46 protein-coding genes and 1 pseudogene (1 of these 47 running past the window's edge) are annotated in these 57,671 nt (G+C 70.5%); 18 read left to right on the plus strand and 29 right to left on the minus strand.

Going from position 1 to position 57,671, the window contains the following annotated elements; translation table 11 throughout:
• Together ABT147_RS04795 and ABT147_RS04800 are read right to left on the minus strand one after the other, a co-directional pair.
• The coding region (locus ABT147_RS04795) for a transposase (protein WP_351402724.1) at positions 1-209 on the minus strand (209 nt) is incomplete at its 3' end.
• A gap of 22 nt (positions 210-231) precedes the next feature.
• Positions 232-1,278 carry an IS110 family RNA-guided transposase gene (locus ABT147_RS04800; RefSeq protein ID WP_351402725.1) on the minus strand — a complete coding sequence of 349 codons (1,047 nt, stop codon included), beginning with the start codon at positions 1,276-1,278 and terminating at the stop codon, positions 232-234.
• A gap of 539 nt (positions 1,279-1,817) precedes the next feature.
• On the opposite strand from ABT147_RS04800, the gene ABT147_RS04805 reads away from it, so the two are divergent.
• Positions 1,818-2,273 carry a hypothetical protein gene (locus ABT147_RS04805; protein ID WP_351402726.1) on the plus strand — a complete coding sequence of 152 codons (456 nt, stop codon included), beginning with the start codon at positions 1,818-1,820 and terminating at the stop codon, positions 2,271-2,273.
• Positions 2,274-2,722: 449 nt separating this feature from the next.
• On the opposite strand, the gene ABT147_RS04810 is transcribed toward ABT147_RS04805, so the two are convergent.
• Together ABT147_RS04810 and ABT147_RS04815 are read right to left on the minus strand one after the other, a co-directional pair.
• Positions 2,723-3,049, minus strand: a complete 327-nt coding sequence (locus ABT147_RS04810) for a GYD domain-containing protein (protein WP_351403006.1) — start codon at positions 3,047-3,049, stop codon at positions 2,723-2,725.
• Between the two features lie 709 nt (positions 3,050-3,758).
• Positions 3,759-4,160, minus strand: a complete 402-nt coding sequence (locus tag ABT147_RS04815) for a hypothetical protein (protein ID WP_351402727.1) — start codon at positions 4,158-4,160, stop codon at positions 3,759-3,761.
• A 351-nt stretch (positions 4,161-4,511) separates the two neighbouring features.
• On the opposite strand from ABT147_RS04815, the pseudogene ABT147_RS04820 reads away from it, so the two are divergent.
• Positions 4,512-5,027, plus strand: a pseudogene (locus tag ABT147_RS04820) (response regulator); the annotation flags it as partial.
• A gap of 349 nt (positions 5,028-5,376) precedes the next feature.
• Here ABT147_RS04820 and ABT147_RS04825 read toward each other — a convergent pair.
• The 6 genes from ABT147_RS04825 to ABT147_RS04850 form a co-directional block, all read right to left on the minus strand.
• Entirely contained in the window at positions 5,377-6,723 is a 1,347-nt protein-coding gene (locus ABT147_RS04825; protein ID WP_351402728.1) for a hypothetical protein, read from the minus strand.
• Positions 6,724-6,951: 228 nt separating this feature from the next.
• Positions 6,952-9,471 (minus strand): galactose oxidase family protein, encoded by a 2,520-nt coding sequence (locus tag ABT147_RS04830; protein WP_351402729.1) that lies wholly within the window; start codon positions 9,469-9,471, stop codon positions 6,952-6,954.
• Entirely contained in the window at positions 9,468-10,721 is a 1,254-nt protein-coding gene (locus ABT147_RS04835) for a glycosyltransferase (RefSeq protein WP_351402730.1), read from the minus strand. The genes ABT147_RS04830 and ABT147_RS04835 overlap by 4 nt, the downstream gene beginning before the upstream one ends.
• Positions 10,718-12,490 (minus strand): ArnT family glycosyltransferase, encoded by a 1,773-nt coding sequence (locus tag ABT147_RS04840; RefSeq protein WP_351402731.1) that lies wholly within the window; start codon positions 12,488-12,490, stop codon positions 10,718-10,720. Before ABT147_RS04840 ends, ABT147_RS04835 begins: the two co-directional genes overlap by 4 nt.
• Positions 12,487-13,749, minus strand: coding sequence for a glycosyltransferase (locus ABT147_RS04845; protein ID WP_351402732.1), 1,263 nt, complete (start codon positions 13,747-13,749; stop codon positions 12,487-12,489). The genes ABT147_RS04840 and ABT147_RS04845 overlap by 4 nt, the downstream gene beginning before the upstream one ends.
• 213 nt (positions 13,750-13,962) lie before the next feature.
• The gene (locus ABT147_RS04850; protein WP_351402733.1) at positions 13,963-16,011 is read right to left on the minus strand and encodes a thioredoxin domain-containing protein; all 2,049 of its coding nucleotides are present in this window, start codon (positions 16,009-16,011) and stop codon (positions 13,963-13,965) included.
• A 236-nt stretch (positions 16,012-16,247) separates the two neighbouring features.
• Between ABT147_RS04850 and ABT147_RS04855 the strand changes: the two genes are divergently transcribed.
• Entirely contained in the window at positions 16,248-19,520 is a 3,273-nt protein-coding gene (locus ABT147_RS04855; RefSeq protein WP_351402734.1) for a tetratricopeptide repeat protein, read from the plus strand.
• A gap of 118 nt (positions 19,521-19,638) precedes the next feature.
• On the opposite strand, the gene ABT147_RS04860 is transcribed toward ABT147_RS04855, so the two are convergent.
• Complete coding sequence (locus ABT147_RS04860) at positions 19,639-19,884, minus strand: hypothetical protein (protein WP_351402735.1); 246 nt, start codon at positions 19,882-19,884, stop codon at positions 19,639-19,641.
• A 21-nt stretch (positions 19,885-19,905) separates the two neighbouring features.
• The gene (gene mca, locus ABT147_RS04865; RefSeq protein WP_351402736.1) at positions 19,906-20,778 is read right to left on the minus strand and encodes a mycothiol conjugate amidase Mca; all 873 of its coding nucleotides are present in this window, start codon (positions 20,776-20,778) and stop codon (positions 19,906-19,908) included.
• A 238-nt stretch (positions 20,779-21,016) separates the two neighbouring features.
• Between mca and ABT147_RS04870 the strand changes: the two genes are divergently transcribed.
• Positions 21,017-21,415, plus strand: a complete 399-nt coding sequence (locus tag ABT147_RS04870) for a DUF4307 domain-containing protein (RefSeq protein ID WP_351402737.1) — start codon at positions 21,017-21,019, stop codon at positions 21,413-21,415.
• 207 nt (positions 21,416-21,622) lie between these two features.
• Positions 21,623-22,123, plus strand: coding sequence for a transcription elongation factor GreA (gene greA / locus ABT147_RS04875; protein WP_351402738.1), 501 nt, complete (start codon positions 21,623-21,625; stop codon positions 22,121-22,123).
• 136 nt (positions 22,124-22,259) lie between these two features.
• Here the strand turns inward: greA and ABT147_RS04880 are convergent, their stop codons facing one another.
• The 3 genes from ABT147_RS04880 to ilvA form a co-directional block, all read right to left on the minus strand.
• On the minus strand, positions 22,260-23,105 hold the full coding sequence (locus ABT147_RS04880) for an ABC transporter permease (protein WP_351402739.1): 846 nt from the start codon (positions 23,103-23,105) through the stop codon (positions 22,260-22,262).
• Positions 23,102-24,118, minus strand: coding sequence for an ATP-binding cassette domain-containing protein (locus ABT147_RS04885; protein WP_351402740.1), 1,017 nt, complete (start codon positions 24,116-24,118; stop codon positions 23,102-23,104). The genes ABT147_RS04880 and ABT147_RS04885 overlap by 4 nt, the downstream gene beginning before the upstream one ends.
• Positions 24,119-24,242: 124 nt before the next feature.
• The gene (gene ilvA / locus ABT147_RS04890; protein ID WP_351402741.1) at positions 24,243-25,472 is read right to left on the minus strand and encodes a threonine ammonia-lyase; all 1,230 of its coding nucleotides are present in this window, start codon (positions 25,470-25,472) and stop codon (positions 24,243-24,245) included.
• A gap of 165 nt (positions 25,473-25,637) precedes the next feature.
• On the opposite strand from ilvA, the gene ABT147_RS04895 reads away from it, so the two are divergent.
• The 3 genes from ABT147_RS04895 (at position 25,638) to ABT147_RS04905 (ending at position 27,009) form a co-directional block, all read left to right on the plus strand.
• Entirely contained in the window at positions 25,638-26,132 is a 495-nt protein-coding gene (locus ABT147_RS04895) for a MarR family winged helix-turn-helix transcriptional regulator (RefSeq protein ID WP_351403007.1), read from the plus strand.
• A 140-nt stretch (positions 26,133-26,272) separates the two neighbouring features.
• Complete coding sequence (locus ABT147_RS04900) at positions 26,273-26,764, plus strand: sigma factor-like helix-turn-helix DNA-binding protein (RefSeq protein ID WP_351402742.1); 492 nt, start codon at positions 26,273-26,275, stop codon at positions 26,762-26,764.
• Positions 26,761-27,009: a hypothetical protein gene (locus ABT147_RS04905; protein ID WP_351402743.1), complete on the plus strand. Its 249-nt coding sequence runs from the start codon at positions 26,761-26,763 to the stop codon at positions 27,007-27,009. Before ABT147_RS04900 ends, ABT147_RS04905 begins: the two co-directional genes overlap by 4 nt.
• A 28-nt stretch (positions 27,010-27,037) precedes the next feature.
• Here ABT147_RS04905 and ABT147_RS04910 read toward each other — a convergent pair whose 3' ends face one another.
• On the minus strand, positions 27,038-28,192 hold the full coding sequence (locus tag ABT147_RS04910) for a cystathionine gamma-synthase (protein WP_351402744.1): 1,155 nt from the start codon (positions 28,190-28,192) through the stop codon (positions 27,038-27,040).
• 215 nt (positions 28,193-28,407) lie between these two features.
• Between ABT147_RS04910 and ABT147_RS04915 the strand changes: the two genes are divergently transcribed.
• The 4 genes from ABT147_RS04915 to msrA all read left to right on the plus strand — a co-directional run bounded on the left by ABT147_RS04915 (position 28,408) and on the right by msrA (position 33,407).
• The gene (locus tag ABT147_RS04915; RefSeq protein ID WP_351402745.1) at positions 28,408-29,526 is read left to right on the plus strand and encodes a hypothetical protein; all 1,119 of its coding nucleotides are present in this window, start codon (positions 28,408-28,410) and stop codon (positions 29,524-29,526) included.
• Positions 29,527-29,791: 265 nt separating this feature from the next.
• The gene (locus tag ABT147_RS04920) at positions 29,792-31,432 is read left to right on the plus strand and encodes a M48 family metalloprotease (protein ID WP_351402746.1); all 1,641 of its coding nucleotides are present in this window, start codon (positions 29,792-29,794) and stop codon (positions 31,430-31,432) included.
• Complete coding sequence (locus ABT147_RS04925; RefSeq protein WP_351402747.1) at positions 31,429-32,526, plus strand: hypothetical protein; 1,098 nt, start codon at positions 31,429-31,431, stop codon at positions 32,524-32,526. Before ABT147_RS04920 ends, ABT147_RS04925 begins: the two co-directional genes overlap by 4 nt.
• A gap of 215 nt (positions 32,527-32,741) precedes the next feature.
• The gene (gene msrA / locus ABT147_RS04930) at positions 32,742-33,407 is read left to right on the plus strand and encodes a peptide-methionine (S)-S-oxide reductase MsrA (RefSeq protein WP_351402748.1); all 666 of its coding nucleotides are present in this window, start codon (positions 32,742-32,744) and stop codon (positions 33,405-33,407) included.
• A gap of 78 nt (positions 33,408-33,485) precedes the next feature.
• On the opposite strand, the gene ABT147_RS04935 is transcribed toward msrA, so the two are convergent.
• Together ABT147_RS04935 and ABT147_RS04940 are read right to left on the minus strand one after the other, a co-directional pair.
• Entirely contained in the window at positions 33,486-34,343 is an 858-nt protein-coding gene (locus tag ABT147_RS04935; RefSeq protein ID WP_351402749.1) for an MBL fold metallo-hydrolase, read from the minus strand.
• Positions 34,344-34,542: 199 nt separating this feature from the next.
• Positions 34,543-34,926: a VOC family protein gene (locus ABT147_RS04940; RefSeq protein ID WP_351402750.1), complete on the minus strand. Its 384-nt coding sequence runs from the start codon at positions 34,924-34,926 to the stop codon at positions 34,543-34,545.
• Positions 34,927-35,056: 130 nt separating this feature from the next.
• Between ABT147_RS04940 and ABT147_RS04945 the strand changes: the two genes are divergently transcribed.
• The 3 genes from ABT147_RS04945 to ABT147_RS04955 all read left to right on the plus strand — a co-directional run bounded on the left by ABT147_RS04945 (position 35,057) and on the right by ABT147_RS04955 (position 38,459).
• On the plus strand, positions 35,057-36,112 hold the full coding sequence (locus ABT147_RS04945) for an ABC transporter substrate-binding protein (RefSeq protein WP_351402751.1): 1,056 nt from the start codon (positions 35,057-35,059) through the stop codon (positions 36,110-36,112).
• Positions 36,113-36,333: 221 nt separating this feature from the next.
• Positions 36,334-37,302: a FecCD family ABC transporter permease gene (locus ABT147_RS04950; RefSeq protein WP_351403008.1), complete on the plus strand. Its 969-nt coding sequence runs from the start codon at positions 36,334-36,336 to the stop codon at positions 37,300-37,302.
• A gap of 155 nt (positions 37,303-37,457) precedes the next feature.
• On the plus strand, positions 37,458-38,459 hold the full coding sequence (locus ABT147_RS04955) for a FecCD family ABC transporter permease (RefSeq protein WP_351403009.1): 1,002 nt from the start codon (positions 37,458-37,460) through the stop codon (positions 38,457-38,459).
• 233 nt (positions 38,460-38,692) lie between these two features.
• Here the strand turns inward: ABT147_RS04955 and ABT147_RS04960 are convergent, their stop codons facing one another.
• Entirely contained in the window at positions 38,693-39,736 is a 1,044-nt protein-coding gene (locus ABT147_RS04960) for an NAD(P)-dependent alcohol dehydrogenase (protein ID WP_351402752.1), read from the minus strand.
• 182 nt (positions 39,737-39,918) lie between these two features.
• On the opposite strand from ABT147_RS04960, the gene ABT147_RS04965 reads away from it, so the two are divergent.
• Positions 39,919-40,869, plus strand: coding sequence for a helix-turn-helix domain-containing protein (locus tag ABT147_RS04965; RefSeq protein ID WP_351402753.1), 951 nt, complete (start codon positions 39,919-39,921; stop codon positions 40,867-40,869).
• Positions 40,870-40,914: 45 nt separating this feature from the next.
• Here ABT147_RS04965 and ABT147_RS04970 read toward each other — a convergent pair whose 3' ends face one another.
• The 5 genes from ABT147_RS04970 to ABT147_RS04990 all read right to left on the minus strand — a co-directional run bounded on the left by ABT147_RS04970 (position 40,915) and on the right by ABT147_RS04990 (position 48,944).
• Positions 40,915-44,310, minus strand: a complete 3,396-nt coding sequence (locus ABT147_RS04970; RefSeq protein ID WP_502983034.1) for a S8 family peptidase — start codon at positions 44,308-44,310, stop codon at positions 40,915-40,917.
• Positions 44,311-44,552: 242 nt separating this feature from the next.
• The gene (locus ABT147_RS04975; protein ID WP_351402755.1) at positions 44,553-45,236 is read right to left on the minus strand and encodes an ABC transporter ATP-binding protein; all 684 of its coding nucleotides are present in this window, start codon (positions 45,234-45,236) and stop codon (positions 44,553-44,555) included.
• Between the two features lie 210 nt (positions 45,237-45,446).
• Positions 45,447-46,952 carry an ABC transporter permease gene (locus tag ABT147_RS04980; protein WP_351402756.1) on the minus strand — a complete coding sequence of 502 codons (1,506 nt, stop codon included), beginning with the start codon at positions 46,950-46,952 and terminating at the stop codon, positions 45,447-45,449.
• Between the two features lie 150 nt (positions 46,953-47,102).
• Positions 47,103-48,371, minus strand: a complete 1,269-nt coding sequence (locus ABT147_RS04985) for a L,D-transpeptidase (RefSeq protein ID WP_351402757.1) — start codon at positions 48,369-48,371, stop codon at positions 47,103-47,105.
• A 219-nt stretch (positions 48,372-48,590) separates the two neighbouring features.
• On the minus strand, positions 48,591-48,944 hold the full coding sequence (locus ABT147_RS04990; RefSeq protein WP_351402758.1) for a hypothetical protein: 354 nt from the start codon (positions 48,942-48,944) through the stop codon (positions 48,591-48,593).
• Positions 48,945-49,054: 110 nt separating this feature from the next.
• On the opposite strand from ABT147_RS04990, the gene ABT147_RS04995 reads away from it, so the two are divergent.
• Entirely contained in the window at positions 49,055-49,357 is a 303-nt protein-coding gene (locus ABT147_RS04995) for a hypothetical protein (protein ID WP_351402759.1), read from the plus strand.
• A 241-nt stretch (positions 49,358-49,598) separates the two neighbouring features.
• On the opposite strand, the gene hutH is transcribed toward ABT147_RS04995, so the two are convergent.
• From hutH to ABT147_RS05010, 3 genes are all read right to left on the minus strand, one after another.
• A complete protein-coding gene (hutH, locus tag ABT147_RS05000; RefSeq protein ID WP_351403010.1) occupies positions 49,599-51,137 on the minus strand; it encodes a histidine ammonia-lyase in 1,539 nt (512 codons plus the stop codon).
• A 364-nt stretch (positions 51,138-51,501) separates the two neighbouring features.
• Positions 51,502-52,671, minus strand: coding sequence for a GGDEF domain-containing protein (locus ABT147_RS05005; RefSeq protein ID WP_351402760.1), 1,170 nt, complete (start codon positions 52,669-52,671; stop codon positions 51,502-51,504).
• A 117-nt stretch (positions 52,672-52,788) separates the two neighbouring features.
• Positions 52,789-53,619, minus strand: coding sequence for an enoyl-CoA hydratase/isomerase family protein (locus ABT147_RS05010; RefSeq protein WP_351402761.1), 831 nt, complete (start codon positions 53,617-53,619; stop codon positions 52,789-52,791).
• A gap of 1,347 nt (positions 53,620-54,966) precedes the next feature.
• On the opposite strand from ABT147_RS05010, the gene ABT147_RS05015 reads away from it, so the two are divergent.
• Entirely contained in the window at positions 54,967-55,542 is a 576-nt protein-coding gene (locus tag ABT147_RS05015) for a hypothetical protein (protein WP_351402762.1), read from the plus strand.
• Between the two features lie 167 nt (positions 55,543-55,709).
• Here the strand turns inward: ABT147_RS05015 and ABT147_RS05020 are convergent, their stop codons facing one another.
• Both ABT147_RS05020 and ABT147_RS05025 read right to left on the minus strand, forming a co-directional pair.
• Positions 55,710-56,873 (minus strand): adenylate/guanylate cyclase domain-containing protein, encoded by a 1,164-nt coding sequence (locus tag ABT147_RS05020; protein WP_351402763.1) that lies wholly within the window; start codon positions 56,871-56,873, stop codon positions 55,710-55,712.
• 371 nt (positions 56,874-57,244) lie between these two features.
• A protein-coding gene (locus ABT147_RS05025; protein WP_351403012.1) for a biotin--[acetyl-CoA-carboxylase] ligase crosses the window boundary here: on the minus strand, positions 57,245-57,671 show its 3' end. Its footprint extends 458 nt past the window's final position; the window shows 427 of its 885 coding nt (coding positions 459-885); its start codon lies off the right edge, out of view; its stop codon occupies positions 57,245-57,247.

Below are 57,671 nucleotides of genomic sequence, written 5' to 3' on the forward strand. Positions count from 1 at the left end.
TCGGCCTCGGCCTGCCGGATCCAGTTGCGCAGGGCCTCGTGATGCACACCGAGTTCCTCGGCCATGCGGCGGATCACGGGCTTCGGCTCGGCGGTCCGGTACATCCGCACCGCACGCTCACGCAACTCCAGTGGGTACTTCCTCGGGGCAGGCATCGTCTGGGCTCCTCTCATGAGACCCATCTGACCTGCTGTCACCTTTCCCCGCATCTCGGGGTGCCTCTGTGTCTTGTCAAGTCGCTTGAGGCAGCGGCTGTTTGGACCTGCGTTCGTCGGCGGTCATGACGCGCCATACATGGTCGGCGAGACGGCGCTTCAGGCAGCGTTTGGCTTCCCTTGGTGTCTTTCCTTCGGAGAGTTTCCGCTGGTAGTAGGCATGTCCTGGGGAGTTCGGCATCCTGATCTGAGTGACGGCGATGGTGTGGAGGACGGAGTTGAGCTGGCGGTCGCCGGAGCGTGAGAGCCGGTGGCGGGTCTTGTCCGCGCTGGCGATCTCGACCGGGGCGACGCCTGTGTAGTTCGCGAACGCCGCCGCAGTGGCGAACCGGCTGGCGCGTCCGACGCGGCCCGCGAGCCGTGCCGCCAGCACCGGCCCGACGCCGGGCGTGTTCATCAGCGTGCTGCCCGAGGACTCGACCAGTTCCTCCATGCGTACGGCGTTCTCCGCCAGCCGCTTGTCCAGCGCCCGGATCTCCGTGACCAGGTCGCGGGCAAGGTCCTTGCGGACCTTTTCGACGTCGCCGGCGGAGCGGACCGTGCGCAGCAGGGCGGCGGCCTGGTCCGCCGACAGCTGAGGCGGAGCCCCGCCGGGCAGCAGATCACGCAGCACAGCGTGCAGCTGGTTGACGGTCCGGACCCGGGCCTGGGCGAGGTTGACGCGTCGTTCGTCGAGCAGGGCCAGGGCCGTGGCGTGGTCGTCCGCGTTCACCTCGCGCCCGTCTCCGTGGATGTGGGCCGTGGCCGCGGCGGCAGCATCGATCCGGTCGTTCTTGCGGCCACCGCCACGGGTGAGTTGACGGACGCGGCTGGTCGCCGAGGCGGGTACATCGACGACAGTCTCGCCCCGGGTGACGAGCCACTGGGCCAGATGGCGGCCGAGCCCGTTGGCGTTCTCCACCACCCACTTGCGCTGCGGCCAGCGGCGGCCCCAGGTCAAGAGCCGCCGGTAGTCCGCCAGGTTCGCGTCGATCCTCAGCGAGCCCGCCTGCTGATTCGAGACAGGGTCGACTGCGGTGGCGGTGTGAGTGGACTTGTGCGGGTCAACACCGAGCAGTATCACGGGAGTTCGTTCCTCACGGCCGGACGACAGGACGTCCACGGCCGACACGCCGACTTCGGGAACCGCTGCCGGGACACGCCTCTGTTGAGTCAGACCGTGGCCGGACACCGGGCCGGCGGCACACCCCGAGCGGGCCAGCCCCAGAGGGGCGGCAGGAACCTCACGAGCCATCCAACCCGGCGTCCTACGGAAACGCTACGAGCGGCCAACCCGACCGCGCTCCGCTACGGCCAATACAAGTCGGGAACCTCACCGAAGAACACGGCGGCTAAAGGGGGGTGGCCGGATAGGGGTCTTCGGACCAGCAGGTCTCGGGACGCCGAATGGCTCCGCACCCACCCCCCTCACAACCTTCTGATCCGTAGCTCTAGCGAGATCGGGCAGCGACGTCCATGCCAGTCGCTTCGAGGGCCCACAGGGACACTACCGGGCGCCCGGTTGCGGTACCCCGCTGCTGTACCGCTGGCCGGACTGCCAGTCACTCCTGGCCTACCCCTCGACCACCTTGAACGCGTTCAAAAAAGGTGTCACTATGCGCTATGCCCTTCGTGGTCACCTCTCCTTGGCACCGACTCGGCCGTGTCGGCTTGTGCATCGCTGATGCCGTCGGTCGCTACCTGCTGATCTGGGTGGCGGCATGGCTCGTCTATGCCCTGACAGCTCCCCGCCAGCACGAGCTTGTGTCCTACCTGCCTCGCACCCGCTCGTACTGGGAGGACACCGCCTACTACCTGTGGGACGACTCCATTGCCTCGGTGGGGCTCATGGTGGGCATCCCCTCGCTGCTCGTAATCCTGTTGTTCGGGCTGCTCAACAAGCGCAAGGGGGCGGCATTCCGTATCCGTCTGGCGGGGCTCCTCCTCCTGCCCACATGGTTCTTGCTCTTCCAGAACTTCGTGGCGCTCCTCTTCGTCCCAGTCCTGACGCAGATGGCCTTCGCGCTCTGCCTGATGCCGGTTCCCCTGGTTCGCTTCCCTGCGAAGGCCGAGGACTGATTGCCCAGGCGGGCGCGCGCCCCGTGGTGGCGGATGGACAACGCCTTTCGGATCGACAGGCATAACCCTGGCTTCCCCGCACAAGTGCGGATGCGATTCGCCCACAGCACCTGAGCGATCTTTAAAAACGTCGTGGCGCGAGTCACCGTGGGTTCAAATCCCACACCCACCGCCAGATGAAACGGCCCCTGACCAGGCAATTGGTCAGGGGTCGTCGTCGTGCGCGGTTCCCGCTCAGCACCGTGGTTCCCGTGGCTTCCCGCTGGATCGGGCACGGATGGGGCACGTGCACCTTCTGATCCGTAGCTCTACGGATGTCGGTCATGGTGGTCATGCATGATGCTGCGCGGCCTTCAACGACCACTGTTGGGCGCGGACGGTTGCTGTGCGTGCTGTACCTCGCTGCCGTCTCGATTCCTGAACCCGTCAGTTGCCGACTGCCTGGACCACTACGCGCCGGGAGCCCGGTACTGAACTTGCCCGGCTTTGCGCAGGGCATCCATGGTTTCGTCGACGGTCAGGAGAACGGTCGTCTCGAACGAGTCGAGTGCGCCGCCTCCGCTGATCGCCAAGGCGACCGCAGCCATGGAGACGTTGTCCGGAGCCTCCCACAGGTTGTAGCCGTCGCGGGTGCCGAACGCGTACCAGAAGCCGTGGAGCTTGCCGCCGACGGACTCGATGTACGACTGAGCGGCCTTTGTGCGGTCCTCGGGGTGGCCGATGAGTCTCGCCCAAGTCTCCGGCGTGTAGCTGAACCTCGATAGATAGAGCGGCATCATGTCTCCCTTTCGTCCCCGCTAGGGATGCCCCTGCGGGATGGGACACGCCTCCGAGGTCATCCGCGTATCCCCCGAACGGCCGGGGTGATGACTGGCATGGCCCCTGCCGGTGAGGGGCCCGACCGCTGCGGAACCACAGCATTGATGCCCTCAGCTTGGGCAGCTGCGATCATTTACGGCAGGTTGGACGCTGACCTTGGCGAACGGCTAGGGATGCGTCCTGTCGCACGCGGCTCCTTTCACCGTGACTCCCCGCTGTTCCCCGCTCGATCTGGTGCGCTTGTGGTGCGGCCTGTCTCAGGCGCGGTGTCCGGGGCGCCTTGAGACTTCGTCCTTCGTCGGCGTCGGCGCCAGCGCTCCGACAGTTCGCCGGTCGCGATGGAAGCAGCAGCCACGCCGCCACAAATTGTCCAGCTCTTGGGATCGTCGTCGATGACCATGCTTATGAGGCGGAAGACCACTGTTGTCAGGCCCCACCAGACGACAAACCAGGCTGCCGCACCGAGCCATCTACCTCTGTCGTTCACGGGCCAAAGGTAGCGGCCGGTTGCAGGTCTACCGGCGTGCGTCCGGACAGCCTTCTGATCCGTAGCTCTATAGAGATCGGTCACTGGAGGCCATACAGGCCGCGGCGAGGATCGTGAGGGCCGGTGACGGTCGCTGCTGGTTGCCGGGGTTGCTGTGCGTCGTTGCGGTACAGCAACGACTACCAGTCCCGCCAGTCATCCGTGATCTCCGTGCGGGTGATGCCTCGCCTCGCCGCCAGAGCAGGGACGTCGATGCCGTGCTCGGTCAAGGTCTGATCGATGTAGAGGCACAGCTGTTCACGCTCTTCCGTTTCGTAGCCGGCGCCGTCGTGGTCCTCGTTGATCTCGTTCAGCGCCACCACGACACGCTCGATCGCTTTGAAGGCCTGCTCGTCGTCCTGGTCCCGGAGCGCGTCCACATCCAGCTCGAACGCGCGCAGGGCTCCGTCCGTCGCTCCCAGGAGCGAACCGGGGAAAAGCTCCGCCAGGAAGGCATCGCTCGGGTCCCGTGTCCCCGCCGCAACCTCCGCTGCCTCTTCGTCCACACGCGCACGCCAACGTGCTGATGGTCTGATTGCCATGTCCTGGACCGTAAGCCCAGGCTCTGACAGTGCCGCTGCCGCGCACTCTTTCCAACTGTGGTGGCGGGTCCTTGGGCTGAGAACGGGGCCGTTCACCTGCGTTCATGGGCGGCTGGCTGACGGCGTGGTGATGGCTAGCGGTCTCGCCTGAACGGCCGTGAACGGCGCTCAATGAGACGGAAACTGAGACGGACGTGACCGGCCTGACCTGGGCATCGTGCACAACCTCGAAAGTCGGTCGAGCTGATCAGCTCGGCGCGAGCAAGGTCCCCGAGGGAGCACTTCAGTCGCGTGGTGACCCGTATGGTCGCCACTCAGATGCGGTAGGAGTCGCCTACAGAGGCTGCGGGCATGGAATGGCTCAGCGTGGATATCGCGAACTTGATCTTGGATTTCGTCGAATCACTGTTCTGGCCCGCCGTCGTCCTGTTCTCGCTGCTGCTGTACCGAGGCGATATCAGCGATGCGATTCGGCGCCTCAAGGGTCTTGCCACCCCGGTGGGGAACGCCGAGTTTGCCGAGGCGGCACGAGTGCTCCTGGATGAAGCTGCGGCCAAGACCAAGACGGTTGTCTCAGCGGGATCGAAGCGCGGTGTTCTGCGGCGATTGGAGTACGCAGCAGACATCCTCAAGGGGGGTCGGCTGCTTTGGGTCGATGATCACCCTGAGGGCAACACATCGCTGGTGGAGCTCCTCCGCACCGCAGGCATGGAGGTGGACACTGCCGTCTCGACGGCTGACGCTCTCTCGCGGCTCCGCCGCCGTTCGTACGACCTCATCTTGAGCGACACTGGGCGTCAGGACGATCAAAGCGCTGGCATCAGCATGCTTCGGGATCTCGACGAACTCGGCATTGATACGCCAGTGGTGCTCTACACCTTTGGGTTCGACTACCAACGGGGCTTCCCTCGCCGGGCCTTCGCCGCTACCGACCGGGAGTGGGGGCAGCGGCTTCGGGCCCTGTCGGCGACTGATGCGACACCGGACAAGGGCGCTGGTGTGCGCCCCCGTCCGGTGTCGTTGATGTCAGTTGTGGATGTCAGAAGTCTTCTGATCCATTGCCCTACCCAGAGTCCCCCGGCCCCGGCGTCCAGTAGGCCGTCTCCCGGTCCGCGAGCTGCCGGAGCGGGCCGTGGGCGAGCTTCCTCCCGTGCCAGAACACCTCCGCCGTCGTGCGGTACGAGGACGGGGGGAACGGCTCCCGACCAGCTGACACTCAAGGCATGGAGGACAGCGGGACAGAGAACAGGACACGCTCACGGATCACGCTCGACTGCCAGCCCGAATTCGCGTCGTCGACCCATTGCCCCGACGCGTTCGCGGCCCATTCCGTCTGGCTCCAGACGGTCTTGCCGTTCCACCAGAGGGACATGCCCTGCGAATGGGCCGCCCAGCAGGCTCCGGCCGAGTCCGTTCCCGAGCAAGTCGTCGTCGTTCTGCCCTGTGCGTCTCGGTTGTAGTAGACACCTTGCTGCCCCGGGCCGCCCCGATGCTTGGGCATGTACCAGGACCGCTTCCCCGTGGCCGGGTCCGTGTACCAGAGGGCCCCCTGCACACCTGACACATCGGCGGTGAACATCTCCGAGACGTTGGCATGTCCGGAGGCGTCCACCTCCAGTGGCATTCCGGCCTCGGACGGTGCGGCCAGACGATAGCTCCAGGTGCGGCCGATCTTCGGGGCGCTGGAGGACTGCCACTCGTTCAGGACGATGCTGTCCGGCGTGGCGCTCCGGTCCACGGACATGGAGGCCGCGCAGGAGATTCCCGTGGCCGTACCGCAGCCGCCGCTCTTCAGCCCATAGGAACCGATGGCCGGCATGACGTATTGATATCCGTGAGCCGAGTACCCTCCGCTCACTCTGCCGATGGGGTTGTCGTTGACCGTCGCCTGCAGAATGTGCTTCATGGAGAAGACGAAGAGGGCGTTGTCACTTGCGTCGTCCCCCTTCGCGGTGATCATCAGCTTGTCGCCGAACCAGGCCATGCCGCCGATGTTGGCGCCGAGGTTGTCGAAGTTCGCGCCCCCTTCTGTGGGTACCACGAGCAGAACCCAGCGGTACTTCATCGCGGTCGGGTCATTCGCGTCGATGAACGCCACGCGAGTCAGGTTGCGGCTGTTGGGATACTTCGTCTGCGATGCGTCGTATTTCTTGAAGAAACCGTCGTCGTTGGACTTCCACCCCGAAAGGATTACCTTGTTGGTTCCCCACAGCCCGTCATTGTCGGCGTCACCCGATGAGGTCAGCCCTTGGGGGAGCCACCGCTGGGTGGTCGCGTCTCCGGTGTCCCAGCAGTAGCCGGAGGAATAACCGGGCTTGACGGGGAGCGCTTTGGCCTCTCTTGCCGCACACTGGCCCGAACTGACCGACTTCATGGAGTGATTGGCGCTGGCAAGTACGTCTGCCACACCGACATTGGGAAGTCTGGAGTCCAGCTCGGCAATAGTGGCGGCCGAGACCCGCCGCTCCTGCAGCCTGTGATTCGCCAGATCGGTGGAGCTGGTCACCTTTCTGACTTCGTCGTACACGTCGGCGGCTTGGGTTGTGCCGCCACTCGTCGCCACCAGGAGCACTCCTGCGGCGGCGGACATTATCCGAGTCGTTTTGCTGATTGCAGGTCTCACGAATCCCCCGTCATCCAATAACTCGTGGACTGCCATAAGAACATCGCATGAATTACGTGTCAACGTGCCTAAATCGACACAGGGCAGGACCGGGTGAGCGGCACGGCCCCGTACCCGGCGGACATCCACCGGATACGGGGCCGAGCACGCCGACCTGTCCATCGATCGTCAGCGCCGCTTCACATCCCCCTTCCCACAAGCCAGACCATCCCTGTTCCGGTCCAGCTTCAGTGGGTCGTCCTTGCCGTTGACCTTCAGGCGGCCGTAGTCGTTCTCCTTCAGCCACTCGCAGCGGGAGGCCGTCGTCTTCTTGACCTCCGCCGGGAAGGCCGTCGGGACGCAGACGTTCGCCGTGCCGTAGTGGCGGTCGCAGCCGGAGACGGTCGGGCTGACCTTCTTGGACTTGGTCTTTTTCGCCGGGCCCGTGGTCTTGCCCTTCAGGGCGTCCGCGAAGTCGTGGATGTGGGCCGAGGGGGCGTCGCCGGAGGCCTGGGCCAGGGCGGAGGGGCCTTGGAGGTGGACCCATTCGGCCACCGAGGGGACGCCGTTGGCGTCGACCGCGAAGAGCATGTACCAGCCGGGCGGGGCCAGGTTGGGGTTGCTCGTCACGTTCAGGTCCACGTTGTTGCCGTCGACCGAGAGCGGCAGGTCCACGAAGCGTTGGTTCGGGTCCGAGGAGTGGGTCACGGCCGCGGGGCGGATCAGTTCCGCCTTCGCGATCGGGCGGTCCACCGTGATGCGCTGCGTGTCGCCGTACACCCACTCCTTGTCGATCACCGAGGTGATGGAAGGACGCGCGCCCTTCAGCAGGTACGGCGGGGTGTAGATCGACACGTCGTGATTCCAGGTGCCGTTGCCGGGGTTGTCGCCCGTGGTCATGACACGGCCGTCCGGCAGCAGGAACGCCGAGGAGTGGTAGCCGCGCTCCTCCGGGTCCGTCGCCACCGGGTCGAAGGTGTTGGTGGCCGGGTCGTAGATCGAGGTCTCGTAGACCGGGTTGGCGCGGTTGTGCAGGGCGCCGCCCGTCTCCAGGACCTTGCCGTCGGGGAGCAGGACCGCCGAGACGTACATCTTGCCCTGGTCACCCGTCTGGGCGACCTTCCCGTTGCCCAGGTCCACCGTGCCCTGTGGGATCGGCGGGCCCGCGACGTACGCCGGGTTCGCGGCCTTCAGGTCGATGATGTCGGTGAGGCGGTTCGCCTCGGGGTTGGACTCGTTGTTGCCGCCGCCGATCGTCAGGACCTTCTGGTCCTGGGCCGGGGGCAGCAGCACACTCGCGGACTGGTCGCGCTCGTCCTTGTCCTGGAGACCCGGGATCTGGGTGACGGTGTTGGCGTCGTAGTCGTAGATCGCGGAGCCCGTGCCGGGGATGTTGTTGCCGAAGACATGGCTGCCCGAGTAGAAGAGGCGGCCGTCCTGCATCAGGATCATCGACGGGTACAGGCCCCAGTACGACCAGGTCTGGTTGACCTTCCACAGCGGCTGCCACTGCTGCTCGGCGTCCGACCACAGCTCGGCCGTCACCGAACCCGTGGAGTCCTCACGGAGGCCGCCGAAGGAGATGACGTCACCGTTGCCGAGGATCGTCGCCGACGGGTACCAGTGGCCGTCGTTCATGTCGTTCGTCTTGCTGTAGGTCTCGGTGACCGGGTCGAAGATGTACGAGTCCTTGTAACCCTGGTAGCCGATCGTGCCGTCCGCCGACGGGTAGCCCTTGTTGCCGCTCATGACGAGGACACGTCCGTCTTCGAGCTGGACGTGGCCCGCGCAGAACATGTCCTTGGGTGTGGGGATCTGCTTGTACGTGCCGTTCTTCGGGTCGTACACCGCGCTGGTGAACGTACCCGCCTCGAACATCTGCTCGCTGTTGCCGGAGCCGGCGATCAGCAGCACCTTGCCGTTGTTGAGGACGACGGAGTGCATGGAGCGGACCGGGTTCTGGGTGGGCAGGACGTCCCAGCGGCCGTTCAGGCACTCGTCCGGCGTGCCCGTGCACACCGGCTCGGGGACGGGGTCGGCGACCTGGTCCATCGTGTAGTCGTCGGTGGTGAGGGAGCCGGTGCCGTAGACGGAGGCGCCCCAGGTGATGCGGTCGGTGCCCGCCGGGATCGCGGGGGTGCGGACCGTGGCCTCGGTCCAACTCGCGGCCATGTCCAGCGTCTTGAGGTCGGTCCAGTACTGCCAGCCGGCCGTGGTGTCGTGCCGGAACAGGGTGACGGACGTGTCCGGGGTCGTGGACTTGTACCAGAAGGACAGGTCGTACTGCTTGCCCACCACGACCGACGGGGCGCAGGCCGCCGACTCGGTGATCAGGGCCTTGCGGTCGCCGGAGACCCGGCGGGTCAGCTCGACCTTCATGGCCTTGCTGCCCGAGTGGGCGCCCCCCACCGTGGTGAAGGTGAAGTCGTTGTCGCCCCAGCCCGACTTCTCCCAGCAGTACGGCATGTCGTCACTGCCGGCGGTCTCGAAGCCGGGGTTCTTGATGAGGTTGGCGGCGGACGCGGGTTGCGGTGAGATCAGCAACAGACCGGAGGCGAGGGCTCCGACCGCCAGCAGGGCGGTTCTGCGTCTGACCCTGGGTCTCGGTCTGTCCCACAGTCCCGGTCCGGATCTCGGTCCGGATCTCGGTCCGTGACCGACCCAGGCCGCCAAGCGGCCCTTCAGGCGGTCCATCAGATGGTTCTTCACGCGGCTCTCCTTGCCGGTTCGGCTGCCTGCTCGGCTGCCTTCCTCTCCTCGCCCTTCTCCTCGCCGCGCTCCCCACGGCGAGACTTCTTGCGAGGCAGATAGACGAGCGCCTCGGTCCCCACGAAGCGCAGGACGAACGTCGTCACCAGGGCGAGCGCGGTCGCGGGCAGTGCGCCCATGCCGAACTTGCCCACGAACAGGGCGATCAGTGGGATACGCAGCACCAGGTCGGCGTTGGCGAGCAACACGAACCGGCCGATGCGGTCCCACCCCTTGCGGTACTGACGCCGCTCGCGGAAGCACAGGTGCTCGATGAGGAAGAAGTTCCAGAGCACCCCGAGCTGGTTGGCGAGGATCTCGGCGGGGACGTAGTGCATACCGGCCGAGGTCAGGGCCCACAGGCCGGCGAGGTTGGGGATGAATCCCGTGACGCCGATCAGGCCGAAGACGACCATGCGGGCCAGCGGCGACGCGGTGCGCAGTCCGACGAGGTGGCGCAGGAACCTCAGGCCCTCCTGCGCGGTCGACTTGGACTCGCCGGCGTACCGGTCCTGGAAGACGAAGGGCACCTCCGTGACCCGCCGGGGGCGGCTGCGCACGGCGAGTTCGAGGAGGATCTTGTAGCCGAGCGGCTGGAGAACGTCGGCGGTGACCGCGCTGCGGCGGATCGCGAAGAAGCCGCTCATCGGGTCGCTGATGCCGTGCAGCCGGCGTGGGAAGAGGGACTTGGTGAGCCAGGTCGCGCCGCGCGAGACGGCCACGCGGTAGCTGCCCGCGAGTCCGGCCCGGCTGCCGCCCTTGATGTAGCGGGAGGCGACCACCAGACCCGCGGCCGACCGCTCCCCGGTCGCCACCAGATCCGGTACCAGGGACGGCGGATGCTGCAGGTCGCCGTCCATGACGACGATCCAGTCGGAGGTGGCCGCCTTGATGCCCTCGACGACCGCGCCGCCGAGCCCGCCGACCGGTTCGTCGCGGTGCAGCACGGTCACCGGGAACGGGCAGTCCTGCGCGGCCTTGTCGATCACCTCGGGGGTGTCGTCGGTGGAGTCGTCCACGAAGACGACCTCGCAGGGCAGCCGCCCGGGCACCGTCTCGGTGATCCGGTGCAGCAACTCCCGTACGTTGGCGGACTCGTTGAAGGTCGGTACGACGATGGTGACGGCGCCCGGCTCGGGAACCTCGGCGCCCCGCACAGCCGGATCGCCCAGTTCCCCGGGTGCGGTGGACTCATGACTTCCGCTGCTCATCGGTCGCCTCCAGCGGCCTCGGTCTCGCGGATCCGGTCGTCGCCACCGGTGGCCTCGGTGCCACCCGTGCGGTTGTCGTCGGTGGCCTCGGTGCCGGCTGCCCGGTCGTCGCCACCGCCCTCGATCCTGCGGATCTCGATGCGGTCCTCGCCGGTGCCGAAGGTGGCGACCGGCGTCGAGTTCTCCATCGCGCCCTTGACGTTGGGCAGGTCGACCGCGTCACGCCGTACGGTCGGGGAGGCCACCACGTAGTCGAGGTCGCGCCAGCCTCGCGGCATCGTCTTCGTCACCGCCGGGTCGAGGTCGGCCTTGTAGAACCAGATGACGCCGAGCCCGGGCTTGTAGCCCTCGTGGACGAGGTCGAGCCAGAGCGCGTCGTCGACGAGGACCCGGGTGCCCTCGGGGTCGTCGATCTCACTGCCGAGCCACTTCGCGGCCTCCTGGTAGGGGGCGTTGGCGTTGAAGGTCATCGCGGTGTGGTTGCCCTCGTACCAGCGCGGGACGACGTACACCGCCGCGGCGGCGGCCAGGGCGACGGCGACCGCGTGCCGTGCCCAGGTCAGGGCCCGCTTCTCGGTCGCGCTCCGCCATCTGCGCAGGACGCCGTGGGTGACGCTCGCCGTGCCGCCCGCGAGGACGAGGGCGAGGAAGGGCAGGGCCTGGAGGACGTACATCGCGGGCAGATAGCCGGGGCGCAGGGCCATTCCGGCGAGGATCGCGACGGCGAGCGCGGGTCCGGCGAGCGCTCTGGCGGTCACCGACCAGCGCCAGGTGATCAGCAGGAGCAGTGCGCCGGCGAGTCCGCCGAGGGGCAGGACGCGGTCGTAGTAGAGCCAGGACTGGAGGACGCCGTACGAGCCCGTGCCCTCGGTGAGGATGAAGCCGGAGCCGGGGCGGCTCATCTGGTAGACGATGCCGTCCCACAGCGACACATGGCCGGCGCCGGGCAGCAACTCGCCCTTGAGCAGGGCGAACAGCGGGTACGAGACGCCGATCAGGGCGCAGGCGGTGACGGCGCCGGTGATGGCGAACTTCCGGGTGTCGCGGTGGCTGTGCCGCCACATGGTGAGCAGCACGGCGGGCAGGACGAGGAGCATCGTCTCCTTGGTGAGCACGGCCGCGGCGGCGGCGAGGCCCGCGCCGAAGTGGTGCCAGAGGTGACGGCTCGGTGAGGCGGCGAGGCAGAACGCGAGGAGCGTCCACATCACCGCGATGTTGTCGAGGAAGATCTCCCGCTGGAGCACCACCGAGAGCGGGGACAGCCCGAAGAGGGCCATGCCGAGGCCGGCGGCCCAGCGGGGCAGGGAGAGGCGGCGGCCGAGGACGTAGACGAGGACGGCGCTGATCGCGCTGATCAGCAGCATCACCGCGCGCATCGAGCCGACGGTCATCGACTCGGGGGCGAGCTGGGCGGGTATCCAGGTCAGTACGGCGAGCTGGATCCAGCCGAGGGGCGGGTGGTCGTACCAGTAGGTGTAGTGGGCGAGCCCTCTGCCCTCCTGCACGGCCCAGGCCTGTGCGAGGTAGGTGCCCTCGTCGTCGCTGAGGGTCGGGTAGTCGGCGATGTTCCAGCCCTGCACGATCATGATCGCGACGAGGAGGAGACCGCAGAGCAGCAGGTCGACGCGCGAGTCACGCAGGCGGTGCGGGGTCGGCGGAGGGGAAACGGAAGGGGTTGTTCGACTGGTCGAACCGGCTGTGGGCGCAGCTGTCCGCTGCGCGGGGACCTTGACTTCCGTCTTGGTCGCCGCGGGAAGTGTGGAGGTCACGCAGGAACGTCCTCTCGGTTCACGTTCGCGAGATGTGCGCCGACGTGACTGGTCAACTCCCAGTCGTTGCGGCCGCGTTGCTCACGCCACACGGCTCGTACCGCGGCGAAGGCGAGGAGCACCTGATAGAAGGGGCCGCCCACGACGAGCTTGGCGTAGTGCACGAACCGCACGCGCAGGCCGTACTGCTTGCCGAAGTCGTGCAGTCCGACCAGCTCGAACACGAAGGTGACGAGGGCGGTGACGGCCGGCAGGAAGGTGATGAAGGCGACGCCGACGGGGACGTCGAGGAAGAGCGCGATGGCCACGTTGAGCGGGATGATCACCCCGGAGATCGCCTGGAGATACGGCGTCATCAGGGTGTAGCGGGCCAGCAACCGCTGGCGGAAGCCGGGCAGTTGCTTCCAGTCCTTCTTCCGGTACACCTGGAGGAAGCCCTGGTTCCAGCGGGTGCGCTGCTTCATCAGGGACATCAGGCTGCCGGGAGTCTCCTCCCGGGTCACCATGTCGGAGTCGTAGGCGACGACGACCTTCTTGCCGACGCTCGACAGCCGTACGCCCAGGTCGCAGTCCTCGGCGAGGCAGTTGGGGTCCCAGCCCTCGGCTTCGCGCAGCACGGCGGTGCGGACGAAGACGGTGTTGCCGCCCAGCGGGATGAACCCTTTCTGCGCGTGCAGATGGAGCCGGGACCGGAACCAGAAGAAGTACTCCAGGCAGTTGCGCAGGCTGTACCAGCTGGAGTGGAAGTTGATGAGCTGCACTCCGCCCTGGACGACGTCCGCGCCGGTCGTGCGGAAGGCGTGGTCGACGTGGGTGAGCAGCTCGGGATGGACCTGGTCCTCGGCGTCGAAGACCCCGACGACGTCGCCGCGGCAGTGCGGCAGCGCCGTGTTCATGGCCTTCGGCTTGTTCTTCTTCTCGTGGTGGTCGACCACCACGCGGACCCGAGGGTCGCGCTCCTCGGCGGCCCGGGCCACCGCGGTGGTCTCCGGGTCGTCGTGCCCGACGATCACGATGATCTCGAAGTCGTCGTGGCTGGATTCGAGCAGTCGTTGAATGGTGTGGTCCAGCACGGCCTGTTCATGGCGTGCCGGCAGCAGCAGTGAGAACGACACATGCTCGTCGCCGTCCGGTCTGCTGAAACGGGTGGAAGCGAGCACTTCGGGCGTTCGCCACGCGTGCATCTGCCACCACAGGGTGAAGGCCGCCATCCAGAACAAGGCCAGCGAGACGACGGCTATGAAGACAGACGTCAGCAAGATAGATCCCCCCGGATCCCAATACCCCCTGTCGCGACGGGAGTTCCTCCCGCCGCGTCACTGTGGAGAGAGTAGGGGGAAACTGTGAACCCTGGGGACCCTTCCGATAAAAAGCGTGTTTCCGTTCGGTAGAACACCTAATCGGACGTGTCCGCACACCATGCCGTTTCCGGTCAGTTGTGCACCCTTGCCCCGGTCCCTGACCGGCGAGTTTCAGCCGGTCGGAGCCGTTCCGAGGGTCGAACGCAACCGGTCGACATCGGTCGTCGGAGCATCACATGTGAAATTACGGCAGACGTACGCGGTCGGTTCACCGCCGACGAGCGGACGGTCGGCGAGCAACGGCAGTTCGTCACTGTCCGCCGTCCCGACGGCCACCACGGCGCCCGGCGCGGTCCCCAGCAACGCCGCCCGGTGCAGCTCCTCCGTCCCCGGATGCCCCTGCGGCCCTACGACGGCCACCTCGCGCGGCCCGTCGAGCAGCGCCTCGGCCGTGGCCAGCCCCCACCCGATGAACCTCGGCGCGCGCGGCCCCAGCGCCTTCACCACGCCCAACGCCCGCTCGGCGGCGGTCCGATGGGGCTCGGAACCGGTGTGCGCGGCATAGCTCAGCAGCGCCCCCGCCGCCGCGCTCCACCCGGAGGGCGTGGCGTTGTCGGTCGGGTCCTGGGGCCGCCGGATCAGCTTCTCCGCGTCGACGGCGGTGTCGTACAGCGCCCCGGACTCCTCGTCCACGAACCGTACGAGCACATGGTCGAGCAGGAACCCCGCGAACTCCAGCCACACCCCCTCCCCCGTGACCGACGCCAGTGCCAGGAACCCCTCCGCGACATCCGCGTAGTCCTCGAGCACCCCCGCGTTGGCCCCCACCTGCCCGTCCTTGCTGGTCCGCGCGAGCCGCGCCTTCTCGTCCAGATGCAGCCGTACGAGGAGGTCGGCGGCGGCGATGGCGGCGTCCACCAGGTCGGGGCGGTCGAAGTAGGCGCCGGTCTCGGCGAGGGCGGCGACGGCCAGCCCGTTCCAGGCGGCGACCACCTTGTCGTCGCGGCCGGGGGCGGGGCGCCGCGAACGGGCCTCGTTCAGGCGGGCCTTGACCGACTCGATCCGCTTGGCGTCGAACACGCCCTCGTGCTGCGGGAGTTGCAACACGGACGCGCCCTCCTCGAAGGTGCCCTCCTCCGTGACGCCGAAGTACTGCGTGGCCAGCCGGGCGTCCTCCTCCCCGAGCACCTCGGTCAGCTGCTCGGGCGTCCAGACGTAGTAGGCCCCCTCGACATGCTTGCCGGATCCGGTCCCGTCGTCGCTGTCCGCGTCCAGCGCGGAGGCGAAACCGCCCTCGTTCGTGCGCAGTTCACGGACCATGAAGTCGGCCGTCTCCAGGGCCACGCGGCGGGCCAGCTCGGAGCCGGTGGCGCGCCAGAGGTGGGCGTAGACCCGGCAGAGCAGGGCGTTGTCGTACAGCATCTTCTCGAAGTGCGGCACGACCCACTCACGGTCGACGGAGTACCGGGCGAAGCCGCCGCCGAGCTGGTCGTAGATGCCGCCGCGGGCCATGCGCTCGCAGGTGTCCCGGGCCATCTGCAGCGCGCCCTCGGAGCCGGTGCGCGCCGCGTGTCGCAACAGGAACTCGATCACCATCGACGGCGGGAACTTGGGCGCCCGGCCGAAGCCGCCGCGCGCCGCGTCGTACTCCCGGGTGAGCCCGAGCAGCGCCTGCGCGAGCTCGTCCTCGCCGGGCACGGCGATCGACTCGAACTTCAGCTCCCGCCCGGCCAGATCGCGCACGATCTTCCCGGCGACCTCGGCGACCTCGTCCCGCCGGTCGGTCCAGGCGGCCCGCACGCCCTCCAGGACCTGCCGGAAGGACGGGCTGCCGTGGCGGGGGGCGGGCGGGAAGTACGTACCGAAGTAGAAGGGCTCCCCCTCCGGCGTCAGAAACACCGTCATGGGCCAGCCGCCCTGCCCGGTCGCCGCCTGCACGGCCTCCATGTACACCGCGTCGACGTCCGGCCGCTCCTCCCGGTCGACCTTGACGCTCACGAAGTGCGCGTTGAGATAGTCGGCGGTCTCCTGGTCCTCGAAGGACTCATGGGCCATCACATGACACCAGTGGCAGCTCGAATACCCCACACTCAGCAGCACCGGCACCCCGCGCCGCCGCGCCTCCTCGAACGCCTCGGCCGACCAGGGCCACCAGTCCACCGGGTTGTCGGCGTGCTGGAGGAGATAGGGGGAGGTCTCGTGGGCCAGTCGATTCGCCATGGACACCATCATTCCCCAGTACCCGGCAATCACAGTTCAGCACAGCCGCGCGCCCCTGAAAGGGGCGCGGGGAACTGCGCGAGCAACCACGACGGACCGGCGGTCGGCGCACAACCCCACCCCCACGGCGAAACCCCGGACCTCGTCCCCGGCAGAGGATCACGCCCTATCGCCTAGTCCGACTATTCGCCCCACACTGGCCGGAGGCAACCGTTTCGGCGAAGGGGGACGTTGTGATGCGGGACAGCCACCGGGGGGAGGCCGAAGGCCTGCTGGTCCGGGCGGTCGAGGACGAGGTCCGCAGGTCGGGCGGCCGTACGGACGGAGTCGTCCTGCTCGGCCGCGCCCGCGCCGCCCTGGACACGATGGCGCGGAACGCGGCGGAGGAGTACGAGGCGTACACCCGCGCACTGGACGAGTCGGAGGCCGGCCGCCTCACCTTCGCCCAGCGCTACGCGAAGGAGGGCTCCGGAACTCCCCTGCTGGTCGCGGCAGTCGCCGCCGGCACGGCGGTCGTGGCCGACCTCTCCTTCGGCGTCGACGCCGGTACCGCCGTGAGCACCGGCGTGATCGTCGGCGTCGCGAGCGCCGTGGCCACGGTCCTGAAGGTGACCGCCTCCCACGTCCCCGCGAACCACCATCGCGCGGGCGCACTGGGCCAGCCCGGCGGCCCCGAGCAGCTGCGGCTGCAGTGGCTGTCGGCGCTGGAGGTACGCGGGATACGGCCGTTCCTGGACCAGCAGCGTGTCCTCGCCGCGTCCACGGCGAAGAAGAAGGCGCCCCAGCTGCGCGGCGCCGACAAGAGCGCGGCGGCCCGGCGGCGCAACGTACTGGAGCAGTCGTTCGCCCAACTCCCGGAGACCGACGACCGGTTCGCGGGCCGGCGGGCGGAGCTGGGGAAGATCAGCCAGTGGGTGCAGGCGGCCCGCGCGGAGACCGAGACCCGGCCGACGGTCGTCGTGCTGCACGGCCCGTCCGGCTCCGGCCGTACCGCCCTCGCCGTCCGCGCGACCCATCAGCTGCGGGACCACTTCCGCGGCGCCTGCGTGGTCGATCTGCGCGCCGACAGCCCGGAGGAGACCCCGCTGTCCACCCGGGACGCCCTGATGCATCTGCTGAATCGTCTCGGCGCTCCTCGCGAACAGCTTCTCTTCCGTGAGCGCACCTCCCAGGACCAGCAGGTCAAACGGCTCAGCGAGCTGTACCACCAGCATCTGACCTCCCTGCCGGTGACGATCGTCCTGGACGACGCCTCCGACCCCGAGCAGGTCCGCGCCCTCGTCCCCGAACGCTCCGACAGCCTCGTCCTGGTCACCGCCCGCACCCCGCTCGCCCTCCCCGCCGACCTGCCCGCCTGGGTCCACCAGCTGCCGGTCGAGGCGCTCGACGCGAAGGGCGCGCTGGAACTCCTGGAAACGGCGGCCCAGGACGCCAGGGCACTGTCCGCGGGTGCGCCGGCACAGACGTACGGCACCGCGTCCTCGGGCTCCGTGAAGATGACCGACCCGGGCTCGTACAACGCCGAACACGTGGCCCGGATCCGGGAGCTGTGCGGCGGCCTGCCCCTCGCCCTGCGCATCGCCGGCTCCTCCCTCGGCCCGCGCGAGCCCCGCCGACTGGCCACCGACCTGGGCGCGTACGGCCCGGTCGAACCGGTCGAGCGCGCCCTGTGGCTGCGCTACACCGACTTCGGGGAGTCCTCGCGCCAGCTGTTCCGCCGACTGGCGCTGGCGGGCCGCGCCTCCCTGGGCGCCGCCGCCGCGGCCTCCCTCCTCGCCACCGACGAGGCGGAGGCGAACCGCCATCTCGGCGCGCTCGCGCACGCGGGCCTGATCGACCACGTCCACGGCAACCGCTACCGCCTGCACGACCAGGTCCGAGCCTTCGCCCACGCCCGCCTCCTCGACGAGGAGGAGGAGCGCGAGCGCACGGCCGCGCAGGAACGTCTGATCGTCACCTACGCCGACCTCGCCGACTCCGTGCTGCGCCTGGTCGACGGCAACATGTCGACCCGCTCGGACCGCTTCGGGCAGCACGGCTTCGTGTCGCTGGAGGAGGCGCTGCGCTGGCTGGACGACGAGACGAGCTTCATCACCTCCACGCTCCGGCACGCGGAGGGCGTGAACCAGGCCGCCGTCCTGAGCCTCCTCGGCGCCCTGTGCGACTACTGCCTGCTGCGCGGCGACCTCTACCGCCTCGGTGAACTCAGCGAGCTGGCCCAGTCGGTGGACCAGGGCCTGCTGACCCGCTCGGTCCAGTGGCGTACGGGTATCGCGGCCCGTCAGCTGGGTGAGCTGGACAAGGCCCGTACGACCCTCGCGTCGGTCGTCGACCTCTACATGGAGACGAACCACGACGCGGGCGCCGCCCGTGCCCTGTGCTCCCTGGGCATCACCCTGCACCACCAGGGCAATCTGTCCGAGGCGGCGGAGAAGCTCCTGGAGGCGCTGCAGATGCAGTCGGTCCCGGAGCTGGCGGCGGACCGCGCGTGGACGATGCACGCCCTGGCGGCGGTGGAGCGCGACCGTTCCCATCTGGCGGACTCCATGGACCTGTTGACGCGCGCGCTGGTCATCCACCGCCAGCAGGAGTCCCTGCACGGCGAGGGCTGGGCCTACTTCCAGCTGGGCCAACTGCTGCTGCGCATGGGCGAGGTGCCGCGCGCGGAGAGCGAACTGCGCACCGCCCTGGACCTCTTCGGCCGCACCCGCGACGCCCGCGGCCAGGCCTGGTCCATGACCCAGCTGGCCCGCGCCCGCCTGGTCGCCGGCGACCCCTCGGCCGCCGTGGACGGCCTGCGCCAGGCCGTCTCCCGGCACCGCGACAACGAGGACGCCCGCGGTGAGGCCTGGAGCGGCTACTACCTGGGCCAGGCCCTGGAGGAGACCGGCAACCTCGACCAGGCGGTCCGTGAACTGGAACGCTCCCGCACGATGTTCTCCCGGATGCGTGACGTCTACGGCCTGGCCTGCGCCCGCCACCACTCGGCCCGCGTCACCCGCGACCAGCGGGCCGTCCAGACCGGCTCCCTGCGCAACTCCGGCTTCGCCCGCCAGCTCCTCGTCGACGCCCGCGCCGACTTCCAGCGCATCGGCGTCGCCCACGGCGAGGCCTGGACCTGCCTGGAACTGGCCGTCGTGGACGCGGGCAACACCCGCACCCCCCAGGCCCTGGCCCTGTGCGAGGAGGCCATCCGCCTCTTCACCTCCTACGGCGACCGCCGCGGCGAGGACTGGGCCCGCTTCCTCAAGTGCACCCTGCTCCCCTACGCGGCCCCCGGCGGCGTGGAGATCGGCACCGCCGTCGCCCAGGAGGACCTGGCCCACCTCTCCCGCACCGCCCACCCCCTGCGCGACGAGAAGCTCACCGAGTACATCGAGGCGTACGAGCTGCTGCTCGAAAGAGGCGTGAACCTGGAGAGCGGCTGGCGGGCGTGGACCCTCGGCATGGTCCCGAACCGGCACGCACGGGAGGTGATGGGGGTGCCGGTGCAGGGCGGGCGGAGGTGACCGAAGGGTTCGGCGGCCGGTCCCCGCGGTGACGCGGTGTGCCGGCGCGACAGCGGTGCGCTTCCGTGACACCTGAGCGGTGTCACGGAAGCACTCCGTCAAGCCCTCGCGTCGGCCGTCAGCCCTTCGCCGGCGTCGTCTTCCCGGACGCTTCCGTCGTCGTCTCCTCGACGGAGGCGTCCGCCTCCGGTGACTCCTTGAAGTCGACCTTGCCCATGTGCTTGTTCATGGACTTCATCAGGCCCCAGACGGCCAGGGCCATCACCGCGAAGACGATGAAACCGAGGACGCCGGGGGTGACCTTGTCCTTGTCCAGCTCCTCGGCGAGGGGGACGAGGTGTGTGACTGCCAGGCTTACGCTCATGCCTGGCATTGTCCCCCAGGGCTAGCGGATGCCCGCAAAGAGGTCGTCCTCGGGGAGCGAGGTGTCCACGAGGGACTTCGCGAGCTCGTACTCCTCGGTGGGCCAGACCTCCTTCTGGAGGTCCAGCGGGACCCGGAACCAGCCGCCGTCGGGGTCGATCTGCGTGGCGTGGGCGATGAGAGCCTTGTCACGGATCTCGTAGAAGTCGGCGCAGGGGACGTGCGTGGTGAGGGTGCGGTCCTTGTGCTCGGACTCGTCCCACCGCTTCAGCCAGTCGCCGTACGGGGACTCCAGGCCGCGCGCGATCAGGGCGTTGTGCAGCGCCTCGGTGCGGGGGCGGTTGAAGCCCTGGTTGTAGTACAGCTTCTGCGGCTGGTACGCCGGGCCGTACTCGGCCTCGGGGTACTTCTCGGTGTCCGTCGCGCCCTCGAACGCCACCATCGAGATCTGGTGGGTCATGATGTGGTCGGGGTGCGGGTATCCGCCGTTCTCGTCGTAGGTGGTGATCACCTGGGGACGGAAGGCGCGGATCTTCCTGACCAGCTCGCCGGCCGCCTTGTCGACGTCCTCCAGGGCGAAGCAGCCGTCGGGAAGGGGCGGGAGGGGGTCGCCCTCCGGGAGGCCGGAGTCGACGAAGCCGAGCCACTCCTGCCCGACACCGAGGATCTCGCGGGCCTCGTCCATCTCCTTCTTGCGTACCTCGTGAATGTGCTCCTCGATGTACTTGTCGCCCTGCAGTTTCGGATTGAGGATGGAGCCGCGCTCTCCGCCCGTGCAGGTCACGACCAGCACGTCCACCCCCTCGGACACATACTTCGCCATGGTGGCCGCACCCTTGCTCGACTCGTCGTCGGGGTGTGCGTGCACGGCCATCAGTCGCAGCTGGTCAGTCAAGACTCATTCCCTCGTCACTCGGCGCCCGGCCTGAACTTCGGTGACTCGGCCCGGCGCGATCCGGTGAGTCCATACTGCCGTCCCGCTCGGACACCCATGTGGGGCGGCCGTCAGGCGCTGGGCGGGGGCTTCTATAGTGACGGCATCGGGGGGCTGGATATTCCCGTTCCGATGGGTGGACGCCCCCGCTGGGAGCGCGCTCCCCGCCCTGTCCCGACGAGGCCCCGAGAGGACGACCATGACCACGGCGAGCACGCGGCTTCCCGAGGGCCGCTACGGCCGCTCCGCGGACGAGCGCGCCGACCGGAAGCTCAAGGTCATCGGCTCCGTGCTCGGCGTCGCCCTCCTCGTCCTCATCGGCTGGTTCGCCTCCCACTACGTCGCCGGGAACAAGATCAGCGTCGAGATCTACACCTTCGATACCTCGGCGACCTCGGTGAAGGTGCACCTCAGGGGCGACAAGGACGCCGGTGTCGCGGGCTACTGCACCGTGCGCTCCCAGTCCGAGGACGGTGCCGAGGTCGGCCGCGCCGACTTCCGCTTCGCCGCCGGTGTCACGGACATCGACAAGGTCGTCACCCTGAAGACCACCGCGCGCGGCACCACGGCCGAGCTCCTCGGCTGTCACGCCGGCTGACCCTCGCCCCCGAGGCCCCGGCCGACCCCCGGCTCTCCGAATCGGCGCCCTGACCCGCTCCCTGACCTGCGTCGACGTAATGCTTGTGGTTTATGTCCTCCCCCTTCCGCCGCTGAATTGTTAGGCTCGTGGTTTCGCCCACTCGTGAAGGAACATTCTTCTGGGTAGGGCGATGCTTTGTATTCCCAGTACCTACGAGGAGCACCTGTGACCCAGACCAGCGAGAACGTCACCTGGCTGACCCAGGAGGCGTACAACCAGCTCAGGGCCGAGCTGGAGCACCTGTCTGGTCCCGCGCGCACGGAGATCGCCGCCAAGATCGCGGCCGCGCGCGAGGAGGGCGATCTGCGGGAGAACGGCGGGTACCACGCGGCCAAGGAGGAGCAGGGCAAGCAGGAGCTCCGTGTGCGCCAGCTGACCCAGCTCCTGGAGAACGCCAAGGTCGGCGAGGCGCCGGCGTCGGCGGACGGCGCGGTGGCGCCCGGCATGGTCGTGACGATCGCCTTCGACGGCGACGAGGACGACACCGTGACCTTCCTGCTCGCCTCCCGTGAGTACGCCAGCTCCGACATCGAGACCTACTCGCCGCAGTCCCCGCTCGGCTCGGGCGTGACCGGCAAGAAGGTCGGCCAGGACGCGCAGTACGAGCTGCCGAACGGCAAGCTCGCCTCGGTGAAGATCCTCAAGGCCGTGCCTTACCAGAGCTGAACACATCACCGGAGCTGAACGCGTAGACGGATCCGAACGCGTCACCACCGCTCGACCCGTGGCCCCCGGCGCCCCTTCGGCACCGGGGGCCACAGTCGTGTCCGGGGCCATGGTCACGCCCGGGCCCGGTCGGCGCTCATGCCGCCGCGGAGCGGTACTTCCGTACGGACAGGGTCCGGAATATCACGATGATCAGGACCGACCAGATCAGCGAGGCCCACACCGGGTGCTGCATGGGCCAGGCGTCCGACGGCGACACCCCCGGGTTGCCGAACAGCTCGCGGCAGGCCTGGACGGTGGCGCTGAACGGGTTCCAGTCGGCGACATGCTGCAACCAGGGCGTCATACGACTGGAGTCCACGAACGCGTTCGAGATGAACGTGACCGGGAAGAGCCAGATCAGCCCGCCGGAGGTGGCCGCCTCAGGGGTGCGCACCGAGAGGCCGATGAGCGCGCCGACCCAGGTGAACGCATACCCGAGCAGGAGCAGCAGACCGAAGGCGCCGAGCACCTCGCCGAAGCTGGTGTGGGTGCGCCAGCCGACGAGCAGGGCGACGACGGCCAGCACGGCGAGGGTGAGTGCCGTCTGGACCAGGTCCGCGAGGGTCCGTCCGGTGAGCACGGCGCCGCGTGCCATGGGCAGGGAGCGGAAGCGGTCGATGAGCCCCTTGTGCATGTCGTCGGCGATGCCCGCTCCGGCGCCGGCGGTGGCGAAGGTGACGGTCTGCGCGAAGATGCCGGCCATCAGGAACTCGCGGTAGACGGCGGGGTCCGTGGTGCCGCCGACGTTCATGGAGCCGCCGAAGACATAGCTGAACAGCACCACGAACATGACAGGTTGAATGAGCCCGAAAATTACCATTTCTGGAATTCGGGACATTCGAATCAAATTTCTCTTGGCGACGACCAGCGAGTCCCGGATGGACTGGGTGATCGGATTGCCGGGCGGCACGACCCGCACGGAGCCGGTGGCGATACTCACCTCGTGGTCTCCTTCCCGCGGCCGCGGCCCTGGGCGGCGGCTGTCCCGCCGCGCTCCTCGGTCTCGTCCTTCACTTCGGCGAGGTGTCCCGTCAGGGAGAGGAACACATCGTCCAGGGTCGGGCGGCGCAGCCCGATGTCGTCGATCTCGATGCCTCGGGTGTCCAGCTCGCGGATGACCTCGGCGAGGAGCTTGGCACCGCCGGTCACGGGCACGGTGAGCTGGCGGGTGTGCTCCTCGACGGTGGTCTCGCCCTTGCCGAAGCCGGTCAGGACCTCGACGGCGTCCGGGATGCGCTCGCGCTCGTGCACGACGACCTCGACGCGCTCGCCGCCGGTGCGGGCCTTGAGCTGGTCGGAGGTGCCCCGGGCGATGACCCGGCCGTGGTCGACCACGGCGATGTCGTGCGCGAGGTGGTCGGCCTCTTCGAGGTACTGGGTGGTGAGCAGCAGGGTCGTACCGCCGGAGACCAGCTGTTTGATCACTTCCCACAGCTGCTGGCGGTTGCGTGGATCGAGTCCGGTGGTCGGCTCGTCCATGAACATCACCGGCGGCGACACCACCAGCGCGGCCGCCAGGTCGAGCCGGCGGCGCATACCGCCGGAGTACGTCTTGGCGGGGCGGTCGGCGGCGTCGGCGAGGTGGAACTGGTCGAGCAGTTCGCCCGCGCGCACCTTCGCGTCCTTGGCCCGCATCTGGTAGAGCTGGCCGACCATCTGCAGGTTCTCCCGGCCCGTCAGATACTCGTCGACCGCGGCGAACTGGCCGGAGAGGCCGACCGAGCGCCGTACGGCGTCGGGGTCCTTCAGTACGTCGATGCCGGCCACGACGGCGCGGCCGCTGTCGGGCCGCAGCAGGGTCGTGAGACAGCGGACGGTGGTCGTCTTGCCCGCGCCGTTCGGCCCGAGCAGACCCAGGACGGTGCCCTCGGGGACGTCGAGGTCGACGCCGTCGAGGGCTCTTACGTCACCGAAGGTCTTGACCAGGCCTTCGGCATGGATGGCGCCTGGCATGTGGTTTCTCCACGTCTTTGGGGTTCTTCACAGCGAACACGAGACTCACCATAACGCGATGTATCGCGTCTCTCAATGGACTTTCCCGAACGAGTGACAAGCGACGGACGAAGGGGCGCCGACCTCAGTCGATGACGGTGTAACCCGCCTCGCGGAGCGCGTGGTTGACCTCGGCGCAGTGCTCCGGGCCCCTCGTCTCCAGGTGCAGCTCGACCTCCACCTCCGTGAGCCCGAGCCGGGGGTCGGTCCGTACGTGACTCACATCCAGGACGTTAGCGTCGACCACTGACAACACTCCCAGAAGCGTCGCGAGGGCGCCGGGGCGGTCGGTGAGACGGAGGCAGACCTGCAGGTAGCGGCCCCCGGCGGCCATGCCGTGCCGCAGGATGCGCTGCAGCAGCAGCGGGTCGACGTTGCCGCCGGAGAGCACCGCGACGACCGGGCCCTCGAAGGACTCCGGGTCGCGCAGCAGGGCCGCGACGGGGCTGGCGCCGGCCGGTTCCACGACCAGCTTGGCCCGCTCCAGGCAGAGCAGCAGGGCGCTGGAGAGGTTGTACTCCGAGACCGTACGGACCTCGTCCACCAGGTCGGCGACGATCCCGAACGGTACGTCGCCCGGCCGTCCGACCTTGATGCCGTCGGCCATCGTCGCCGGGTTCTCGACGGCCACGGGCAGCCCGGCGGCCAGCGAGGGCGGGTACGCCGCCGCGCCCTCCGCCTGGACGCCGATCACGCGCACGTCCGGCCGCAGCGCCTTCACCGCGACCGCGATACCCGCCGCGAGCCCGCCGCCGCCGATCCCGACGACGATCGTGCGCACCTCGGGGCACTGGTCCAGGATCTCCAGGCCGACCGTGCCCTGACCCGCGATGATGTCAGGGTGGTCGAACGGGTGGATGAACACCGCGCCGGTCTCGGCCGCGTACTCCTGGGCGGCGGTCAGCGTCTCGTCGACCACCGTGCCGTGCAGGCGCACCTCGGCGCCGTACTCCTCGGTCGCGCTGATCTTCGGCAGGGGGGCGCCCTTCGGCATGAAGACCGTGGAGCGCACCCCGAGGAGGGAGGAGGCGAGGGCGACGCCCTGGGCGTGGTTCCCGGCGCTCGCGGCGACGACGCCGGCGGCGCGCTCCTCGGGCAGCAGGCCCGCGATACGTACGTACGCGCCGCGCAGCTTGAACGAACCCGTCCGCTGGAGGTTCTCGCACTTGAAATGCACCGGCGCGCCGACGAGCTGCGACAAATGCCTGCTGCCCTCCATGGCGGTGACACGTGAAATGCCCGTAAGCATCTTCTGCGCGCCTCGCACGTCGTCGAGCGTCACTCGCGGAAAGGAGTCAGCCGTGCTGTAGCTCATGACCACCAGTCTCGCAGTTCACAGGGGCTGAACGCGGGTGTGACCAAGGGGCGGGACCGTGTTTCAGCGGGGCCCGTACACCCCGCGCCCGGTCCGCGTACTCTGTCCCCCAACCCAGCGCCCCACGCATGAATTGAGCCTTTGGCCATGCCCACAACACCTGAAATGTCGATGGACATGACGACCGTCGGTGACAACGGTCTTCTCGACACGCTGCAGCACGAGGTCGCGGTGTTCGCACGCCGTGCCGAACAGACCCGGCTCGGCGGCGTCGGGCAGGTGCGCAACTCCATGGACCGTGCCGCGTATCTGCTGCTCAACCGCCTCGACAACGAAGGCCCGATGGGCGTCAAGGCGCTCGCGGCGAGCATGGGGATCGACTCCTCGACGGTGACCCGTCAGGTCGCGCCGCTCGTGGACACCGGACTCGTCAAGCGCACCTCGCACCCGGAGGACGGCCGCGCGGTGGTGCTGCAACTGTCGCCGCGCGGGCTGTCCCGCCTTGAGGAGGTACGTTCCTCCAGGCGCCAGCTGATGGCCGAACTCACCGAGGACTGGGCCCCCGAGGAGCGCGAGGCGTTCTGCTCCCTCCTCACCCGCTTCAACACGGCGCTCTCGACCCGGATGGCGGCGGCGCCGGAGGCACAGTCGTCCTCCTGACCCTTGACCGCGCCCCCGCTCCTGGCCTCAGATGAGACCGGGCCCCCGTCGTACACGGCGGACGCGGCCGTACGCGGCGGAGCGATCCGTGGGCGGCCGGGCCCCGTTCCCCTCAGGGTCGGCCTCAGGCGGGAGGCGTGGTGCGAGATCGGCAGATGGCCCAAGGTGCCCGCCGGGCCAGGGAGTTCGAGGCGTTCGTCGCGGGTGCGGCGGGGCGGCTGTTGCACACCGCCACCCTGTTCACGGCGGAACCGCCGGACGACAACCCGCGCGCGCGGCGGCTGCTGACCCATGCGCTCGCCCATACGTACGCCACCTGGGACCGGCTGCGCGGCGAGGACCCCTACGACCGGACGCGCCAGCAGCTGGCCCTCCGTTTCGCGCGCGGGGCCTGGCACCACCACGCCCTCTTCCGCCACCCGCCCGGCGGCACCCTGGGCGTCCTCAACCCGCAGGAGCGGCTGATCCTCGTCCTGCGGCTCTACGAGGGGGTCGCCGAGGAGCAGACGGCGGCGCTGCTCGGACTGCCCGTCGAACGCGTACGGACGGTCTGTCTGCGCGCGATGGCGACCGTCCTGCATCCCCCGCGCGAGGCGGCCGTCCCTAAGGCGGTGGAGGTGGCGCCGTCATGAGTCTGCGGGACCGCGAGGCGGCCGTACGGCGGATCCTGGAGCGCGGGCCGACACAGGTGCCGCCCGACCTGTGCGCGGCGGCGGTGCGGCGCGGCGGGCGCATGCTGCGGCGCCGGACGGCGGCCCGGCGGCTGATGTGGCTGGTGCTGACGGCCGCCGCGGTCGCGTTCTTCGTGTGGGCGCTGACCGCCCGCCCCTGGGTGGAGCCGCCGTCGACGACGACCCCACCGATGACGGGCTGGTGAGCGCCCGGCACGAGGCGTACGAGGGTGCCTAGCCCAGGGCCTGCTGGAGGTCCTCCAGGAGGTCGTCGACGTTCTCGATGCCCACGGAGAGGCGGACGAGGTCGGCGGGTACCTCCAGGGCCGAACCGGCGGCCGAGGCGTGTGTCATCCGGCCCGGGTGCTCGATCAGGGACTCGACGCCGCCCAGGGACTCGCCGAGGGTGAACACCTTGGCGCGGTTGCAGACCTCGACGGCCGCCTCCTCGCCGCCGGTGACCCGGAACGACACCATGCCGCCGAACGCCTTCATCTGCTTGGCGGCGACCTCGTGCCCGGGGTGCTCGGGCAGGCCCGGGTAGAGCACGCTCGACACGCGCGCGTGCCGGGTGAGCATGTCGGCGACCTTGGTGGCGTTCTCGCTGTGCCGGTCCATGCGGACGGCGAGCGTCTTGGTGCCGCGCAGCACCAGCCAGGAGTCGAAGGGCCCGGCGACCGCGCCCATCGCGTTCTGGTGGTACGCCAGTTCCTCGCCCAGCTCCTGGTCGCCGACGATCAGGGCGCCGCCGACGACGTCCGAGTGACCGCCCATGTACTTGGTGAGCGAGTGCACGACGACGTCCGCGCCGAGCGCGAGCGGCTGCTGGAGGTAGGGGGTGGCGAAGGTGTTGTCGACGACCAGCTTCGCGCCGGCCTCACGGGCGACCTGGGCGACGACCGGGATGTCCGTGATGCCGAGCAGCGGGTTGGAGGGGGTCTCCACCCAGACGACCTTCGTCTTCGGGGTGATGGCGGCCCGGACGGCGGTGGGGTCGCTGGTGTCGGCGACCGACCAGTCCACGCCCCATCGGGAGACGACCTTCGCGAAGAGGCGGAACGTGCCGCCGTAGGCGTCGTTGGGGATGACCACGTGGTCGCCCGGGCTGAGCAGGGTGCGCAGCAGGCAGTCCTCGGCGGCCAGCCCCGACGCGAACGCCAGGCCGCGGCGGCCGCCCTCCAGGGCGGCGAGGTTCTCCTCCAGCGCGGTGCGGGTGGGGTTGGCGCTGCGGCTGTACTCGTAGCCGCCGCGCAGGCCTCCTACGCCGTCCTGCTTGTAGGTCGAGACCTGGTAGATCGGCGGGACGACCGCGCCGGTGAGGGGATCCGCGGTGTTGCCCGCGTGGATCGCGAGGGTCTCGAAGTGTTGGCTGTGGTGGGTGTCGCTCATAGACGTCGAGCCTAAGCGGTCGGCTGGGTTGGGGGCGCCTTCTGGGGTGGGGGTGAGGGCGCTTCGGCGACTGCGGGTGCGTTGTGGCTGGTCGCGCGGTTCCTCGCGCCCCCTTCGGGGCGGAGCCCCGTTCGGCCGTGCTGCGGTCCCCGGAGTTGTCCACAGGCCGGCGACCGGGTTGGGCAATTGTCGGCGGCTTCTGGAACCCTTGTCGTATGGAGATTCTCTGGGTCCTGATGGCGATGCTCATGATCGGTTTTGTGGCGTGGCCGATCCTGGCGCGTCGGCGGGCCGGTATTCAGCAGGTGGAGGCGGGGCACCCGGACGCGGCGGACCCGGCGAACTACGGGTTCGTGCGGCAGGAGCTGCTGGACGTGCGGATGCCGGGGCCGGACCAGGATCTGCTGGACGTGCTGGACGTGGTGCAGCGTTCCCAGGACTACCGGGCGGCGAAGCAGTTGCTGGCCGGTACGGAGGCGGACGGCGAGGTCCGGTGGCAGCGGGTGCAGGCGTTCGCGGGCGCGGCGGCGCTGGAGCTGGCGCAGCGGCCGGGCGGGGTGGGCGAGACTCCGGGCGGGCAGTGGCTGCGGGTGTGGCGCGCGGAGGCGCCCAAGGACGCGGGCGGCGCGGCGGTGCACGCGGAGTTCCTGGTGCAGCAGGCGTGGCGGACGTCGACGCCGGGCACGGACGACTTCCGGATCATCATGGAAGAGGCCAGATCGGCGTGCGGCGACGCGGCGCTGCTGGCCCCCGGTGACCCGATCCCGTACATCATCGAGCTGTCGGCGGCGCGGGGGCTCGCGTACTCCCGTGAGGAGTTCGAGCAGCTCTGGCTGAAGATCCTGGACCGGGCCCCGGCCCACATGGGCGCCCACATCGCGGCCCTGCACTACTGGTGCGAGAAGTGGCACGGCTCGCGGGAGCTGGCGTACTCCTTCGCCGAGGCGGCGGCGGCCCGCGCGCCGCAGGGCTCGCTCCTCGCGGCCATGCCGCTCTTCGCGGTCTTCGAGCACCTGCCCGAGGTGAACCTGGTGCAGGGCTTCTACGAGAGCGAGGTCGTCACCAAGGCGGTGCACGGCGCCCTGTTCGCGGTGCACGCGGCGCGGCCCGACGACCCGATGCTGGCCCATGTCCGCCATCTGCTGATCTTCTTCCTGGTCCGCTCCGAGCGCTGGCCCGAGGCCATGAACCAGCTCGTCCACGTCGACGGCCACGTGGGCGCCCTCCCCTGGACCCTCACCTCCGACCCGGCCGCGGACTACGCGATATACCGGGCACTGGCGGTGGCGGGCTACGAGGCGAACGGCGGCAGCCCGGCGACGCTGATGCACTGAAGGCGCCCCGAAGGGGCGCGGGGCCGTATCCGATATGCGGCTCCGCCGCGTGGGCGCGACAAGCCACGACGGACCCGCAGCCGCCACACCCACCGCACGCCCCACCCCTCGGGTGCCCGGCCCCCAGGTAAGCCCTTGCGACCCCGCACACCCGTGCGAAATACTCCGCCCCTCACACCTTCTGGTCATGGACACGTCCGAGACTGCCCGATTTCACCGCTTAAACGATCGTTCGCGATCTTTCCCGTGGGGGGAACTCTGCCCAATGGGCGCGACCCTGCGCGCACTGCGCGCCCTCGTGCTGCTCGCCGGCTTCCATCTGCTCGGCGCGATCCTGCTGGCGGCGCTCGCCGGCGTCGACTACCTGCTCTATCTGCACGCCCCGTCCGGTGTCGCCGTCAAGCTGTACGTGGTCTCCGTACTGCTGGCGATCCCGCTGGTCCGCGGGCTGTTCATGCTGCGGACGCCCAAGGGCGAGGAGCCGCCCGGCCTGCCGGTGACGGAGGCCGACGAACCCGCGCTGTGGCGGACCGTGAGGGAACTGGCCGACGCGGTCGGCACCCGGCCGCCAGCCCGGATCGTCCTGACGGCCGACGTCAACGCCGCCGTCGCCGAGGACGCCCGGCTGCTCGGCCTGCTGGCCGGCCCGCGCCGCCTCTACCTCGGCGTACCGCTGCTCCAGGGCCTGACCGAGGCGCAGCTGCGCGCGGTCCTCGCCCATGAGCTGGGCCACTACTCGAACGCCGACACCCGGCTCGCCGCGATCACCGTGCGCGGCCGGGCCCAGGTGCTGCGCACCATCCGGCACTTCGAGGAGCGGGCCGACAAGAGCGCCGGTCGCGAGCGGGCCCGGCAGGAGAAGAAGAACGCCAAGGCCCTGGCCAGGGGGAAGAAGGCCAAGGAGATCGACACCCGGCACGTGGGCCTCACGTACCGCGCGTTGGCGAAGATCTACATCGGCTACGCCAAGCTGTACATCCGCGCCACGCTGGCCGGTTCGCGCCGCCAGGAGTACGCCGCCGACGACGCATCCGCCCGTATCGCCGGCCGGGACGCCACCGCGTCGGCGTTGCGCGAGATTCCGGCGCTGGACGCGGCGTACGACTTCTACATGAACAGCTACGCCACGCTCGGCGCCGAGGCCCGTCTGATGCCGCCGCGCGGCGAGTTCTTCGGCGGCTACGGACGGATGCTCTCCGCCCGTCAGCTCGAACTGGTCGGCCTGCGCGCCGATCTGCCCACCGAGCCGTCCTCTCCGTACGACTCGCACCCGCCCATCGCGCACCGCGTCGAGCGGATCGAGGCGCTGCCCGCCGACGGCCGCGCGGACGAGGCCAGGGGCGCGGCGCTCGGTCTGCTCGCCGACCCCGACCGGACCCTGACGGCGTTGGAGGACGCGGTCCTCACGGAGGACGTCCTGCGGTTCCGGCGCACCGGCGACTGGCAGGAGCTGCTCGACGGTTCGATGGTCGCGAAGTTCGCCTCCCTCGACACCCCGCTGCACCGGGCGCTGGCGATGTACACGAAGGACCACCCGTCGCTGGCCGCGCTGCTGAAGGTGATCGACGACGGTCAGCTGTGGCAGCTGGCGCGGCGGCTGCCGCTGTCGGACCAGGCGGCCGAGGCGAAGGGCCGGGCCTTCCGTGAGTTCACGCGGCCCGCGCTGGCCGACGGACTACAGCGCATGGCGCTGGCCGAGCTGAGCGCCCATGCCCGGCTGAGCTGCGACTTCTCCTGGTCGGAGCCGGTCGTGGTGCGGCTGCCGCCCGCGCCGGACGGCACCGAGGCCGACCTCGACGCCGCGGTCGAGGCAGCCGTCGCCGACCACCCCGACACGGGCCCGCTGCGCACGCTGCTGCCCGCACCCCAAGGCCCCGCCACCCGAGAAACGGACGCACCGCGATGACCGTACTGCTGTGGATACTGGCCGTCCTGGCGGTACCGACCCTGCTCTTCGGGCTCTGGATGGCCTGGGTCTTCCTCAAGGAGTTCTTCTCCCCCAGCGCCGACGTCGACCCGGATGCCGCCGAGGCGATGGGGCTGCTGCCCGCGGAGCGGCAGAACACCAAGCACGCGGGCCCGCTCCCGGCCGGCCAGGAGTCGGCGCTCGCCGCCGTGCGCGGCGGCGACTGGAAGGCGGCCGCCAAGCTGTTGCAGGACATCGGCCGGGACTGGGAGCGCCGTTCCGCGGCCGCGTATCTGCTGGCCGAGATCGCGGCGCAGGAGGACGACTGGCTGCTCGCCTGGGAGGCCGACCGTCCCGACGACCCGGACGCGGCCGTCGTACGGGCCCGCAGCACCGTGATCCTGGCGTGGGAGCTGCGCGGCGCGAAGAAGGCCAAGTACACGACCGGTGAGCAGTTCGTGGGCTTCCACCGGATGCTGGAACGTTCCCGCGAGGAGATCGGGCGGGCGGCGGCGCTCAACCCGGACGACCCGACGCCGTACATCACCGAGATCTGGGTGGCGCTCGGGCTCGGCTACCCGAACTCCGAGATGGACAAGCTGTGGGCGGAGATCACCGCCCGGGCGCCGTACCACTACGAGGCCCACTTCTCGGCGCTGCAGTACTGGTGCGCGAAGTGGCGTGGCTCGGAGCAGCTGGCGACGGAGTTCGCCGAGCGCGCGGCGGCGCAGGCACCACTGGGCAGCCTGCTCACCGCGTTCCCGCTCATCGCGCACTTCGAGCACGACACGTCGGACGACAACGACATCGACCGTACGCCGAGGATGATCGGCCGGGTGGACGCCGGCCTCGCGGACGCCGCCGCTGCCGACCCGACGCACCCGCGCCTGCCCGAACTGCGGCACCTCCTCGCGTACTACCTCTCCCTCCAGGACCGCGACGACGCCGCGCTCGAACAGTTCAGGCTGGTCGACGGGTACGTCAACGCCCTGCCGTGGCGCTACCAGGGCGACGACGAGGCGATGGCCGCGCACTACTGCCGTATCCGGAACTCGTCGGCGCAGGCCGTGGCGGCGGCGTCCTCGACGGACTGAGCGCACGGCGGCCGGCAGGACCCGGGCGTTCGGCAGGACCCAGGGGTTCGGGTTCGGCAGGACCCAGGGGCTCGGGTTCGGCAGGACCCAGGGGCTCGGCAGGACCCGGGAACGCGGGCGGCACTAGGAATGCGGGCGGTACCTGGAACGTTCTCCAGGTACCGCCCGCTCGTTCCGAGCCACGGAACGCTCAGCCCCTAGGAGTAGGAGCCCCGATGCTCTTCGGCCGCACGCCCCAGCTGCCCACCCCCGAGCAGGCTCTGCGTGGCCGCGCCGAGCCGCCGTTCACCGTGCCCGACCGCCACACCGTCCTCGGCACCCCGCTCGTCGGCCCCTACCCCGAGCACCTGGAAACCGCCGACTTCGGCCTCGGCTGCTTCTGGGGCGCCGAGCGGAAGTTCTGGCAGCTCCCGGCGGGTGTGTGGACGACCCTCGTCGGCTACCAGGGCGGCTCCACGGAGAACCCCACCTACGAAGAGGTCTGCTCCGGCCTCACCGGCCACACCGAGGCGGTCCGCGTCGTCTACGACCCCGCCCTCATCTCCTACGAGCGCCTCCTCCAGGTCTTCTGGGAGTCCCACAACCCCACCCAGGGCTACCGCCAGGGCAACGACGTCGGCACCCAGTACCGCTCCGCCGTCTACACCCACACCCCGGCCCAGGCCGCCGCGGCCGAAGCCTCCCGCGAGGCCTACCAGAAGGTCCTCACCGCCGCCGGCCACGGCGACATCACCACGGAGATCCTCCCGGCGGAGGGCCGCACGTTCTACCCGGCCGAGGCCTACCACCAGCAGTACCTGGACAAGAACCCGGCGGGCTACTGCGGCATCGGCGGCACGGGGGTGTCCTGCCCGATCGGGGTGGCGAAGGCGGAGGGCTGAGCACTACGGCGGAGGGCTGACTTCCGCGCCCCTTCAGTGAGCCGCGCGGCCCACACCGTGCAGTGCCCCCGCGCCCCCTCAACGGCCGTGACCGCCGTCCCCGTGTCCGCCGCCCTCCGGCTCGAACCCCGCGAGCAGCTGTTCCAGCGCCGCCTGGTCCGGGCCCGTGAAGGGTGGGGCGTCGGGGGCGGTGGCGAGGGTGTCGAGGAGGGAGCCGGTGATGCCGGCGGCCGGGGGGAGGTGGGTGGAGAGGACGAGGTCGGGCTTGCGGTCCTTCAAGGGCTGGAAGGTCGCCAGGTATTTGTCCATGTCGACCGTGCTGACCCAGGGGCTGTCCACCGTGGCCCACAGGAGCTGGGCGGCGCGCAGGTCGTCGATGGCCACGTCGCGGACGTCGTCGGCCCGGGCCAGTTCGGCCGTGGGGAGCGGCGCGCCGAAGCAGTCGGAGCTGAAGCAGACGCCGGAGTGGTCGTCGAAGAAGCCGACGGTGGCGGGGTTGTCGAACAGGGGCGGGCGGAAGCCGGTCAGGGTGCGGTCGCCGATGTTCATCGTCTCGCCGGGGTTCAGGAGATGGCAGCGGTCGAGGGGCAGCGGGCGTTCGCAGGAGAGGATGCCCGCGCCGACGAAGGTCGTCACGACACGTGCCCCGGGCGCCGCCGCCAGCAGGTCGAAGATGCCGCCCGTGTGGTCGCGGTCGGGGTGGGTGAGCCAGATCCAGCGCACGTCCGCCGGGTCCAGCACCGTGGCGAGCGTCTCGACGAAGTTCCGGTCGGGCAGGCCGAGGCCGGTGTCGACGACCACCGGCTGGGCGGCCAGCAGGACGAAGGCGTTCACCGGGAGGTGCCCGAGCCCCGGGACCTCCAGACTGTCGGCGAGCACGCTGATGTCCGGGCGCAGTCTGTGGACGGTGCCCGGTCGGGTCTTTTGAAGAGGCATGTCGCTCCCACCTCCGAGGCCCCCGGATGGTGATCGCGCCGCGACCGCCCGCCTCTCCCCCGCTCCCGCCCCTGTTCCGTTCCCCGCCCCCTCCATGGTCCGGCCGGTCCGCCGCCCCCGCATCCGGGCGGCTCGGGGCACACGGCCCACGGGCACGGCCCATGGGTACGGCTCGCGGGCACGGCTCGCGGGCTCGCGATCAGCCCCCGCTTCCGTACGGCCGGGTGATGATCTCCAGGTTGTGGCCGTTCGGGTCGTCGAAGTAGGTGCCCCGGCCGCCGTCGTTGTGGTTGATCTCCATGGTCCGGCGGTGGAAGGGGTCGGCCCAGTAGGTGAGGCCGGCCGCCTCGACACGGGCGAAGATCTCGTCGAACTCGTCCTCCGTGACCAGGAAGGCGTAGTGCTGGGGCGTGATGGGGTCGGGGGAGTCGATGTAGTCGAGGGTCACGCCGTTGGGGATCTGGACGGGGATGAACGGGCCGTACGGCGGGCTCACCTCCAGCCCCAGGATGTCGGCCAGGAACCGGGCCGAGGCCTGCTTGTCATGGGCGGCGACGATCGTGTGGTTCAACGCGACGGGCATCGCGGACACCTCCGTACGACTTCGACGACCGGCCCTTTCCACGCTACTCGGGCCCGTGGTGTCACCCCACAGAAACGAAGGTTAAGGTAAGCCTTGCCTTAGCAAATGATCAGGATGTCGGGGTAGTTCGGTGCGTACGTGGGGTTCGAAGGCCGTGCTGGCCGTGGTCGTGGCCGGTGGACTCGTCGCCGGGTGTTCCTCCGGTGGTGGGGGTACGGCGGAGGGCGGTGCCGGGGCCGACGGGTCGCGCAGTCAGGTCCGGGGCGCCACTGCGGGGCCGTCCGCCGCGCCGAGCGACCTGGCGAAGGGGATGGGCTCGGACGAGGACACGGACGGGACGTTCCCGAGGAGCGTCACGCACTTCCAGGGCACGACCGCGATCAAGAGCGAGCCGAAACGGATCGCCGTGCTCAGCACGGGCCAGCTCGACGACCTGCTGTCGCTCGGCCTCGTCCCCGCGGCCGCCACGCGCGGTGACAACGCGGGACTCGTACCCGACTACCTCGCGGACGCCTTCCCGAAGCGGAAGGCGGAGCTGGCGGACATGACGGACGCCGGTACGCGCCAGGCGCCCAACCTGGAGACGCTCGCCACCGCGAAGCCCGACCTCATCCTCGCCAACGACTCGCTCGGCGACCTCTACCCCAAGCTGTCGAAGATCGCGCCGACCGTCATCACCGCCGGCAACGGGGTCAACTGGAAGCGCGACCTGCTGCTCGTCGGCGACGCCGTCGGCAAGGGGCGGCAGGCGCGGAAGCTGCTCACCGACATCGTCGGAGAGGCGAAGGAGAAGGGCGCGGAGCTGGGCGGCGACGGCACCGAGGTGTCGATGGTGCGGTTCACCCCGGACCGGACGCGGATGTTCGGCGTCTCCTCCTTCACCGGGTCCCTCGCCGTCGACATGGGGCTCGGGCGGCCGAAGTCGCAGCGGTTCGACGCCATCTCGGAGGACATCGGCGCGGAGAGCGTCGACACCGCCGACGGGGACTGGATCTTCTACTCCGTGCAGGGCGACCCCGCCGAGACCGACGCCGCGAGCGTGCTCGCCGGGCCCCTGTGGAAGTCGATGAAGGCCGTCGAGTCCGGCCACGCCGTCGAGGTCGACGACGACCCCTGGTACCTCAACGCCGGCCCCACCGCCGCCGGCCTCGTCATCGAGCAGCTCGCCGAGACCATCGGCAAGTGAGTGGTACGGGGGTGGGCGTGGAGGTGGGAGCAGGGGCAGCCGCCGGGGCTTCTCAGGGGGCTGGGGCGGCACAGGGGGCTGAGGCCTCGCAGGGGGCCGAGGCTCCACATGGGCCCCGGGCATCGCACGAGGCCGAGGCTCCGCACGGGCCCGGGGCTTCGCAAGGGCCCGAGGCGCAGGCTGCCGGGAGCCGTGGGCGGGCCCGTGTCCATGTCGGGCGGCTGCTCCTCGCCCTCCTCCTCACCCTGGCCGTCGTCGCCCTGAGCCTCGCCCTGGGCACCCGGCAGGTCTCCCTGGCGACCGTTCTCGACGCCCTGCTGCACGGCGGGGACTCACCGGACGCCCTGGTCGTACGGTCACTCCGGGTCCCCCGTACCGCCGTCGGGCTGGCGGCGGGGGCCGCGCTCGGGCTGGCGGGCGCGGCGCTGCAGGCGGTCACCCGCAATCCGCTCGCCGACCCGGGCATCCTCGGCCTGAGCCAGGGCGCGGCGGCGGGGGTCGTCCTCGCCATCGCGCTCGGGCTCGCCCACGGCTTCGCGGGCTACGTCTGGTACGCGTTCGGCGGCGCCGTCGTCGCCGCGTGCGTGGTGTACGCGATCGCGGCACGCGGCCGCGGCGGGGCCTCGCCGGTGAAGCTGGCGCTGGCGGGTACGGCGTTCGGGGCGATGACGGCCGGGGCCAACACCGTGGTGCTGACGTCGAGTTCGGCGACGTTGGACCAGTTCCGGTTCTGGCAGGTCGGCTCGCTCGGCGGACGGGACGCGGGGACGGTCGGACGGATGCTGCCCTTCCTGGCCGTGGGCGCGGTCCTGGTGTTCCTGTGCGCCCGGGGGCTGGACGCGCTCGCGCTCGGCGACGACACGGCCCGCGCGCTGGGACACCGGGTGCCGCTCGTACGGGCCGCCGCGGCGCTCGGCGCGACCCTGCTGACCGCCGCCGCGGTCGCCGCCGCCGGACCCATCGCCTTCGTCGGCCTCGCCGTCCCCCACCTCGCCCGCCGTCTCGTCCCCGGCGGCCACCGCTGGACCCTCCCCCTGTCGGCCCTCCTCGGCGCCGCGCTCCTCCTGGCGGCGGACGTCGCGGGCCGGGTCGTACGGGCCCCGGCGGAGATCCCGGCCGGGGTGATGACGGCGCTGGTGGGGGTGCCCGTGCTGGTGGTGCTCGTACGGCGGAGGAGTGTGAGCGGGTGACGAGGGCAGCGATACCGCCGGGGACGCGTGCGGACGCGGGGCGGGGTTCCGGGGGCGGCCCGGGGCCGGGCGGAGAGGTCCGCGCCGGTCTCCGTACCACTCCCCCGCCCCTCTACCCCCGCTCCGCCGGCCTCGCCGTTCTCCGGGGCCGACGGCTGTCGGTGCTGCTCCACCGCCGCTCGGCCGTGGTCGCCGGTCTGCTCGTCCCCCTCCTCGGCGCCGTGATGCTGCTGTCGGCGTGTGTCGGGCAGACGTTCGTGTCGCCGGGTGAGGTGTGGGAGGTGGTCGCCGGTGGCGGCCGGTCGGGGCCGTACGGGCTGATCGTGGGGGAGCTGCGGGTGCCGCGGATCGTGCTCGGGGCGCTGGTGGGGGCCGCGCTCGGGGTGTCGGGGGCGCTCGTACAGACCGTGACCCGGAATCCGCTGGCCAGCCCGGATGTGATCGGCGTCGGACATGGTGCCGCCGCCGCGACGGTGCTGGCGCTGTCCCTGGGGATGGCTGCCTCGCCCGCCGCGCTGCCTGCGGTCTCCGTGGGCGGCGGACTGGCGGCGGCCGCGCTCGTGTATGTGCTGGCCTGGCGGCACGGGATGCGGCCGAGCCGGTTCGTGCTGACCGGGGTGGGGATCGGTGTCGCGCTGTCGGCGGTCGTGCAGCTGTATCTGACCGAGAGCGAGTTGGCCGCCGCCGAGCAGGTCAAGCTGTGGTTGACCGGGAGTCTGAACGGGCGGGGATGGGAGCAGGCCGGGCCGCTCGGGTGTGTGCTGCTGCTCGTGTTGCCCGCGCTCGTCTGGGCGGGGTGGGTGCAGAAGCCGTTGGGGCTGGATGCCGATACTGCCGCGGCGCTCGGGGTGCGGGTGCGGTGGGCGCAGCTCGGGCTGACCGGGGTGGGGGTGGTGCTCGCGGCGGTGGCGACCGGGGCGGCGGGGCCGATCGGGTTCGTGGCGTTGACCAGTCCGCAGGTGGCTCGGCGGATGGCTCGTACGGCTCAGCTGCCGCTGGTCTCTTCGGGGTTGGTGGGGGCGGTGGTCATCGTTTCTGCGGATCTTGTCGCACGGACGCTTGTGCCCCCACTGGAGATACCGGTGGGGGCACTGACGTCGCTCGTCGGGGGGCCGTATCTGTTGTGGCTGCTGGGGCGGTCCCGGGCCGAGCGCTGACTCGCCCCCGCCGCCCCTACCCGTCCCATCCACCAGGGCTGCGCCCCTTCGCCCCCCCTGGGTGGGTGGGTCTGTGCGGGTCCGGTGGGGCTTCTCGCGCAGTTCCCCGCGCCCCTGAAGAGCACGGGCTGCGCCCTGTGCTCTTCAGGCCCGCAGGGGCCTGAATCTCTTTGGGGCGCGGGGAACTGCGCGATCAGCCCCCACCGGGCCCGCGGACGGACACGGCGGCCTCGTCAGATCGTCGCGGTGTCGATCACGAAGCGATAGCGCACGTCACTCGCCAGCACCCGCTCGTACGCCTCGTTGATCTGGTCCGCGCGGATCAGCTCGATCTCGGCGCCGAGGCCGTGCGCGGCGCAGAAGTCGAGCATTTCCTGGGTCTCCTGGATGCCGCCGATGCCGGACCCCGCGAGGGTCTTGCGGCCGGCGATGACGGAGAAGAGGTTGAGGGCGACGGGCTCCTCGGGCGCGCCCACATTCACGAAGGCGCCGTCGGTCTTCAGCAACGACAGGTACGCGTCGAGGTTCAGCGGGGCCGACACCGTCGACAGGATGAGGTCGAAGGTGCCCGCCAGCTCCTTGAAGGTCGCCTCGTCGCTGGTGGCGTAGTAGTGCGTCGCGCCCAGCTTCAGGCCGTCGTCCTTCTTGCGGAGGGACTGCGACAGGACGGTCACCTCGGCACCGAGCGCGTGCGCGAGCTTGACGCCCATGTGGCCGAGGCCGCCGAGACCGACGACGGCGACCTTCTTGCCGGGGCCGACGTTCCAGTGCCGGAGCGGGGAGTACGTGGTGATGCCGGCGCACAGCAGGGGCGCGGCCTCGTCGAGGGCGATGCCGTCGGGGATGCGTACGGTGAAGGCCTCGTCGACGACGATCTTCTCCGCGTAGCCGCCGTAGGTGGGCTCGCCGTCCTTGCCGATGGCGTTGTACGTGCCGACGTTGCCCTTGAGGCAGTACTGCTCCAGGCCGGCCTCGCAGTTCTCGCACTCGCGGCAGGAGTCGACCATGCAGCCGACGCCGACCTTGTCGCCGACGGCGAACTTGGTGACACCGGAGCCGACGGCCTCGACGACACCGGCGATCTCGTGGCCCGGGACCATCGGGAAGATCGCCTCGCCCCAGCCCTCACGGGCCTGGTGGATGTCCGAGTGACAGATTCCGGCGTACTTGATGTCGATCAGAACGTCGTGCTCACCGACTTCGCGGCGCTCGATCGTGGTGCGCTCCAGCGGAGCCTTGGGGGCGGGCGCCGCATAGGCGGCAACAGTGGTGGTCATGCCGGGGTTCTCCTGATCGTCGTCCCGCATCCGGCCTGCCTTCCGGCCGGCTGCGGATACCAGCCTGCCCCGGATCCCGGCGGTCACCCAGGTCACGGCTTTACGTACGTCCGCCGGTCCTACCACTGGCGGGGTCAGGATCACAGGCGTACGACCGGCGAACGACCATGAATACTTGATGTATGGACGAACAGCCCGAAGCAGTGCACGAGCGGCCCTACGGCGAGGCCGGTGCCGCAGGTGCCGGTGGCGCCGGTGGCGCCGGTGCGCTGGACCGGCGTGCCGAGCTGAGCGAGTTCCTGCGCACCCGGCGGGCCCGGCTGCAGCCGGAGGACGTGGGCCTGCCGGTCTTCGGGCGGCACCGGCGGGTCCCCGGGCTGCGCCGGGAGGAGCTGGCCCAGCTCGCCGGGGTGTCCGTGGCGTACTACACACGGCTGGAGCAGGGCAACGGGCGCAATGTGTCGGCGGAGGTGCTCGACGCCATTGCGCGCGCCCTCCAGCTGAGCGACGCGGAGCACGCCCATCTCACGCATCTCGCGAAGCCGAAGGCGCACAAGAAGAAGCGTTCGGCCCGTCCGCAGCAGGTGCGGGGCGCGCTGCGGCAGCTGATCGACACCCTGGACGGCATCCCCGCGTACGTCACCGGCCGGCGTTCGGACATCCTCGTCTGGAACCGGATGGCGGCGGCGGTGTTCGGGGACTGGTCGGAGCTGCCGCCGCACGAGCGGAACTGGGCGCGGATGGTGTTCCTGCGGCCCGACTACCGGGACCTGTACGTCGACTGGGACCAGAAGGCGGCCGACATGGTCAGCTATCTGCGGATGGACGCGGGCTGCCATCCGGACGATCCGCTGCTGTCGGCGCTGGTGGGCGAGTTGTCGGTGAAGAGCGAGGAGTTCCGGCGGCTGTGGGCGACGCACGACGTGAAGGAGAAGGGCCACGGGCTGAAGCGCATGCGCCACCCCCTGGTCGGTGATCTCACCCTCTCCTTCGAGACGTTCCGCCTCCCCGACGACCACGAGCAGAACCTGATCACCTACCACGCCGAACCGGGCTCCCCCTCCGCCGACGCCCTGCGCCTCCTGGCCAGCTGGGGCACGGACGCGACCCGGGCACCGAAGGTGACGCCGTAGCCGGAGAGGACCACGGCGTCACCCCCTGCGTCCGGGACGCGCGTCTCACCTGCCGAAGTACGCGTCGTGGATCGTCACCGTCGACCGGTTCCCCTTCTTGTCGGTCACCTCGGCGCGCAGGGACACGCTCTTCCCCGCCGCCGGGGTGCCGTACGTGAACTTCCCCTTCCGCACGGTGACTTCGGTCCACTTCTTGCCGTCGCCCGACACATACACGGCCAGCGACCTGAGGTTCTTCCCGGCCGCCGCGCCCTGCACGCCGACCCGGACGGTGCCCTTCGTGCCGGCCGGGGCCGTGCTGTCGAGGCCCAGGAACGGCGTGCCGAAGCGGACCGTGGAGACCGGGAGCTTCGTGTCGGTCGCGGTGCGCTTCGAGGTGAAGGTCCAGCTCGCGTCGATCCGGGAGGATGCCCTCGCCAGGTCGGCGGACCGGGAGATGGACGTCGTCAGCCGGTACGCGGCGAGGTCCGCCGGGACCTTGAACTGGCCCGCCCCGTCCAGCGCGTCCTCGCCCGAGGCGTACTTCTTCCCGTTCCGGTACAGCGTGGTCGTGACCTTCTCGTAGAAGGACGACCCGGCGTGCCCCCTGCCGTCGGCGAACATCGGCAGCAGGCCGTAGAGCTGGTCGCCGTCACGCCGGATGCCGTAGAACCCGGCGATCTTCGGGCCGAGGACGCCGACGTTGAAGGTCTGTGCGTATGTCCTGCCCGCCTTGAAGGTACGGCTGTCGCCGGTCGTGTAGTACGCGTCCAGGACCGGGAAGCCCTGGGCGTCCTCCGCGCCGTACTGCTCGAAGTCGAGGGTCCACTTCACCCCGTTCGCGGCGGACAGATACAGCGCCCGCCTGCCGGGCAGCGGCTGCGGGACGCCGACGGCGGGTGCGCCGGAGCCGTCGGGAAGTGTGGCCCAGGGGATGACGGCGCCCGTCCTGCCGGCGGCGGAGGCGCCGAGGCCGGTCTTCACGGTCGCCAGTTCGCCCTTCTTCCAGCGCTTGGTGAAGCCGGTCGCGAGCTTCGTGACCTTGCCCCCGCCGGCCACGGCGTACTGCGCGCTGTCGCCGACGGCCCACTGTCCCGCCCAGTTCTGGCTGAGCCTGCCGCCGGTGACCGACGGCCCGAGGTGCGCGGTGCGGAAGCCGTCGTACGTGTCGATCATCCAGCCGAAGGTGTACTGGCCACCGCCCACCCGCAGGGTGAAGTCGGGTGCCGCGAAGGACGGTTCGGCGGCCGTGTCGGGCACGGTGATGTCCACCGGTTTCGTCTGGCGGGCGTCCAGGGTGAGGGAGGTCTTCCGGTCGACGGTGAGCGTGGGCCGGGACAGCCAGGCCGCGCCCTTGCCGTAGTCCTTCGGGTCCACGACGATCCCGGCGTTGAGGATGTAGGTCCCCTCCGGCACCCGCAGCTCGACCGTGCCGTCCTTGTCGTACGGCGTGAACCACGCGCCCTCGGCGAGCCCCGCGACCCCGGTCAGGTCGAGCAGATGGTTCTCGGCCGGCCCGCCGTCCCGGTCGACCGTCCGGAGCGTGACGTCGTACGACTCGACCTCGCGCTGCACGGCCGCCGCCGTACGGACGCTCTGGCCGCCGCCGGTGGCGGTGACGTACGCGGTGTAGTGGCCGTCGAGTTTCCCGCCGAGCCTGGTGTTCGCGACCAGGTCGACGGTGGCCTTGCCGCCTCCCGGGACGGTGACCTTCTTGCCGCCGAGCTTGAAGAAGCCGGCCGGGGCGGGCTTGCGGTTCGGGCCGGTGCCGGTCACCGCGAGGTCGAGGGTGACGGCCTTGGTGCCGAGGTTCCGGTAGGTGAGCTTCCTGGTCACCGGCTTGTCGTCGGTGTGCGGCCACTCCTGTACGCCGAAGTCGACCGAGACGGGGTCGGCGACGACCGTCTGCTTGATCGCCCTGTCGACGCGGATACGGCCCGCCCCCTGCTCGAACGGCGTGTACGGGCCGCCCTTGGCGGACGCGACGAGGGCCGCCTTCAGTTCGGCGTACGTCCAGTCCGGGTGCTGTTGCTTGAGGAGGGCGGCGGCGCCCGCGACATGCGGGGTCGCCATCGACGTACCGGAGATCGTCAGATAGCCCTCGGGCTTCTGGCCGACCTCCCGCTCGATGACGCTGTCCGGGGCCGCGGCGGCGGTGATGGCGACCCCGGGCGCGGTCACGTCGGGCTTGATCTGGCCGTCCATGCCGGGGCCCCGGCTGGAGAACGAGGCGAGCTTGTCCTTGTCGTCGACCGCGCCGACGGTGAGCGCGGCGGCCGCGCTGCCCGGCGAGCCGACCGTCCGCTCGCCCCCCTCGCCCTCGTTGCCGGCGGCGACCGCGAAGAGGATGCCCTTCTCGGCGGAGAGCTTGTCGATCCCCGCCTCCATCGGGTCGACCTCCGGGGTGTCGCCCCCGCCGAGGCTGAGGTTGACCACGTCGGCGCCCTGCTCGGCGGCCCACTCCATGCCCGCGATGATGCCGGAGTCGTCGCCGTAGCCCTCGTCGCTCAGCACCTTGGCGTTGAGCAGCTTCGCCCCGGGCGCGACACCCTTGAACTTGCCCTTGGACCGGGCCCCGGTGCCCGCCGCGATGGACGCGACATGGGTGCCGTGGCCGTACTTGTCCGTGGTGTCGGGCGAGGTCGAGAAGTTCTTGTCGGCCGTCACCTGGCCCTTGAGGTCCGGGTGGGTGGCGTCGACGCCCGTGTCCAGTACGGCGATGGTGACGCCCTTGCCGTCGAAGCCGGCCTTCCATGCCTTCGGGGCGCCGATCCGCGCGACGGACTTGTCGAGGCTGACCTCGCGGACGCCGTCCAGCCAGAGGTGCGCGACCCCGGTGGCGGTGGTGCCGTCGGCGTCGGTGACCGCCTTCCACAGCGCGGCGGCGTCGTCCCCGGGCGTGAGCACCGCGTCGGCGTTCAGGGTCTTCAGGGTGCGGCGGACCCTGGTGTCGCCCGCGTCCCGTACGTCGGCCCGGGCGCCGGCGGCGGTTCCCGCGTAGCCGACGATCAGCTTCAGGCCCTGCCGCTGGGCGGTGCGGGTCGCCGATCGGTTCAGCGCGGTGACGTCGAAGAGCCGCCTGTCGACCCGTCCGGTGGAGATGAGCCGGGCCGCGTCGGCCGGCAGGACATAGGTGTGGCCGTCGGCCCGGCGGAGCTGCACCGGGACGCCCTCACGGCCCTTCGCCCGCTCCAGGCCCAGCACACGGCCGTCGCCGCCGACGAGGACGCGGTCACCGGTGACGAGGGTGATGCGATGGCTCGGCTCGATGCCGGCGGCGGCGCGGGCCTTGAGGTCCTCGAAGCCCCTGAGGTCCTCGAAGCCCCTGAGGTCCTCGAAGCCCTTGAGGTCCGCCGTGCTCGTACCGGCCGCGCGCCCGGATATCGCGGACGCCGGGATGGTCAGCCCCGCCGTCAGTGCCGCGGCGGCCGTCACAGCGACCGTGGCCGTGCACGCGCTCATCAGATGTCTGCGCAAGACTCCCCCTCGATCCGGTTCATCCGGCCAGGGGACCTTCCGCACACATACGCGTCAATTCCCCCGGTCTACGCAGTATGACCGGGGGTCAACTCGCGCCCCATACCTCGCGACTGGGCGTGAAGCGGCGAACTCCGGGCCACGCGCGACCGCACGCGCCCCGGACTCCACACCAACGCGCCCCGCACCGTGGGCGTTTGTGGCCGCGGGGGTCTCACGCCCCGGCGTCACGCCCCGGCGTTCTCCTTCACCGTGATGCGCCCCTTGCGGATGGTCGCGACCCGGGGGGCCTTCCTGGCCAGCGCCGAGTCATGGGTGACCATGATGAATGTGAGCCCGTGCTCCTTCCACAGCGTCTCCAGGACCTCCATGATCTCGTCGCGCGTGGACTCGTCGAGGTTTCCGGTGGGCTCGTCCGCGAGCAGCACCTTCGGCCGCTTCACCAACGCGCGGGCGATCGCGACGCGTTGCTGCTGACCGCCGGACAGCTCGGCCGGCAGATGCCCGAGCCGCTCCCCCAGCCCCACCGACTCCAGCGCCTCGGCGGCCCGCTGCCGCCGCTCCTTCGCCTTCACCCCGAGCGGTACGAGCGCCGTCTCGACGTTCTCCTGCGCGGTCAGCGTCGGGATCAGATTGAAGCTCTGGAACACGAACCCGATGTTCTCGCTCCGCACGGTCGTGAGCCTGCCCTCCGACAGCTTCGCCAGATCGGTCCCGTCCAGCTCGACGCTCCCGTCGGACGGCTTGTCGAGCCCCCCGAGCATCTGGAGCAACGTCGACTTCCCACCCCCGGTCGGCCCCTGAATGACCAGCCGATCCCCATCACCGATGGTGAGATCGACCCCGTCGAGCGCGATGACGGTGTCCTTGCCCCGCGCATACCGCTTGGTGACACCTGTGAGTACGTACATGTTCAACATCTCCTGAGATCAAGCCACTTTGGCTGCGGGCAACCGCGCCCGCCCGCCTTCCTAGCTGCGGGCAGTCGTGCCGCTGGGGCGATGGGGGCACCTACCGCTCGAGCGAAGCCGAGAGTGGGGGAGGGTGGGCGCAGGCGGCACCATGCAAGCGCCGGCAAGCGCACCCCACCCCCCGCCCGTCCCCAGCACCAGGTGCCCGCCCTACTCCACCCGCCGCAACGCATCCGCAGGCCGCAACCGAGACGCCCGCCACCCCCCGAACGCCCCCGCGATCAGCCCACCCGCGACGGCGAGCCCCACCGCGACCCCGATCGTCGTGACACTGACGGGCGCCGTGAGAGCGACTTCCAGCGCGTTCGAAGCGGCCTGCTGCCCACCGGGCCCGCCCCCACCGGGGAAGCCGCCCCCACCGGGCCCGCCACCCCCGGGGCCACCGAACCCACCCCCCGTCGCCGCGATCTCCGCCCGCAGCGTCGGACTGATCGCCGTGACGACGTAGGCCCCACCGAGCCCCAGCGCGATCCCGAGCGCCCCGCCCACCAGCCCGTTCACGACGGCCTCACCGACGACCTGCCGGGTCACCCGCCCCGACTTCCACCCCAGCGCCTTGAGCGTGCCGAACTCCCGTACCCGCCGCGACACGGCCGACGAGGTGAGCAGCCCGGCCACCAGGAACGCGGCCACGAGCACCGCGATCGACAGCCATTTGCCGACGTCGGAGGCGAGGTCGGAGGCGGTGGACAGCGACCCGGAGACCGTGTCGGCGAGGTCGGCGGAGGTGGTGACGGTGGTCCCGTCGATGTTCTTCTGGATGGCCGCCTTGACGCTGTCGATCCGCTGCGAGTCGCTCGCCTTGACGTAGATCGTGGTGACCTTGTCCTTGGAGTCGCTGAGCGTCTGCGCCTGCTTCAGCGGCATGTAGAGGTTGGCCGCCGCGTCCCCGCTGTCGGGCGTCGCGATGCCGATGACCTCGTACTCGACGCTGTTGATCGTGACGCTGTCCCCGGCCTTCAGCTCCTTCTCCTTGGCGTACGAGGCATCCGCGACGACGACCTTGGCGTCGGTCTCGGACGTCCTGAACGTACGGCCGCTGGTGATCTTCGAGGAGGTGAGGGGGCCCAGGGCGGGTTCGGTGACGTCCGTGCCGTAGACGGAGTAGTTGTCGACGTCGAACTCGGCGCCGCCGCCCTCGACCCGTCCCTCGGGCTGCCCGGTGCCGCCGCCGTTCTGGCCACCGCCGCCGGGCCCGCCCGGTTGCTGCCCGCCGGCGCCCTCGTCCTGCTGGAACTGTCCGCGCCGGAACTGCCCGTCCACCTTGATGACTTGGAGGCTGAGGCCGCCGACGGCCTCGGAGACACCCTCCTGCTCGCCGACCTCGGTGACGGTCGAGCTCGCGAGGGTCTGGAAGCCCCGGACCGCGACGATGTCGCTGCTCTGCTGCTCGTCGGAGTCGTCGTCCTGGGCGTCGAACTCGAACCGGGGGCGTTCGCCGCCGTTCTCGCCGGGCGCGGCGGCGGCCTTGGTGACGGTCATGTCCGTGCCCAGGCCGTACAGGGATTCGAGTACTTTGGCCTGCGCCTTCTCCATGCCCGACGACACGGAACTGACCACGATCACCAGGGCGATGCCCAGGGCGAGGCCGGAGGCGACGACGAGCGCCGCCTTTCTGCGGCGGCGCAGTTCGCGCCTCAGATAGGTGAAGAACATGGCGGCAAGCTAGGTACGCCGCGTGATGAAGGGATAAGCCCGCGCTGAGAGGCTGATGAGAACCCTGTGCGGGGCCCCGGAAACACCGATGCCGCCCCTGGGTGTCCCAGGGGCGGCATCGGCGCTCTCACAGCTGCGGCCGACGGTGGATCAGGCCTCCGAGCCGGCCTTCCAGTCGGCCCAGCTCAGGTTCCAGCCGTTGAGGCCGTTGTCGGGGGCGACCGTCTTGTCTCCGGTGTTCCGGATGTCCACGACGTCACCGACGATCGAGTTGTTGTAGAACCAGGCGGCTTCGGTGTCAGGGTCGTTGGCACCCTTGGTGTCGTTCAGACCGACACAGCCGTGGCTGGTGTTGGCGCTGCCGAAGATGGAGTCGGCCGCCCAGTAGTTGCCGTGGAGGAAGGTGCCGGAGGTCGTCAGACGCATGGCGTGGGGTACGTCCTTGATGTCGTACTCACCCTTGCCGTCGTCGTCGGTGAAGCCGACCGTCGCGCCGTTCATCCGGGTCTCCTTGAACTTCTCGGAGATCACCATCTGGCCCTGGTACGTCTTGTTCTCGGGCGAACCGGCGGAGATCGGGATGGTCTTGACGACCTTGCCGTCCTGCGTGACCTTCATCGTCTTGGTCTTGGCGTCGACGATGGAGACCTGGTTACGGCCGATCTTGAAGGTCACCGTCTTCTGCTGCACACCGTAGACACCCTCGGCGCCCTCGACCCCGTCGAGCGCGAGCTTCAGCGTGACGGTGGAGCCGCCCTGCCAGTAGTCCTCGGGGCGGAAGTCGATGCGGTTGGCGTTGAACCAGTGCCCGACGACCTCCTGGCCGGAGCTGCTGGAGACGGTGATCCCCTTCTGGACGGCGGCCTTGTTGGTGATCGCCTTGTCGAAGTTGATCGAGACCGGCATACCGACGCCGACGGTGGAACCGTCCTCGGGCGTGAAGTTGCCGATGAAGCTGTTGGCCGGTGAGACCGTCGTGAACGCGGAGTTCTCGTGGGCCTCGCGCCCCTCGGAGTCCTCGGCGGCGGCCGTGATCTTGTAGCCGGTGGACCGCTCCAGCTGTCCGCTGGGCGCCCAGCTCTTCTTGTCCGCGGATATCTCACCCTCGACGGCGGCGCCCTCGGAGGTGGTCATCTTCACGTCCGTGAGCGTGCCCTTGCTCACCGTGACCTTCGCCGAGTTGTTGATGGAGGCGTTGTCCGAGCCGTCCTTCGGCGTGATCTTGATGTCCGCCTCGGAGGTCTTCTCGGCCGCCGCCTTGTCGGCCTGGGCCTGCGAGGAGTCCCCTCCGTCGTTCCCGGACGCGTTGTCGCCGCCGCCTCCGCTGCACGCAGAGAGCACCAGCACCCCGCCGAGCAGTGCGGACGCGACCGTCAGGCCCCTGCGCCGCTTACTGTTCGTCATCACACGCTTCTCCATCGTTGCCGAATCCCCAAAGAACTCCGAAGATCCCCCGAGCACTTAAACACCACTACGGCACCGAGCCGTTCCGCTCCCGCGGATATGTGGGATACGCCACTCCGCCCGCATCGGATCGTCGGCGACCCTGCGGCGGTGCACCAGTGGCTCGTGCGCCCCATGAGACGTAAGAACCCCGGGCGGCGGTTGCCGCCCGGGGTCATCAATCTCCCAAGCCGCTCAGCCGCGTCCGTCTTCTTCTTCGTCCTCCCCGTCCTCTCCGTCATCATCCTCGTCGAGACCCCATTCCGGCGAATCGGGGTCGTAGTCGATGCCCTCGCTGCTCCAGGAGGCCTGGGCGAGTTCGACGCCCGGCACGTCCCCGACCAGGTCGAACGGGTCGATCAGATAGGCGAGGGCCTCCGCGGTGTCCTCGGTCACCGCAGACTCGGCGTGTACCCGCTCATCGGCAGGCATATCGGAGTCGTCCGCGATCCGCCGCAAAGCAGCGCCGGTGATTGCCTCGACGTCCTCGACCTCCACCACCAATTCAACTCGAAGCCGGACAAACTGCGATGTCTCAGTTGTACTCATGCTCCGGAGCGTACGGCTCACAGGTCACGCGACTTTCCCACGACCCGCGCCTTTCATTAGCATCGCTCCCTACGGCCAATTCGCCAGCGCCACAAGGGGATCGATATTCCGTGTCCGTCGCACGTCGCGCGTCGTCCACCGCCCGCCGATCGCTCCTGACCGCCACCGCCGCGGGCACCCTCCTGGGCGCCCTGTGGTTCGTGCCGTCGGCCAACGCGACGCAGGAGGCGGCGGTCATAAACGAGCGGACGCCCACGACGACGACCGCCGCCGACGAGGCCCCCACCCGCGAACTCGCCGACACCGGCAGCCCCAACACCACGCCCTACATCATCGGCGGCACCACCATGCTCGGCCTGGGCGCCGCGTTCGTCGCGTACTCGATCCGCCGCGAACAGGAGGACTACGCGTAGCCGTAGTCGTCCGCGGCCGAGTGGGGCTTCGCACAGTTCCCCGCGCCTGAACGCCCCTGAAAAGCGAAGCGGGGCGCAGCCCCAGCTTCGCTTTTCAGGGGCGCGGGGAACTGCGCGACCAGCCCCCACCGAACCCGCACAAACCCACCCACCCCCACCACCCCCCACCCCACCCCTCGGGGGTCGAAGGGGCACCGCTCCTGGGGATGGGACGGGTAGGGGCGGCGGGGGCGAGAAAAACTCAGGCGAGCGGCCCGGTGACAGACTCCGCCGCAGCCACCAACCGCCCATCCCGAACAAACGCGTCGGCCAACGCCAGATCAGGCGCAAGAAACCGATCCGGCCCAGCCCCCTCGACCCCGGCCGCACGCACGGCCCCCACCACCGCCCGAGTGGCCGGCGCGGCCACCAGCCCCTCCCGCAGCTCAACCCCCCGCGTCCCCGCATACAACTCCACGGCCAGCACCCGCGTCAGATTGTCCACAGCCACCCGCAGCTTCCGCGCCGCCGACCACCCCATCGACACATGGTCCTCCTGCATCGCGGAGGACGGAATCGAGTCCGCCGAAGCCGGCACGGCCAGCCGCTTCAACTCACTCACCAGCGCCGCCTGCGTGTACTGAGCGATCATCAGCCCGGAGTCGACCCCCGCGTCGTCCGCGAGGAACGGCGGCAACCCGTGCGACCGGTTCTTGTCGAGCAGCCGGTCCGTACGCCGCTCAGCGATCGACGCCAGATCCGCCACCGCGATGGCGAGGAAGTCGAGGACGTAAGCGACGGGCGCCCCATGGAAGTTCCCGTTGGACTCCACCCTCCCGTCCGGCAGGACCACGGGATTGTCGACCGCCGCCGCCAACTCCCGCTCGGCCACGAGCCGCGCGTGCGCGAGGGTGTCGCGCCCGGCCCCGGCCACCTGCGGAGCACACCGCACGGAGTACGCGTCCTGCACCCGCGGCGCGTCGTCCTGATGATGGCCCGTGAGCCCCGACCCCTTCAGCACGGCGAGCATGTTGGCCGCGGAGGCCGCCTGCCCGGGGTGCGGGCGGATGGCGTGCAGTTCGGGCGCGAGGACCCGGTCCGTGCCGAGCAGGGCCTCCAGGGAGATCGCGGCGGTGATGTCGGCCGACGTGTAGAGCCGCTCCAGGTCGGCCAGCGCCATGACCAGCATGCCGAGCATGCCGTCGGTGCCGTTGAGGAGAGCCAGCCCCTCCTTCTCCCGCAGTTCGACGGGCGCGATGCCGTGCGCGGCGAGCAGCTCACCGGCGGGCCGTACGACCCCGTCCGGCCCCTCCGCGTCCCCCTCGCCCATCAGTGTGAGCGCGCAGTGGGACAGCGGCGCCAGGTCGCCGGAGCAGCCGAGCGAGCCGTACTCGTGCACCACCGGTGTGATCCCGGCGTTGAGGACGTCGGCCATGGTCTGCGCGACCTCGGGCCGTACGCCGGTACGGCCGGAGCAGACGGTCTTCAGCCGCAGGAACATCAGCGCGCGGACGACCTCGCGCTCGACCCTCGGCCCCATGCCGGCCGCGTGCGAGCGGACGATGTTGCGCTGGAGCCGGGCCCGCAGTTCCGGGCTGATGTGTCGGGTCGCGAGGGCGCCGAAGCCGGTGGAGACCCCGTAGACGGGTTCCGGCTTGGCCGCCAGCGCGTCAACGATCTCGCGGGCCGCGGCGAGGGCGGCCACCGCCTCGTCGGAGAGCTCGATCCGGGCGCCGGCGCGCGCCACGGCGAGGACGTCGGCCGCGGTGACCCCGGACGTCCCGAGGACCACCGTGTCCACAGAGTGCATATCCATATTCAGGATCGTAGGGACTGAATCGCCGAATGTCACGACCGAACGAGGGAGGGGCTCCTTACCTTCACCACGCCAAGACGCCCCCCGCACCCACCGAGTCGCCCCACCCCCACGCCCACCCCCACCCGGCGCCGAGGCTATCCGCGTAGATCAGAAACGAATCAGAAAACGATCAGAAAACGATCGGAGATCGATCCGAAGTTGATCAGAATCCCCAGGTCAGAGCATGGGCGGCACCAGGACGCGAGTAGGGTCGAACCACACTTCGAACGAGCCCACGGTCTACTCCCCCCTTGGCCGTGGGCAGCCCAGGGCCCGCGCTCCGACTCGACCCGTCGCGCGGCCCGCCCTAGGACCGGCGCCCTCGAATGCGGCGCCGGTCCCCCGGGTGTTCGGGGTCCACGGGCGGGGGCGGCCGGTCGGCGAGACTGACCACCGGGTCCTCGGCACCCTCGCCCTCACGCCCCGCGACGACCGGCTCCACGGAACCGGCGGCCTTGGCCCGGTACTGCGCCGCGTCGGCCAGCCGGAAGAGCCGCCGGGCGGAGCGCAACGGCCCAATGGGATCCCCCGTGGACGCGACCCCGCAGGCGACCCCGTCGCCCGGCTCCAACTCCCGCGCCCGCACACACAGTTCCCCGGCGACCCGCACCACCTCGTCCGCCGAGGGCCCCACCGCGAGCAGACAGAACTCGTCCCCGCCGAGCCGCGCGACCAGCACCCGGGGCAGTTCGGCCGCACACCGCGACAGCACGGAACCGAACCGCTCCAGCAGCTGATCACCCATCGCATGCCCGTACGAGTCGTTGACCTTCTTCAGGCCGTTGAGGTCGCAGACGACGAGGCTGATCACGGTGCCGTCGCGCCGGTGCGCCTCCATCGCCTCGTCGAGCCGGAGGTCGACCGCCCGCCGGTTGCCGAGCCCGGTGAGGGGGTCGGTGAAGGCGAGCCGCCGGGCCTCCTCCAGCCGCTCGGACTGCGCGAGGCCGGCCGCGACGACCGAGGCGAGGACGGTCGCGAACGCGGCGTGGTCGCCGTGGAAGACGGGCTCCCCGGCGGGCCGGGCCACATACAGCTCGCCCCAGGCCCGACCGTTCATCACGATGGGCGCCACCACGCAGCAGCCGCGTCCGCGCCGGCGCAGGGCGGCGACCCGCTGATGGCAGTAACCCCCGGGCCGCCGCCCGGCGACCGGCCCGGCCGCCGTCTCCACCCAGGCGTTGGGCTCACCGCCCTCCAGCCACCGCTCGTGCAGGAACTCCGCGATCTCCGGGAACTGGTGCACCGGATACGTCTCGTCCTCCGGAAACTCCTCCTCGTCAGCCGCCCGGTTCCCCACATTCACGAGCACCCGCAGCAGCCCACGCTCCCGCTCCCACACGGACAGCGCGGCGAAGCTCCCCGACAGGGCCCGGCACGACCCGTCCGCGGCGGCCCACCACGTCTCCCGCGACGTACGCGCCCCCGCCATCCCGCGCGCCAACGCCACCACGGCCCGAAGCCGCCTGTCCTCTCCCATCACCCCAGGCTAGGGAGCTTTACGACGATTTGAGACATTAGTGGGCCGAACAGGGGTGCGGACCACCCAACGACGACAGCTCCCCGGGGAGAGGTCCAGGGGGAGAGGTCCGCGGGATCACTCCCCCGGCCAGTCCGGCTTCCGCTTCTCGTTGAAGGCGGCCACACCCTCCGCCCGGTCCCCGGAGAACGCCACCGAACGCCATGCCGCGTCCTCGACCTCCAGCCCGGCCCGCAGATCGAGCCCATGCCCGTACCGCAGCGCACGCTTGGCCGCGCGCAGCCCGACGGGCGAGTTCGCGGCGATCCGCGCGGCCAGCGACAGGGCCTCCGCCCGGTCCCGCCCCTCCTCCACCAACTGGTCCACGAGCCCCAACTCCCGCGCCTCCACGGCCTCCAGCCGCCGCGCCGTGAAGATCAGCTCGGCGGCCCGCGCCGCCCCCACCCGACGCGGCAGCAACTGCGTGCCCCCACCGCCCGGGATCACCCCCACCGACACCTCGGGCAGCCCCACCACCGCCGTACGGTCGGCCACGATCAGGTCGCAGGACAGGGCGAGTTCGAAACCACCGCCGAGCGCGAAGCCGTGCACGGCGGCGATCGTGGGCATCGGCAGCTCCAGTACGCCGGTGTACGCCGCCCGCGCGACGGGCCGCTGCCGCACCAGATCGGCGTCACTGAACGAGTTCCGCTCCTTCAGATCCGCCCCCACACAGAACGCCCGCTCATGCGTCGACGTCACCACGACCACGCGTACGTCCCGGTCGGCGCCCAGCGCCCCGCAGGCCGCCGCGACGGAACGGGCCATGTCGGTCGACACCGCGTTCATGGCCTTGGGCCGGTCGAGCGCGAGCTCGGCGACATACCCGTGCCGCCGCACGACGACGAACTCCCCGAACCGCCGCTCCCCGTCCCCGACCGCCGGCCCCACTGCCGCCCCGTCACCCATGAAACCCTCCCGGTTAACGCCGGTTAACTCCTGTCCCCCCGATCATCGCAGCCGCCCCCTGCCGACGAAACCCCGAGCAATCCCGACAGTCCCGATAGTCCCGACAGTCCCGAACGATGCCGAGTCGCGGGCGGGTTCACGGGGGGCACGAGAGGAGGGGACCGGCCCTTCTCTGCGGAGCCCAGGCGATCCCGTCATCCTGACGCCCCGCGCCCACCCCAACGAGAACTCCACAGGCCGATCCCTTGCCAAACCCCGGCAACCTTTTCCACGTACGGGTGACATCCGGGCCTTCTCCGGCCACACCGCCCACCCCGGCGCATAATCTGCGCTCCGCCATAGGCGCACCGGGGGACACGGGCGCGCAGGGGAGGGGAAACCATGACGACGAACACGGCCACCAGGCCCACGCCGACCACCACAAGGGCGCCACAAGAGCCACCGACGACACCCACCACACCACCGACTTCCGCACGAGCCGGGTCGACGGGGCCGAGGGAATCAACAGGACCCACGGCCTCGACCGCACCATGGGCCCCATCGGGAACACCCACGACATCCACGACATCAGGACCATCAAGTCCTACGGGGCATACAGGGCATACAGGGCCAGGAGGTCTGGCTGGTGCACCTGGTGCGACTGGTACGGCCGGTCCAGCGGGCCCGTGGCAACCGCCACCTGGGACATCGGCGAGGCCTACGCCGTCTGCGGCTGCCGCGAACCCCGGGTCACAAAGGCCGCCGGGACCAGCAGGCCCCTGGACGCCACCACCGGGAACAACGACGAAACCCACACCACCCACTGCCTCCGCGAACCCCGGAGCGCCAAGGCCGACAGGACCAGCAGGCCCCTGGAGGCCCCCGGGTCCGCCCGCGGGGCCCGGACCAGCGCCCGGCCCTTCCATGGCACCGGCGTCGTCAAGGTCTCCAAGGCCTCCGAGCCCGTCGTCGCCGTCGAAGCCCTCAGCGTCCTCGACTCCCCCGGTGTCGTCAGCGCCCTCGATGCCGTCGAAGCCCTCAGCCTCGTCGGCGCCCTCGACACCGTTGAAGCCCCCGGTGTCGTCAGCGCCCTGGACTCCGTCGGAGCCCCCAGCGTCATCGGCACCGTGGACGCCGTCGAAGCCCCCAGCGTCAACGGCGCCCACGACGCCCACGCCGTCCTCGACGCCCCCGGTGTCATCGCCGCCCTGGACACCGTCCGCGACCCCGGTGCAGTCGACGTCCCCCTACTCCTTCTCTCCCCTCGTATCCGGCCCCTCGGCGGAGGGGGTGGTGGGCCCGGATGGGCCCGCCGCCCGGCCGCGAGGGCGGCACCGGCGGCCCAGGCAGCGGAAGGTGCTGTTCGCGGTGGGTGGGATGGCGCTGGCGGCGGGGGCGCTGAGTCTGCTGCGGCTGGCGTCGGACCCGGCCGGTGGCGGCGCCACCACGGCGGGCCCGGCCCCGAGCGCGGCGGACGAGGTCCCGGACGAGGCGACCGACGCCGGTACGACCGTGGGAGACGAGCCCTCGGCCGACGCGGGGGCCCCGACCGCCGACACCCCCATGGGCGGCGGAGACCCCGAGCCGACGCGGCCACCGTCACCGGGAGCGACCGCACCCACGCCGCCCCCTTCCGCGTTCCCTCCCGCGCCCTCCATCGGTGTCGGGGTCCCCGCCGGCTCCGCCGACTCCGGCGCCCGCGACGTCCCGAGGACCCCGCCCGCCACCGACTCGCCCCCGACGGCCCGTGCCCCGGAAGCACCCCGCCCGACCCCGCCCACACCCACCCAGCCACCGGCGGCAGCCCCCCAGCAGCCGTCCGCCCCCGGCTCCCCGGACTCCCCGACGCCCTCCGGCGACACGACGACCCCCGCGAAGCCCTCGAAGCCGGGCCTGTGCGTCCCGATCGTCGGCCTGTGCGTCGACGACACCCTCGGCAGGTGACAGAGCCCCGGCCGCTGCCATGGGCACACCCCTGCCCTGACGAACCAGACAGCGGGTGGGCCACCGAGGCAGGCGCACGAACCCGAGGGCACCCGGCCCGGAGCCGCTCAGACACACACGCGGGGGCCCACACCCCCGACGCGGCCCGGGCCGCGTCGGGTCCGGCCTCAGACCTTCCCGGGCCTCCGCGTGAGCAGCCACGGCTGGACCACGCCCAGGCCACGCACCGGGCGCTGCCACATCGGCTGGAGGGCGAAGCGGTACGTCGGGGGCTCCTCGCCCTCCTTCTCCGCGGCGGCCGCCGCTTCGGCGGCCTCGGCCTCGGAGGCGGGGGCCTCGCCGGTGCGGATCAGCTCCTCGGCGAAGGCACCGTCGACGAGGACCGCGTCCTTCGGCGCTATCGAGGTGAGCCGGCTGGCGAGGTTCACGGTCGAGCCGAAGACGTCGCCCATCCGGGTCGTGACCGTGCCGAAGGCCATGCCGACGCGCAGCTCGGGCATGGTCTCGTCGTTGGCCATGGTCTCGATGAGGCGCAGCGCGATCTCGGCGGCCACACCGGCGTCGTCCGTGGCGTACAGGACCTCGTCGCCCAGGGTCTTGATGAGCCGCCCGCCGTTCGCGGCCACCAGATCCGCCGCCGTGGTCTCGAAGGCCTCGACGAGCTCACCGAGCTCCTCTTCCTCCATACGACGGGTGAGGCGTGTGAACCCGACGAGGTCGGCGAAGCAGACGGCCAGCCGCCGGTCGACCATCTCCTCGTCGTCGGCGGCCTGCACGACCCGCCCGGTGGCGGCGGCGAGCTGACGCCGCCAGACGTAGACGAGGAACTCCTCCAGTTCCGGCAGCAACAGCTCGACCAGCGGATACGTCACCTCGGTCCGGGTCATCCCCGGCTCCGGCGGCTCGGTCAGCCCCTCCAGGAACGAGTCGATCTGCCACTCGGCGAGCCGCGCCGTGGTCTGCCCGGTGGAACGTGCCACCTGCACCGCCATGGCCTCGCTCAGCAGCCCCGCCTCGACGAGACCGGCGAGCCGCCGCAGCGCGAGGACGTCCGCCTCGGTCAGCGCCTTGGCCTGACCGATGTCCGCGAAGCCCATGGCCCGCCAGAAACGGGACGCCAGTTCCATGGAGACGCCCGCGCTGCGCGCCGCCTGAAAGGGGGTGTACCGGCGCTCGGCCCCGAGGATCAGCCCTTCGAGCCGCAGCGCCAGCGGGTCCTCCTCGCCGGCGTCCACACCGTGGGGCTCGCCCCGCTCGAGCGAAGCCGAGAGCGGGGGCGGCTCCACGCGGTCATCCGCGTCCGTGCCGGAGCCCGTGTCCTCGACGCTCACTCCTGCTGCCCTTCCGATCTCCCGCGGTCACGTACTCGACCGGCCTCAACTCTACGGCAGGTGTGCGCCAGCTCACTCCGTCAGGTGGGCCGAAGGGTGCGTCCCCCTTTCCGGTGAACGGCACCGAAGCCCGTGCCCGCCCTACCCAGCGCCCATACGCGCCCTCCCCACCCAGCTGCGGGCAGGCGTGCCGCCAGGGGCGGCACGGGTGGGCGCAGGCGGCACCCCGCAAGCGCCGGTGAGCGAAACCCGCCCGAGCCCAGCACGCCCCCCGGGTGCCCAGCCCCCACAGCCCCACACAGCCCCCCCATCACCTCACAGCACTCCCGACTCCCGACTCCCCACCCTCACCCCCCACCCCTCACTCCGCGTCACACGGCCCGCAGGTGCACGATGTCCCCGGCCCCCACCGGCTCCTGCACCCCTTCCCCCGTCGCGAGAACCAGCCGCCCGTCCCCGTCCACCGCCACGGCCTCTCCCACGATCGACCGGTCCCCCGGCAGCTCGGCCCGCACCTTCCGCCCCAAGGTCGCGCACCCGGCGGCGTAGGTCTCCTGCAGACCGCTCACCGACGCATCGCCTCCGGCGGCACGCCACCGCCCGTACCAGTCCTCCAGCGACCGCAGCACGGCTCGCAGCAGCGGATCACGGTCCGTGGTCACGGCCCCGGCGAGCACCAGGGACCCGGCCGTGGGCACCGGCAGCTCGTCCTCCCGCAGGCTGACGTTGACGCCGATACCGATGACCACCCCCTCCGCCCCCGCCCGCTCTGCGAGGATGCCTCCGGCCTTGCGTTCC

The organism is Streptomyces sp. NPDC001868 (assembly GCF_040297125.1).
Taxonomy (GTDB): Bacteria; Actinomycetota; Actinomycetes; order Streptomycetales; family Streptomycetaceae; genus Streptomyces.

Bases quoted from the DNA above. Each gene is read 5' to 3' on its own strand.
- ABT147_RS04805 (WP_351402726.1), top strand. From the start codon at position 1,818: ATGCCCTTCGTGGTCACCTCTCCTTGGCACCGACTCGGCCGTGTCGGC.
- ABT147_RS04810 (WP_351403006.1), bottom strand. From the start codon at position 3,049: ATGCCGCTCTATCTATCGAGGTTCAGCTACACGCCGGAGACTTGGGCG.
- ABT147_RS04815 (WP_351402727.1), bottom strand. From the start codon at position 4,160: ATGGCAATCAGACCATCAGCACGTTGGCGTGCGCGTGTGGACGAAGAG.
- ABT147_RS04835 (WP_351402730.1), bottom strand. From the start codon at position 10,721: ATGAGCAGCGGAAGTCATGAGTCCACCGCACCCGGGGAACTGGGCGAT.
- ABT147_RS04850 (WP_351402733.1), bottom strand. From the start codon at position 16,011: ATGGCGAATCGACTGGCCCACGAGACCTCCCCCTATCTCCTCCAGCAC.
- ABT147_RS04855 (WP_351402734.1), top strand. From the start codon at position 16,248: ATGCGGGACAGCCACCGGGGGGAGGCCGAAGGCCTGCTGGTCCGGGCG.
- ABT147_RS04860 (WP_351402735.1), bottom strand. From the start codon at position 19,884: ATGAGCGTAAGCCTGGCAGTCACACACCTCGTCCCCCTCGCCGAGGAG.
- ABT147_RS04870 (WP_351402737.1), top strand. From the start codon at position 21,017: ATGACCACGGCGAGCACGCGGCTTCCCGAGGGCCGCTACGGCCGCTCC.
- ABT147_RS04885 (WP_351402740.1), bottom strand. From the start codon at position 24,118: ATGCCAGGCGCCATCCATGCCGAAGGCCTGGTCAAGACCTTCGGTGAC.
- ilvA (WP_351402741.1), bottom strand. From the start codon at position 25,472: ATGAGCTACAGCACGGCTGACTCCTTTCCGCGAGTGACGCTCGACGAC.
- ABT147_RS04895 (WP_351403007.1), top strand. From the start codon at position 25,638: ATGTCGATGGACATGACGACCGTCGGTGACAACGGTCTTCTCGACACG.
- ABT147_RS04905 (WP_351402743.1), top strand. From the start codon at position 26,761: ATGAGTCTGCGGGACCGCGAGGCGGCCGTACGGCGGATCCTGGAGCGC.
- ABT147_RS04910 (WP_351402744.1), bottom strand. From the start codon at position 28,192: ATGAGCGACACCCACCACAGCCAACACTTCGAGACCCTCGCGATCCAC.
- ABT147_RS04915 (WP_351402745.1), top strand. From the start codon at position 28,408: ATGGAGATTCTCTGGGTCCTGATGGCGATGCTCATGATCGGTTTTGTG.
- ABT147_RS04920 (WP_351402746.1), top strand. From the start codon at position 29,792: ATGGGCGCGACCCTGCGCGCACTGCGCGCCCTCGTGCTGCTCGCCGGC.
- ABT147_RS04925 (WP_351402747.1), top strand. From the start codon at position 31,429: ATGACCGTACTGCTGTGGATACTGGCCGTCCTGGCGGTACCGACCCTG.
- msrA (WP_351402748.1), top strand. From the start codon at position 32,742: ATGCTCTTCGGCCGCACGCCCCAGCTGCCCACCCCCGAGCAGGCTCTG.
- ABT147_RS04935 (WP_351402749.1), bottom strand. From the start codon at position 34,343: ATGCCTCTTCAAAAGACCCGACCGGGCACCGTCCACAGACTGCGCCCG.
- ABT147_RS04940 (WP_351402750.1), bottom strand. From the start codon at position 34,926: ATGCCCGTCGCGTTGAACCACACGATCGTCGCCGCCCATGACAAGCAG.
- ABT147_RS04960 (WP_351402752.1), bottom strand. From the start codon at position 39,736: ATGACCACCACTGTTGCCGCCTATGCGGCGCCCGCCCCCAAGGCTCCG.
- ABT147_RS04965 (WP_351402753.1), top strand. From the start codon at position 39,919: ATGGACGAACAGCCCGAAGCAGTGCACGAGCGGCCCTACGGCGAGGCC.
- ABT147_RS04970 (WP_502983034.1), bottom strand. From the start codon at position 44,310: ATGAGCGCGTGCACGGCCACGGTCGCTGTGACGGCCGCCGCGGCACTG.
- ABT147_RS04975 (WP_351402755.1), bottom strand. From the start codon at position 45,236: ATGTACGTACTCACAGGTGTCACCAAGCGGTATGCGCGGGGCAAGGAC.
- ABT147_RS04980 (WP_351402756.1), bottom strand. From the start codon at position 46,952: ATGTTCTTCACCTATCTGAGGCGCGAACTGCGCCGCCGCAGAAAGGCG.
- ABT147_RS04985 (WP_351402757.1), bottom strand. From the start codon at position 48,371: ATGGAGAAGCGTGTGATGACGAACAGTAAGCGGCGCAGGGGCCTGACG.
- ABT147_RS04990 (WP_351402758.1), bottom strand. From the start codon at position 48,944: ATGAGTACAACTGAGACATCGCAGTTTGTCCGGCTTCGAGTTGAATTG.
- ABT147_RS05005 (WP_351402760.1), bottom strand. From the start codon at position 52,671: ATGGGAGAGGACAGGCGGCTTCGGGCCGTGGTGGCGTTGGCGCGCGGG.
- ABT147_RS05010 (WP_351402761.1), bottom strand. From the start codon at position 53,619: ATGGGTGACGGGGCGGCAGTGGGGCCGGCGGTCGGGGACGGGGAGCGG.